At 44.0% G+C, this 57,671-nt stretch carries 52 protein-coding genes and 1 tRNA gene (1 of these 53 running past the window's edge); 36 read left to right on the top strand and 17 right to left on the bottom strand.

All coding sequences use genetic code 11. The features are described from left to right. The 6 genes from greA to RT034_RS05850 form a co-directional block, all read right to left on the bottom strand. Positions 1 to 473 carry the 5' portion of a transcription elongation factor GreA gene (greA, locus tag RT034_RS05875; RefSeq protein ID WP_007116148.1) on the bottom strand. It extends 4 nt beyond the left edge of the window, so the window shows 473 of its 477 coding nt (coding positions 1–473); its start codon is at positions 471 to 473; the stop codon falls past the left edge of the window. Positions 474 to 735: 262 nt separating this feature from the next. Beyond that, the gene (locus RT034_RS05870; protein WP_313014909.1) at positions 736 to 1,287 is read right to left on the bottom strand and encodes a phosphatase PAP2 family protein; all 552 of its coding nucleotides are present in this window, start codon (positions 1,285 to 1,287) and stop codon (positions 736 to 738) included. A 154-nt stretch (positions 1,288 to 1,441) separates the two neighbouring features. Next, the gene (gene carB / locus RT034_RS05865) at positions 1,442 to 4,687 is read right to left on the bottom strand and encodes a carbamoyl-phosphate synthase large subunit (protein WP_313014908.1); all 3,246 of its coding nucleotides are present in this window, start codon (positions 4,685 to 4,687) and stop codon (positions 1,442 to 1,444) included. A gap of 111 nt (positions 4,688 to 4,798) precedes the next feature. Then, positions 4,799 to 5,011, bottom strand: a complete 213-nt coding sequence (locus tag RT034_RS05860) for a hypothetical protein (RefSeq protein ID WP_313014907.1) — start codon at positions 5,009 to 5,011, stop codon at positions 4,799 to 4,801. Then, entirely contained in the window at positions 5,012 to 6,205 is a 1,194-nt protein-coding gene (gene carA, locus RT034_RS05855) for a glutamine-hydrolyzing carbamoyl-phosphate synthase small subunit (RefSeq protein WP_313014906.1), read from the bottom strand. Positions 6,206 to 6,462: 257 nt separating this feature from the next. Then, positions 6,463 to 6,696 carry a hypothetical protein gene (locus RT034_RS05850; RefSeq protein ID WP_007116143.1) on the bottom strand — a complete coding sequence of 78 codons (234 nt, stop codon included), beginning with the start codon at positions 6,694 to 6,696 and terminating at the stop codon, positions 6,463 to 6,465. 134 nt (positions 6,697 to 6,830) lie between these two features. Here RT034_RS05850 and RT034_RS05845 point away from each other — a divergent pair, with 134 nt between their 5' ends. Both RT034_RS05845 and RT034_RS05840 read left to right on the top strand, forming a co-directional pair. Continuing rightward, positions 6,831 to 8,102, top strand: a complete 1,272-nt coding sequence (locus RT034_RS05845; protein WP_313014905.1) for an FAD-dependent monooxygenase — start codon at positions 6,831 to 6,833, stop codon at positions 8,100 to 8,102. Beyond that, a complete protein-coding gene (locus tag RT034_RS05840) occupies positions 8,099 to 9,346 on the top strand; it encodes an FAD-dependent monooxygenase (RefSeq protein ID WP_313014902.1) in 1,248 nt (415 codons plus the stop codon). The genes RT034_RS05845 and RT034_RS05840 overlap by 4 nt, the downstream gene beginning before the upstream one ends. 75 nt (positions 9,347 to 9,421) lie before the next feature. Here the strand turns inward: RT034_RS05840 and RT034_RS05835 are convergent, their stop codons facing one another. Further along, complete coding sequence (locus RT034_RS05835; protein WP_313014900.1) at positions 9,422 to 10,636, bottom strand: OmpA family protein; 1,215 nt, start codon at positions 10,634 to 10,636, stop codon at positions 9,422 to 9,424. A 499-nt stretch (positions 10,637 to 11,135) separates the two neighbouring features. On the opposite strand from RT034_RS05835, the gene RT034_RS05830 reads away from it, so the two are divergent. From RT034_RS05830 to RT034_RS05790, 9 genes are all read left to right on the top strand, one after another. Beyond that, positions 11,136 to 11,765, top strand: coding sequence for a rhomboid family intramembrane serine protease (locus RT034_RS05830; protein ID WP_313014897.1), 630 nt, complete (start codon positions 11,136 to 11,138; stop codon positions 11,763 to 11,765). 112 nt (positions 11,766 to 11,877) lie between these two features. Then, positions 11,878 to 12,813 carry a metallophosphoesterase gene (locus tag RT034_RS05825; RefSeq protein ID WP_313014893.1) on the top strand — a complete coding sequence of 312 codons (936 nt, stop codon included), beginning with the start codon at positions 11,878 to 11,880 and terminating at the stop codon, positions 12,811 to 12,813. Between the two features lie 105 nt (positions 12,814 to 12,918). Beyond that, positions 12,919 to 13,833, top strand: a complete 915-nt coding sequence (locus tag RT034_RS05820) for a bestrophin family protein (protein ID WP_313014891.1) — start codon at positions 12,919 to 12,921, stop codon at positions 13,831 to 13,833. A gap of 120 nt (positions 13,834 to 13,953) precedes the next feature. Further along, positions 13,954 to 14,508, top strand: a complete 555-nt coding sequence (gene purE, locus RT034_RS05815; protein ID WP_313014888.1) for a 5-(carboxyamino)imidazole ribonucleotide mutase — start codon at positions 13,954 to 13,956, stop codon at positions 14,506 to 14,508. 9 nt (positions 14,509 to 14,517) lie between these two features. Then, on the top strand, positions 14,518 to 15,189 hold the full coding sequence (locus tag RT034_RS05810; protein WP_313014885.1) for an HD domain-containing protein: 672 nt from the start codon (positions 14,518 to 14,520) through the stop codon (positions 15,187 to 15,189). A gap of 105 nt (positions 15,190 to 15,294) precedes the next feature. Further along, positions 15,295 to 18,240: a valine--tRNA ligase gene (locus tag RT034_RS05805; RefSeq protein ID WP_313014883.1), complete on the top strand. Its 2,946-nt coding sequence runs from the start codon at positions 15,295 to 15,297 to the stop codon at positions 18,238 to 18,240. Between the two features lie 92 nt (positions 18,241 to 18,332). Beyond that, positions 18,333 to 20,684: an SEC-C metal-binding domain-containing protein gene (locus RT034_RS05800; RefSeq protein WP_313014881.1), complete on the top strand. Its 2,352-nt coding sequence runs from the start codon at positions 18,333 to 18,335 to the stop codon at positions 20,682 to 20,684. Between the two features lie 13 nt (positions 20,685 to 20,697). After that, a complete protein-coding gene (locus tag RT034_RS05795) occupies positions 20,698 to 20,988 on the top strand; it encodes a hypothetical protein (RefSeq protein ID WP_096488488.1) in 291 nt (96 codons plus the stop codon). Next, the gene (locus RT034_RS05790) at positions 20,975 to 21,355 is read left to right on the top strand and encodes a PIN domain-containing protein (RefSeq protein WP_096488489.1); all 381 of its coding nucleotides are present in this window, start codon (positions 20,975 to 20,977) and stop codon (positions 21,353 to 21,355) included. The genes RT034_RS05795 and RT034_RS05790 overlap by 14 nt, the downstream gene beginning before the upstream one ends. A 42-nt stretch (positions 21,356 to 21,397) precedes the next feature. On the opposite strand, the gene polA is transcribed toward RT034_RS05790, so the two are convergent. Further along, positions 21,398 to 24,244 carry a DNA polymerase I gene (polA, locus tag RT034_RS05785; protein WP_313014875.1) on the bottom strand — a complete coding sequence of 949 codons (2,847 nt, stop codon included), beginning with the start codon at positions 24,242 to 24,244 and terminating at the stop codon, positions 21,398 to 21,400. A 336-nt stretch (positions 24,245 to 24,580) separates the two neighbouring features. Between polA and RT034_RS05780 the strand changes: the two genes are divergently transcribed. Continuing rightward, positions 24,581 to 25,396, top strand: a complete 816-nt coding sequence (locus RT034_RS05780) for a thioesterase family protein (RefSeq protein WP_313014873.1) — start codon at positions 24,581 to 24,583, stop codon at positions 25,394 to 25,396. 22 nt (positions 25,397 to 25,418) lie between these two features. Beyond that, the gene (locus RT034_RS05775) at positions 25,419 to 26,072 is read left to right on the top strand and encodes a methyltransferase domain-containing protein (RefSeq protein ID WP_313014871.1); all 654 of its coding nucleotides are present in this window, start codon (positions 25,419 to 25,421) and stop codon (positions 26,070 to 26,072) included. Positions 26,073 to 26,325: 253 nt separating this feature from the next. Here the strand turns inward: RT034_RS05775 and RT034_RS05770 are convergent, their stop codons facing one another. Continuing rightward, entirely contained in the window at positions 26,326 to 26,613 is a 288-nt protein-coding gene (locus RT034_RS05770) for a glutaredoxin family protein (RefSeq protein ID WP_313014869.1), read from the bottom strand. A gap of 129 nt (positions 26,614 to 26,742) precedes the next feature. Here RT034_RS05770 and mtgA point away from each other — a divergent pair, with 129 nt between their 5' ends. The 5 genes from mtgA to RT034_RS05745 all read left to right on the top strand — a co-directional run bounded on the left by mtgA (position 26,743) and on the right by RT034_RS05745 (position 31,082). Next, positions 26,743 to 27,483, top strand: coding sequence for a monofunctional biosynthetic peptidoglycan transglycosylase (gene mtgA / locus RT034_RS05765; protein ID WP_203172526.1), 741 nt, complete (start codon positions 26,743 to 26,745; stop codon positions 27,481 to 27,483). A 75-nt stretch (positions 27,484 to 27,558) separates the two neighbouring features. Next, positions 27,559 to 29,757: a polyphosphate kinase 1 gene (gene ppk1 / locus RT034_RS05760; RefSeq protein WP_313014863.1), complete on the top strand. Its 2,199-nt coding sequence runs from the start codon at positions 27,559 to 27,561 to the stop codon at positions 29,755 to 29,757. A 337-nt stretch (positions 29,758 to 30,094) separates the two neighbouring features. Continuing rightward, a complete protein-coding gene (locus RT034_RS05755; RefSeq protein WP_313014860.1) occupies positions 30,095 to 30,286 on the top strand; it encodes a hypothetical protein in 192 nt (63 codons plus the stop codon). Between the two features lie 127 nt (positions 30,287 to 30,413). Continuing rightward, positions 30,414 to 30,764, top strand: a complete 351-nt coding sequence (locus tag RT034_RS05750; protein ID WP_313014858.1) for a hypothetical protein — start codon at positions 30,414 to 30,416, stop codon at positions 30,762 to 30,764. A 63-nt stretch (positions 30,765 to 30,827) separates the two neighbouring features. Then, entirely contained in the window at positions 30,828 to 31,082 is a 255-nt protein-coding gene (locus RT034_RS05745; RefSeq protein ID WP_313014856.1) for a hypothetical protein, read from the top strand. A 102-nt stretch (positions 31,083 to 31,184) separates the two neighbouring features. Here RT034_RS05745 and RT034_RS05740 read toward each other — a convergent pair whose 3' ends face one another. Further along, positions 31,185 to 31,838, bottom strand: coding sequence for a MiaE family protein (locus RT034_RS05740; protein WP_313015295.1), 654 nt, complete (start codon positions 31,836 to 31,838; stop codon positions 31,185 to 31,187). A 263-nt stretch (positions 31,839 to 32,101) separates the two neighbouring features. Between RT034_RS05740 and RT034_RS05735 the strand changes: the two genes are divergently transcribed. The 7 genes from RT034_RS05735 to RT034_RS05705 all read left to right on the top strand — a co-directional run bounded on the left by RT034_RS05735 (position 32,102) and on the right by RT034_RS05705 (position 40,814). Then, entirely contained in the window at positions 32,102 to 34,279 is a 2,178-nt protein-coding gene (locus tag RT034_RS05735; protein WP_313014853.1) for a malate synthase G, read from the top strand. A 242-nt stretch (positions 34,280 to 34,521) separates the two neighbouring features. Beyond that, positions 34,522 to 35,634, top strand: coding sequence for a porin (locus tag RT034_RS05730; protein ID WP_313014850.1), 1,113 nt, complete (start codon positions 34,522 to 34,524; stop codon positions 35,632 to 35,634). A gap of 162 nt (positions 35,635 to 35,796) precedes the next feature. Further along, complete coding sequence (locus RT034_RS05725; protein ID WP_313014846.1) at positions 35,797 to 36,168, top strand: porin; 372 nt, start codon at positions 35,797 to 35,799, stop codon at positions 36,166 to 36,168. A 477-nt stretch (positions 36,169 to 36,645) separates the two neighbouring features. Continuing rightward, positions 36,646 to 37,608 carry a porin gene (locus RT034_RS05720; RefSeq protein ID WP_313014843.1) on the top strand — a complete coding sequence of 321 codons (963 nt, stop codon included), beginning with the start codon at positions 36,646 to 36,648 and terminating at the stop codon, positions 37,606 to 37,608. A 147-nt stretch (positions 37,609 to 37,755) separates the two neighbouring features. Beyond that, positions 37,756 to 39,384, top strand: a complete 1,629-nt coding sequence (locus tag RT034_RS05715) for a CTP synthase (RefSeq protein ID WP_313014841.1) — start codon at positions 37,756 to 37,758, stop codon at positions 39,382 to 39,384. Positions 39,385 to 39,506: 122 nt separating this feature from the next. Then, a complete protein-coding gene (gene kdsA / locus RT034_RS05710) occupies positions 39,507 to 40,370 on the top strand; it encodes a 3-deoxy-8-phosphooctulonate synthase (RefSeq protein ID WP_313014839.1) in 864 nt (287 codons plus the stop codon). A 150-nt stretch (positions 40,371 to 40,520) separates the two neighbouring features. Next, positions 40,521 to 40,814, top strand: a complete 294-nt coding sequence (locus tag RT034_RS05705; protein ID WP_135888454.1) for a heavy-metal-associated domain-containing protein — start codon at positions 40,521 to 40,523, stop codon at positions 40,812 to 40,814. 14 nt (positions 40,815 to 40,828) lie between these two features. On the opposite strand, the gene RT034_RS05700 is transcribed toward RT034_RS05705, so the two are convergent. After that, entirely contained in the window at positions 40,829 to 41,269 is a 441-nt protein-coding gene (locus tag RT034_RS05700; RefSeq protein ID WP_313014835.1) for a MerR family DNA-binding protein, read from the bottom strand. A 109-nt stretch (positions 41,270 to 41,378) separates the two neighbouring features. On the opposite strand from RT034_RS05700, the gene copM reads away from it, so the two are divergent. The 6 genes from copM to RT034_RS05670 all read left to right on the top strand — a co-directional run bounded on the left by copM (position 41,379) and on the right by RT034_RS05670 (position 47,675). Then, positions 41,379 to 42,122, top strand: a complete 744-nt coding sequence (gene copM / locus RT034_RS05695) for a CopM family metallochaperone (RefSeq protein WP_313014832.1) — start codon at positions 41,379 to 41,381, stop codon at positions 42,120 to 42,122. A 40-nt stretch (positions 42,123 to 42,162) separates the two neighbouring features. Next, the gene (locus tag RT034_RS05690) at positions 42,163 to 42,375 is read left to right on the top strand and encodes a heavy-metal-associated domain-containing protein (RefSeq protein ID WP_313014828.1); all 213 of its coding nucleotides are present in this window, start codon (positions 42,163 to 42,165) and stop codon (positions 42,373 to 42,375) included. 39 nt (positions 42,376 to 42,414) lie between these two features. Beyond that, entirely contained in the window at positions 42,415 to 44,709 is a 2,295-nt protein-coding gene (locus tag RT034_RS05685) for a heavy metal translocating P-type ATPase (RefSeq protein WP_313014825.1), read from the top strand. A 189-nt stretch (positions 44,710 to 44,898) separates the two neighbouring features. After that, positions 44,899 to 46,239, top strand: a complete 1,341-nt coding sequence (gene eno / locus RT034_RS05680) for a phosphopyruvate hydratase (protein WP_065262635.1) — start codon at positions 44,899 to 44,901, stop codon at positions 46,237 to 46,239. Positions 46,240 to 46,385: 146 nt separating this feature from the next. Beyond that, positions 46,386 to 46,736 carry a septum formation initiator family protein gene (locus RT034_RS05675; RefSeq protein WP_313014822.1) on the top strand — a complete coding sequence of 117 codons (351 nt, stop codon included), beginning with the start codon at positions 46,386 to 46,388 and terminating at the stop codon, positions 46,734 to 46,736. 78 nt (positions 46,737 to 46,814) lie between these two features. Further along, positions 46,815 to 47,675, top strand: a complete 861-nt coding sequence (locus RT034_RS05670; RefSeq protein ID WP_313014819.1) for an IspD/TarI family cytidylyltransferase — start codon at positions 46,815 to 46,817, stop codon at positions 47,673 to 47,675. Between the two features lie 184 nt (positions 47,676 to 47,859). Here the strand turns inward: RT034_RS05670 and RT034_RS05665 are convergent. The 3 genes from RT034_RS05665 to RT034_RS05655 all read right to left on the bottom strand — a co-directional run bounded on the left by RT034_RS05665 (position 47,860) and on the right by RT034_RS05655 (position 48,565). After that, positions 47,860 to 47,935: transfer RNA gene (locus RT034_RS05665), tRNA-Glu, on the bottom strand. Between the two features lie 247 nt (positions 47,936 to 48,182). Next, a complete protein-coding gene (locus RT034_RS05660) occupies positions 48,183 to 48,350 on the bottom strand; it encodes a hypothetical protein (RefSeq protein WP_313014816.1) in 168 nt (55 codons plus the stop codon). A 26-nt stretch (positions 48,351 to 48,376) separates the two neighbouring features. After that, positions 48,377 to 48,565, bottom strand: a complete 189-nt coding sequence (locus RT034_RS05655) for a hypothetical protein (protein WP_007116099.1) — start codon at positions 48,563 to 48,565, stop codon at positions 48,377 to 48,379. 223 nt (positions 48,566 to 48,788) lie between these two features. Here RT034_RS05655 and speC point away from each other — a divergent pair, with 223 nt between their 5' ends. Both speC and RT034_RS05645 read left to right on the top strand, forming a co-directional pair. Further along, entirely contained in the window at positions 48,789 to 50,948 is a 2,160-nt protein-coding gene (gene speC / locus RT034_RS05650) for an ornithine decarboxylase (RefSeq protein ID WP_313014813.1), read from the top strand. Between the two features lie 193 nt (positions 50,949 to 51,141). After that, positions 51,142 to 51,654 (top strand): hypothetical protein, encoded by a 513-nt coding sequence (locus RT034_RS05645; RefSeq protein ID WP_313014811.1) that lies wholly within the window; start codon positions 51,142 to 51,144, stop codon positions 51,652 to 51,654. Between the two features lies 1 nt (position 51,655). On the opposite strand, the gene RT034_RS05640 is transcribed toward RT034_RS05645, so the two are convergent. Then, positions 51,656 to 52,297: an anthranilate synthase component II gene (locus tag RT034_RS05640; protein WP_313014809.1), complete on the bottom strand. Its 642-nt coding sequence runs from the start codon at positions 52,295 to 52,297 to the stop codon at positions 51,656 to 51,658. A gap of 109 nt (positions 52,298 to 52,406) precedes the next feature. Continuing rightward, positions 52,407 to 53,819: an anthranilate synthase component I family protein gene (locus tag RT034_RS05635; RefSeq protein WP_409566315.1), complete on the bottom strand. Its 1,413-nt coding sequence runs from the start codon at positions 53,817 to 53,819 to the stop codon at positions 52,407 to 52,409. 70 nt (positions 53,820 to 53,889) lie between these two features. Between RT034_RS05635 and RT034_RS05630 the strand changes: the two genes are divergently transcribed. After that, positions 53,890 to 54,066: a hypothetical protein gene (locus RT034_RS05630; protein WP_313014806.1), complete on the top strand. Its 177-nt coding sequence runs from the start codon at positions 53,890 to 53,892 to the stop codon at positions 54,064 to 54,066. Here the strand turns inward: RT034_RS05630 and RT034_RS05625 are convergent. Then, the gene (locus tag RT034_RS05625) at positions 54,055 to 54,351 is read right to left on the bottom strand and encodes a Trp family transcriptional regulator (protein WP_313014802.1); all 297 of its coding nucleotides are present in this window, start codon (positions 54,349 to 54,351) and stop codon (positions 54,055 to 54,057) included. The genes RT034_RS05630 and RT034_RS05625 overlap by 12 nt on opposite strands. Before the next feature lie 456 nt (positions 54,352 to 54,807). On the opposite strand from RT034_RS05625, the gene RT034_RS05620 reads away from it, so the two are divergent. Then, on the top strand, positions 54,808 to 56,784 hold the full coding sequence (locus RT034_RS05620; RefSeq protein WP_313014799.1) for an oleate hydratase: 1,977 nt from the start codon (positions 54,808 to 54,810) through the stop codon (positions 56,782 to 56,784). 155 nt (positions 56,785 to 56,939) lie between these two features. Beyond that, positions 56,940 to 57,578, top strand: coding sequence for a glutathione S-transferase family protein (locus tag RT034_RS05615; protein WP_282850314.1), 639 nt, complete (start codon positions 56,940 to 56,942; stop codon positions 57,576 to 57,578). Positions 57,579 to 57,671 lie beyond the last annotated feature (93 nt).

The following is a 57,671-nucleotide window of genomic DNA, read 5'->3' as shown; positions in this document are numbered from 1 at the left end:
TGGTACAAGACTTCGACGATTTCATATTCGACTTCGCCGCTTGGGGTTTGGATTTTGGCTTCATCACCTTCTGATTTGCCAATCAGACCGCGCGCGATGGGCGAATTAATCGAGATTTTATTGGCTTTAAAATCCGCTTCGTCATCACCCACAATTTTATAGCGTTTTTGCTCTTCCGTATCGAGATTTTCAATCACTACCGTGACGCCAAACACCACGCGACCTTCTTGCGGTAGTTTGAGCGGATCAATGACTTCAGCCCCGCCCAATTTGGCTTCAATATCGCGAATACGGGCTTCACAAAATCCTTGCTGCTCACGGGCAGCATGGTACTCGGCATTTTCTTTTAAGTCGCCATGTTCGCGCGCTTCGGCAATCGCCGCGGTAATACGTGGACGGTCAACGGTTTTGAGCTGTTTGAGCTCTTCTTCTAAAGCCGCGTGACCTTGAGGCGTCATTGGATAACGTTGCATAGGGGATTCCTTTTGTCACAAATAGGGATTCAAACGGCAAGATTGCCAAAGTAACAAGTCACAAAAAATGGTCATCAACGCTCGTGATTAACCATTATCTATTTTGTATAGATGAAAAAAACCATGCTAGACAGGGCTACTGCCTAACAAGGTTCTAGTAAAAAATCTGCTGTGCTGCGTTAATCACCACAATAACGGTATTTTACTTGATAACGGCTTGTGATGCAAAGCATTCACTCAATTGACTGAATGAACCCTCATATCACCAAGCTGAGCTGATGGTAACACCCACGGCTTTATTTTCATACCAAGGTAAAATAGTGGCATTGTCAAACGGTTGCGTCATCACCAAACCACTGACGATACCCAGCGCGCAGCCAGCAACCACATCACGGGTATGGTGCTTGTCGGCATCCACACGTGACCAGCCCACATAGGCGGCAGGAATCATTGCCATCGAGCCATAGCGCCAGCCATAGCGTTGACCGATGAAAGTCGCGCCCGCGCAAGAATCACTAGCATGCCCTGACGGAAACGAGTAATCTTCGCCATTGGGACGTTCGCCCCAAGCGGTGTCATTGGTGGTGTATTTGAGCGCATAGGTAGCCGCCAAATTGGTTGCCATGGTTTTGCCTAGTTGATAGACGCCTTCTTGGTCATGTTTGGCAAGTGCCATGCCTAAGCCTGCTACCGGGATAGCAATATGCAATATATCGCCCGCTTTTTCGCTATCGCTTTTGGCATATACCGTTGTCGTCGGCGCTAATACAGCAGCGAGCAGTATGATATTAAAGGTCTTAGAAGGTTGTCTCATGGCATTCACACCCTGATTGTGGTTAGTGGTCAAAACATTGATAAACGTGGCTATACTTAGGGCAAACCCAGTGTACACCCCAAACCTTAGGATTATCTTAGCCCATAAAAAAATACTGATAGCGCTGGCTATCAGTATTTTAAAATAGCGGTGATTATCCCTGTGTCTGTGTATGTAGCGATTGGAGCTTATACACATCAAATGGTAGCTGCACTTTATACGCTTGGGTAACTGCTGCCGCGGCATTTAAGGTGGTCACATTAAATACTTTATGCTGTAAGGCTGAGCGGCGAATCGAGAACGAGTCTTCATGCGCTTGTTTGCCTTCAGTGGTATTGACCACAATCGCAATCTCACCATTTTTGATGGCATCGACGATATGTGGGCGACCCTCGGTGACTTTGTTGATGCGCTCACAGGGGATACCTGCTTCGGTCAAGATTTTTTGTGTACCTGAGGTTGCCACAAGTTTAAAGCCATAGTCGGCAAATTGTTTTGCCACTGGTACTAGATTGGCTTTGTCGCTTTCACGCACTGATAAGAAGACTTTTTTAACTTCATTCTCTACTGGCAAACCGGGCAACCTATCGTTACTGCCGATGATGGCTTTGTAGTAAGCCTCACCAAAGGTCTGACCCACGCCCATGACTTCACCCGTTGATTTCATCTCAGGGCTTAAAATGGGGTCAACGCCTGGGAATTTGGCAAAAGGGAAGACCGCTTCTTTGACCGCAAAAAATGTTGGAATCACCTCAGTGGTAAAGTTTTGTTCCACAAGCGTTGTGCCAGCCATACAACGCGCAGCAACTTGCGCAAGTGAAGTGCCAATGCATTTTGATACGAAAGGCACCGTACGTGAGGCGCGTGGATTGACTTCAAGGATATAAACCACACCATCTTTGACCGCGTATTGGACGTTCATCAAGCCCACCACACCCAGCTCTTTTGCCATCGCCACGGTCTGTTCGCGCATCACATCGCAAATCTCTTGGCTAAGTGAATACGGAGGGATTGAACACGCTGAATCACCTGAATGCACGCCCGCTTGTTCGATGTGCTGCATGATACCGCCAATCACCACGTTGGTGCCGTCAGAGATACAATCCACATCCACTTCAATCGCATCATCCAAGAAACGGTCAAGTAACACAGGGGCTTCATTGGACGCTTGTACGGCTTCACGCAAATAACGACGCAGTTCGTTTTCGTTATAGACGATTTCCATGGCGCGACCGCCCAACACGTAAGAGGGACGGACAACTAGGGGATAGCCCACTTGCGTCGCTTTGACAATACCGTCTTCGGTACTGGTCGCCAAGGCATTGGGTGGCTGAGTAAAGCCCAATTGCTGAATCATGTGTTGGAAACGTTCACGGTCTTCTGCACGGTCAATCGCATCTGGGCTAGTACCGATGATATGCACGCCAGCGGCCTCCAGTGCACGCGCTAATTTTAATGGCGTTTGTCCACCGTACTGCACAATCACGCCTTCGGGTTTTTCGATGCGCACGATTTCAAGCACATCTTCTAACGTAATAGGCTCAAAGTACAGACGGTCAGAGGTGTCATAGTCAGTTGAAACCGTTTCAGGGTTACAGTTGACCATGATGGTCTCATAACCATCTTCACGCATTGCCAAGGCGGCGTGCACACAGCAATAGTCAAATTCAATACCTTGACCAATGCGGTTAGGACCACCACCGATGACCATGATTTTTTTGTTGTTGGTTGGATTGGCTTCACATTCGTCATCATAGCTTGAATACATATAAGCGGTTGAAGTCGAAAACTCCGCGGCACAGGTATCCACGCGTTTGTACACAGGATACACGCCCAAATCCCAACGTTTTTTACGCAGTTGTTTTTGTGAAATACCCAGTAGTGTTGCTAAGCGTAAATCTGATAACCCTTTACGTTTGAATTGACGCAAGTTGTCGCGGGTCAAACCGCCAAAGCCAGTTTCTTTTACCAATTTTTCCGTTTTGACGATGTCTTCAATTTGCACTAAAAACCAAGGGTCAATACGAGTAAACTCAAACACTTCATCCACGCTCATGCCAAAACGGAAGGCATCAGCAATGTAGAAAATACGGTCGGGTGTAGGGGTTTTTAATTTAACTTTTAAGGTGCTGCGAATGGTATCGTCGTCTTGATTGAAATCAAGATACTCATCAAAACCATTCACCCCAATCTCAAGACCGCGTAACGCTTTTTGCATCGACTCTTGGAAGTTACGACCAATCGCCATCACTTCACCCACCGATTTCATTTGGGTAGATAAGGTGCTATCAGCTTGGGGGAATTTTTCAAAGTTAAAGCGCGGTACTTTAGTCACCACATAGTCAATGGCGGGCTCAAAGCTGGCTGGGGTCAAGCCGCCTGTAATATCGTTGCTAAGTTCATCGAGCGTGTAACCGACCGCAAGTTTTGCCGCGATTTTGGCAATCGGAAAACCCGTGGCTTTAGATGCCAAGGCGGATGAACGGCTGACACGTGGGTTCATCTCGATGACCACCATACGACCTGTTTTTGGGTCAATACCAAATTGTACATTTGAACCACCGGTCTCGACGCCAATCTCACGCAGCACCGCCAATGACGCATTACGCATGATTTGGTATTCTTTATCCGTCAAAGTCTGAGCAGGCGCCACAGTGATAGAGTCACCTGTGTGGACACCCATAGGGTCAAAGTTTTCAATCGAACAGACGATGATGCAGTTGTCTTTTTTGTCACGGACAACTTCCATCTCATACTCTTTCCAACCGATTAAGCTTTCGTCAATCAATATTTGGTGAGTGGGCGATAAGTCAAAGCCACGCTCACAAATCTCGACAAATTCGTCACGGTTGTAAGCGATACCGCCACCCGAACCACCCATGGTAAACGATGGGCGAATGATGCAGGGAAAGCCGACTTTGGCTTGAATGGCGAAGGCTTGTTCCATGGTTTCAGCCACTTCGGCGCGCGGGCACTCTAAGCCGATTTTTTTCATCGCTTGGTCAAACAGGTTACGGTCTTCGGCTTTTTCGATCGCGTCTTTGGTCGCGCCAATCAGCTCACAGCCATATTTTTCCAGTACGCCATGCTTGTCCAAGTCTAAGGCACAGTTGAGCGCGGTTTGTCCGCCCATGGTTGGTAAGATGGCATCAGGGCGTTCTTTATCAATGATACGCTCTACCGTTTGCCAGGTGATAGGCTCGATGTAGGTGGCATCTGCCATGACAGGGTCAGTCATAATGGTGGCTGGATTTGAGTTAACCAGAATGACGCGGTAGCCTTCTTCACGTAAGGCTTTACAGGCTTGTGCGCCTGAATAGTCAAACTCACAGGCTTGTCCGATGACGATAGGACCTGCGCCAATGATAAGAATGGATTTGATGTCGGTACGTTTTGGCATTGCTTTACACCCTTTTTAACTGCATTACGTAAAATTTAAAATAAAAAACTGAGTACTAACTGATGTTCTAAAACCCTAATTTTAAAAAAAGCGCGATTAACGCACTTTTTATTATAAATAAAACTCACCTTTGCCCACTTCGATGACCTTGCCACCCACAAAAATGTTTTGCTCGTTATCGACTTTGAGCATCAAGCGGTTGGGTCTGCCCATGTCATCGCCTTGGTGAATGGCTTTGCTTATCGGATAGTGATTTTGGCTAATATTGCCACTAAAATGGGTTTCAGCAAAGACATTAACCAGGTGAAAAGGGTATTGTTGCATTTACGCTTTCGCCTTTGCCATCATAGCTGCGAATTTATCAAATAGTGGCGCACAGTCATGGGGTCCTGGGCTGGCCTCTGGATGTCCTTGAAAACTAAACGCAGGCTTATTAGTAAGCTCGATGCCTTGATTTGAGCCATCAAATAACGAACGATGCGTCACTTTCACATTGCTAGGAAGCGTACTTTCATCCACCGCAAAACCATGGTTTTGTGAGGTAATCATCACCGTACCTGCTTCGATATCTTGTACAGGGTGGTTGGCACCATGGTGACCAAATTTCATCTTCAAGGTTTGCGCGCCGCTAGCCAGTGCCAATAGCTGATGACCTAGACAAATACCAAACAGCGGAATATCGGTTTGGGTGATGATATGTTTGATCGCATCAATGGCATAAGTACAAGGTTCAGGGTCACCAGGACCATTGGACAAGAAAATACCATCTGGGTTATGTTTGAGCACCTCATCGATAGGCGTTTGGGCAGGCACAACGGTGACATGACAGCCGAGGTCAACGAGCATACGCAAGATGTTGGTTTTGACGCCAAAGTCATACGCCACGATGTTAAATTTTTGCTCGATGTCAGTGCCCAATTCTTTAAAGCGACCACAAGTTGGGCTCACTTCTGGACTCACCAGTTGCCATGAGCCTTGCGTCCAGGTAAAACCCGCTTGGTCACAGCAGACTTTCGCCAAGTCCATGCCTTTGATACCGGCAAAACTTTTGGCAAGTTCGATTGCTTTGGCTTCATCGAGCTGACCGTCGCTATCGGCGGTCATGATACAACCGTTTTGTGCGCCTTTTTCACGTAGTAGGCGAGTGAGTTTTCGGGTGTCGATATCAGCGATGGCAACGGTGTTATGGTTAATCAGATACTCGCTTAGTGATTGGCTTGAGCGAAAGTTACTGATCGCCATGGTCAAATCACGGATAATCAATCCATTTGCCCACACTTTATGAATACGACCTGACTCTGTGTCTTCGTCGTTGGTGCCCGTATTACCGATATGCGGGTAGGTTAACGTGACGATTTGCTGGGCGTAGCTTGGGTCGGTCAAGATTTCTTGGTAACCTGTCATCGCTGTATTAAACACGACTTCACCAACGGTGTGTCCGCTAGCACCGATGCTGCGACCATAAAAAACCGTACCATCTGCCAATGCCAAAATTGCTTTTGCGTAATTCGTGTTCACCTAGTGCCTCCGCTCGTATCCTGTGTTCTACCCATGTGTGCGACGGTATACGATGCCCAGTCAATGCACATACCGTAAAAAGTATCGCCCACAAAAAAGCGAGAAGACATTGATTTTAAAGAAAATAGCTAACTGGTTTTAATGCGTTACCAGTCTGTGCCATTAACTTTATCATGCCAACTCGCTAAGGTTTGATTTTGCCTATTTTAACAGAACATCACAAAAAAAGGTAGCCAAAATTTTTGTCGAAATACAGTCTAAAAAGTACGTAAACTTGGTTGAAACAAACCAACCACAAACCAAATCGTTTCAACAATCCAAATGATCAGTACATACAAGCGGATTTGCTCGGCGGTCCAATCTAGCGAAAACCAGCCAATTAGCCACCACGATTGCCAACCTTCTAGCCATTTTGCGCCATTTCCCAGCAGCACCCAGCCATAAAATATACTGCTAAGCAAAAACAGCAACAACCATTGCAGTACTGGCATTTTGCTTATTCCTTTAACATTTGCTTTATGGATTTTACCCAATTGCCGCCACAAAGCGCGTAAGGATTTGTGCTAAACTGGTAAAAAATTCTGATAAGGTGCGCTTTAACCGCCCTTTAAAAAAGAGAACAGTCATGAATATTCTTACCCCCCAAACTGTGGTGATTATCGGCGGCGGCAATGTCGGTTTATCCTTTGCTTTACTGCTTGCCGACAAAGGCATCTCAAGTACGCTACTAGAAAAAGCCAAGTATCCGACCATCAGCCCTGATGATGACTTAGACCGCGAGCAATTTGACAGCCGTAACATCGCGCTGTCACGCCGTACGGTACAAATTTATCGTGGTATGACCTTTAATGGCAAAACGCTATGGGATGACTTGCAAAGCCATGCCTGCCGCATTGATGAAGTCGCTATCAGTGAAGAAGGTAGTTTTGGTAAAGCGACCCTCAACAAAGAAGACGAAGGGGTGGAAAGTTTTGGACAAGTAATGGAAAACGCTTGGCTTGGCAAAAAATTACTGCTCGCCGTGCAAAACAATCCGCTGATAACTTTGCTAGACGGTGCCAGCTTGACAGATATACAACAGACGGCAACCGATGTCACCATTCGCTTTGACCAAGCTCACCAAGCTCGCCAAACCTTAACGGCTGATTTACTGGTGGCTTGTGATGGTCAAAACTCGCCAAGCCGTCAACTACTGGGCATTGGCGCAACTGCGCATGATTATCACCAAGTCGGTGTCGTGGGCGTGGTCATGACGGACAAACCGCACCAGCATCAAGCGATTGAACGCTTTAATAAAATGGGCGCAGTTGCCGTGTTGCCTTTGGTTGATGCGTTTGATATCGGTCAAGGGGATGGACGACAAGCCCAGCAAGGCTACCGCCGCTCTGTGGTATGGGTGTGCCCAAAAGGCGAAGAACAGCGCTATTTGGATGACGACCAATACTTTCTTGACACTATTCAACAAGCCTTTGGCAGCTTAGCAGGCAGGTTTGTCAAAGCGGGTAAACGCGGCGCGTATCCACTGGTGAAAATATTGGCAGATAGCCAAGTCAAAGGTCGCTGCGTCATCATGGGCAATGCCGCCCACACCTTGCACCCTGTTGCAGGACAAGGCTTTAACCTATGTATGCGTGATGCTGATACGCTCGCCAAGATGCTAGCACAGCAAGTGATGCGCGGCGAAGATATTGGCGATAGTAGCATGCTACAAACTTATGCCAAACGCCGTAAAGCTGACCAAAAACGGGTAGAAATTTTCTGCGATACGGTGGTGTATGGTTTTATGCACCAAAATCCCTTGCTCAAAATCGCGCGTAATGTCGGACTCATTGCCTTTGATAAAGTGCCATTTGTGAAGCCAGCTGTGGCAACCTTTGCGATGGGGCTGAAATCATGAAAAACACTACATTAATCATCGGCGGTGGTGTTGTTGGCACGACATTGGCGTTAAAGCTTGCCCAAGCGCGCCATCCTGTCACCTTGATTGACGCCCGTCCACACCTCACTCAAGCCGACTGGGAGCAAAAACTCACCGAGCGTGATGCTCGTGTCTATGCCTTAAGCGTTGCCAGTATCAACCTACTCAAAGAGGTCGGTGCATGGCAGCGTATCGAACAAAGCAAACGCAAAGCCGACTATACCCAAATGCAGGTATGGCAAACCAATGGCGTGGGCGAGCTAAATTTTGGTGATGCTCAAACACCGCAATTATTGGGTAGTATGGTTGAGCCATTTATCATCGAAAAAGCGCTGTATGACAGTTTTGACGATGAGCGGCTTGTCCATCAGGGTCAATCCTATTTGCGCCATATTGCAGGGCATAAGGTCACCGATATCGCTTGGCAAGGTGAAGATTTGGGGTATCAAGTTAGCTTAGATAATGGCACCACGCATCAAGGTAAGCTATTAATCGGTGCTGATGGGCGCGGCTCTATGGTACGCCAAGCGGCAGGGATTGGGTTAGATACTTTGGCGTATCAGCAAACAGCAATCTGCTGCGCCATCAAAACCGAGCAGCCACACAAGGCGACAGCCAGACAAGTGTTTTTGCCGACAGGGCCTTTGGCACTTTTACCGCTGGCAGATGTGACGGCTGACGATCAGGCGAACCCGCAACATTGGCAATCAGTGGTATGGACATTGCCGACCAATGCTGCCCTTGATTTACTCTCGCTGCCACCAAAAGAGCTTGCCAAAGAACTCGCCTTTGCCAGTGGCTATGCCTTAGGCGATATCACTGAGATTGAGTCAATCGCCAGTTTCCCACTGGGTGCCCAACATGCCAAAAATTATGTCAAAGCCAACTTAGCGTTGATTGGCGATGCCGCGCATGGGGTGCATCCTTTGGCGGGACAAGGCTTAAACTTGGGTATGCTCGATATCATCGCATTGAGCGATATTTTGCAAAAAGATTATCAGCGGTCAAGCAACAAGCTATGGGCAAGTCTTGCGACATTACAGCGTTATGAGCGTCAACGCTATGCAAATAACGCTATGATGATGCATAGTTTTTCTGGGATTAATTGGATTTTTGCTACACAGTTGCGTCCGATTCAGCAGTTACGCAGTGAAGGCGTGAGCATGGTTAGCAAGATCAAACCCTTGATGAAATTCTTTACCCAAAAAGCCAGTGGCATCTAAAAATTTTTAACAGCAAAAAAAATCCTCGATAACTTATCGAGGATTTTTAATGATGAATCAACCGTGAAAGGTGGTTTAATTCGCTGGGCTTGCAACGGTTGTAACGGTTGTGGTACCGGTTGCAGGAATTGCATTGTCATCAACAATGTATGCATCGACACGGCGGCCTTCTTGGTCTTTACCTGCAGCACCTGTCGTGTCTTGAGGTTTGATCAATTCAAGTTGTGATTGTGGCACACCATTAGCTACTAAGAATGATCTAACTGCTTGGGCACGCTCTTTTGCTAATTTCTCATTGGCAGCGGCATTACCTGTGCTGTCGGTATAACCACTGATACCGATTTTTTTACCTTGTTTAGCGGCTTCAAGGATATCATTGGCTTTTTCTTTGGCATTACCAGCAACTTGTGCTTTACCCGTAGCAAAGTAGAAGCTTAGGCGACCATTTTCAAATACCACTGAAGGCTCAGTGCTAGAAATAGTTGTTGCCGTTGTTTCAGTGGTTGTCATCGTTGTGCCAGATGCCATTGGCATACTTGCAACAGCGGTATCAGTAGCGGACGCCACAGCTAGGGCTGAGGTATCGGTTGCACTTGCCGCAGAGACTTCAGTTGTGGTAGTGGTTGTTGTTGTTGAAGCAGTGGTAGAAGCCACAACTGGCGTCGCGACTGGCTCAGTTTTGTTACATGATTTTAACAATGCCCAAGCAAGTGCACCTAAAATCAACAGACCAATAATTGGCAGTAACATTTTCATCAAGCCGCCTTCTTCCGCTTTAGGCGTAGCAACCAAATGCTCCTCTGTACGAGTGGTCGTTTGGACAGTAGGCGTGGTTGCTGCATGCGCAGGCGACAAATTCAACATAGTCAAAATGCCTGCTGGGATAAATGCATATGCCCAAGCAGGAATCACAGAAGCCACAGACGCAATATTATTTGATAAGAAAGTATTAAGTGGTGTCGTACCTGATAGTGAGCGTAATTCACGCATTACCAGCGGGGCAGCGCGGCTTACTAACGAACTGGTTTCTTGCTCTGGTACACTGTAATGACGTGAGAGCTGTTGCACTAGATCTGTACGATGGGTGGTATCTGGCAGGACACGGTCAAAAAAGCTGTTGTCATCATCAGCGATAGTAGCGTTAGCAAAGCTATTAGAGATGTTACCATCAGCCAGACGTGCAACCAAAATAGCGTATAATTTTTCTAATAAAGATGAGCGGTTGGCATCCGTTGCATTATTTAAAAGAACGGGTGTTACTGTACGGGTTAAATGTTCAATGATATTCATAATTCGATCCTCAACAAAATGAAGGGTTAACAACAACCATAAAACCAATGTATTATTTTTATATCCAACACACGAGTTAATAATTCTTCAATATATGTTCAAAAATTATTATTATTTATGGTTATTGGGTTTTTTTATTGCATTGCTATTTAATTTTAACAATACTGAGAAAAACTGCCGCAAAACAAGAGACTTTGTTAAATCTTTTGCAGTCTTACTCAAATATAACTAATAAATTAAAGCAAAATGGGGGTGTCTTCAGTTATTTTAAGGTAACTATTGCGTAAATATTGTGTTAAAAATTCAGATCGCCCCTACTTTGGGTTAACTTGAGTAAAGGTGTGTTGTTCAAATTTGCAGGGTCTGTCTCTGCTAGCTCAACACTTATGACAGTTTTAGGTATCACTCTTATCAGTATATTCACATTTGGCTTATTGAGATAACACGATATCTTAATCATAATCATACTTATCATTATTTATTGCTATTTTGAGGTGCTATGTCACTTTTTTCTAACCATACTTTATTTATCATTATTATTACGGTGGTCGTCAGTTTATTAGCTTGGCAATCACCCCAACTGATGCAAAGGTTAATTTTTTATCCGCCTGCAGTGCAGCGTGGACAAGTCGATCGCTTTGTTACTCATGGTTTTATCCATGCCGATGGGATGCATTTGTTTTTTAATATGTTTACTTTGTATTCGTTTGGACAAGCAGTACAGGGTTTGTTCATGTCCAAACTCGGCAGTCTAGGGTTTGTGCTGTTTTATTTTGCCGCTTTGGTGGTGGCGATTATGCCAACCTATCTAAAACAAAAGAACAATCCTGGTTATAGCAGCTTAGGGGCTTCGGGCGCTGTTTCAGCGGTAATTTTTAGCTATATTTTAATGAATCCTTGGTCGACATTGTTGCTGTTTGTGATTCCTGTACCTGCGATTGTGTTCGCGGTGGCGTATGTGGCGTATAGTGTGTGGGCGGATGGGCAAGGTCGCGGCAGTATCAATCATTCGGCACATTTGGTGGGTGGTATTTTTGGTATGTTAGCCACGATTGCCATTGAGCCAGGTATTGTGGCGCATTTTTTTAACCAATTAATGCACCCAAGATTTTTAGGCTTTGGTGGCTAACATTTAGGGGCTAAAAATTGCGTGGCACTTCTCGCTAGTTACAGGTTGCCCATTTAATAGTCGCTTGGCTAGTTAACGCTAAAGTCGTAAAAAGCAGTAAAAGGTAAAAAACATGATTTATGATGTGATTGGTGATGTGCATGGTCAGGCAGATAAACTCATTGGGTTACTGACGCAGTTGGGCTATCAACATGATGGTCAGTGTTTTCAAGCGCCCGCCAATCACCAAGCGATTTTTATCGGCGACTTGATTGATCGGGGCAGTCAACAGCTGCAAACCTTATCTATCGTATTTGCGATGATTGACCACGGGCAAGCGCTCGCGGTCATGGGTAATCACGAGTATAATGCGTTAGCTTACGCAACACCCGATGCCCGCGATGCAAGCCAATATTTACGACAACATGATGATAAAAACACCTCGCAGCATCAAGCGTTCCTTGATGAAGTAGGGTTTGGCAGTGAGTTGCACCAGTTTTGGCTCAAGCGGTTTTATGAATTACCCCTGTGGCTAGCGTTGGATGATGCGTGTTTTGTGCATGCTTGTTGGGACAGTGACGCGATGGCGATTTTAAAACCGCTGTTAACGACAGACAATCGCTTAACGCCTGTTGCGCTACAAAAAACCAGTGAGGAAGGCACGCCACCTTTTGAGGCACTGGAAAGAGTGCTTAAAGGTGTGGAAGCGCCGCTACCTGAAGGCATTCATCTAGTGGATAAAGAAGGTCATCAACGTAAAAATGTACGGGTACAGTGGTGGCAACCGAGTTTGTCGTTTCAGCCGATTCACCAGATCGCGCGCGCTAGCCAAGAGGATTTGATTCATATCCCTAAAGACACGTTGACCGCTGAGATTTTGTTCGGGCTTGACCATGACAAACCTATTTTTGTCGGGCATTATTGGCTAAATGGCACGCCTGAGCTACTTAGTCATCAAGTCGTCTGTGTGGATTATTCTGCTGCCAAAGATGGGTTTTTGACGGCTTATCAATTTGACACCGATCATCCGGCTTTGACCTCAGCGAATTTTATTCAATATCAGCATTAACCCAAGGCTAAACCATAAACTGGGTGTAATATAAATTAAAATATTTGTTTAAAGCTTACGGCTAAAAATGATAGCCAGTGAGCAAAAAATTAAGATGAGTTAGGTATGATTCGACGTCCGATTGAGCCGCTAAAGATGCTGTTTGTGATGCAAGGCTCGTATTTTAAACGGCTGATTGTGCCACAAGTTTTGTTGTTTATTTTCTCCTTTTTCATCTATTTTTATCAAACCCATATCGCTACCGAGCCTGTACCGCTCAATCCTTCGGTGTTTGCGATACTCGGTATCTCTCTTGCGATTTTCCACGGGTTTTGTAATAACGCAGCGTATGACAGGTTTTGGGAAGGGCGCAAGCTGTGGGGCACGCTGGTTTGGCTAAGCCGCAATATTGCACGCCAAGTGGTGACACTGCCCAATGTCAGTATGGCGGAAAAACAAGCCTTTATCCGTCATCAAATCGCTTTTGTGCACAGTCTACGCCAGCAGCTACGGGCTGAGGATAATACCGCAAATCTGCAGCGGCTATTAACCGTTGAAGAACAGCAAGCCGTAGTTGGGCAAAACTTTATTGCGTTACGCTTGACCCAAATCATGGGGCAGATGCTCGCCAACTGGCAAGCCGAGCAAAAAATCGATGTTTGGCAGTGGCAAAGCTTGGATACCACCTTGGGGGAGATTGCCCATATCCAAGCGGGCTGTGAACGCATTAATAACACACCGATTCCGTATGCCTATTTTGTGCTGCTGCATCGCACTGTGTATCTGTATTGCTTTATGCTACCGTTTGGACTCGGCAATGCGATTGGCTGGGTAACGCCATTTGTAGTCAGTTTTGTTGGCTACACCTTTATGGCACTCAATGAAATCGTCGATGAAATCAGCGAGCCGTTTGGTACGGGGGAAAACGAATTGCCCCTAGGGATGATGTGCGATACGATTGAGACGCAGCTGGCAATGCTCAGTCATCAACAATTTGCCCCTGAACAAAAGCCGCGAGTACCCGCCAATGTGGTGATATAGTTGCCGCATAGATTTTGATTTTCAAGGGTAAAAAATCATGCTATATTAAGTTTTAACCGTGCATTTCATGCACGTTTTTTTATTTTAAGTCCGTCAATTTTTTGGCAAAAGGAATTTTCCATGTCAGCAAGTCAGCCAAACGCCCAGACACACCAGCTACCACCACCCATCCCATCGCCACAAGGTCAAGCCAAAGTCGGTATCATTATGGGTAGTCAATCTGACTGGGAAACCATGCAAAACGCCGCGCAAATGTTAGCGGATTTTGGGGTGCCATTTGAGTGTGAAGTGGTATCGGCACATCGCACCCCTGATAGATTGTTTGACTATGCCAAAACTGCCAAAGCTCGCGGACTGTCTGTGATTATCGCAGGGGCAGGCGGCGCGGCGCATCTGCCAGGGATGTGTGCGTCTCAGACGGATTTGCCTGTGCTTGGTGTACCTGTCAAATCCTCCATCCTAAGTGGTTGGGATAGTTTGCTATCCATCGTGCAAATGCCCAAAGGGGTGGCGGTGGGTACGCTTGCCATCGGGGCAGCGGGTGCGGCAAATGCAGGGCTGCTGGCAGCGCAAATTTTGGCGATTGGTGATAGCACGCTTGCGCAAAAAATCAGTGATTTTCGCGCCAAACAAACCCAAACAATTTTGGCGAATCCCTTACCAGGCGTGATGTGATAATGAGCGATGAAAACCGCATTTGCTAAGCTATTACAAGTCTATGAAATTGATCATCAAACTATTGCTGACTGCTGGCAAAACATAGTCACTCACTACCAGCAGCCTCACCGCCATTATCACACGCTTCACCATATTCAGGCGTTATTAGAACAGTTTGACGGGATAAAAGATCAGCTAAAGCAACCTGAAAGCGTGCTATTGGCGATTTTTTACCACGATGTTATCTATCAAACCCAAGGCAAACCAGCCATGAGCAACGAACGCCAAAGCGCGGCGTATTTTATCGCCGAATTGGGCGGTTTTTTGCCAATAGACTTGCAAAATCGGGTTGTTGAATTGATTATCGCCACCGAAAAACACGAACTTGCCGACACGAACGACAGCGATATGGCGTATTTTTTGGATATGGATTTGCGTATTTTGGGGCAGAGTGACTTGGTTTATCAAGCCTATTGCCAACAAATTCGCCTTGAATATCAACATGTTGCCAAGGTCTTGTACAATTTTTCTCGTAAAAAAGCCTTAAAAAGGTTTTTGGATAGAAAGCGGCTGTATTTTACCGAACGATTTTCTACACAGTATGAGCAGCAAGCAAGGCAGAATATTAAGAGCGAAATCAAGACATTAACGTTATTTTATTTTTACCATTTTGAAGCAAGGCTTAATCAGTTGGGTTAAGCCTTTTTTTATCACCAAACATTTATAAAACTGCCTAGTTACGGTAAAATCCGTTAATTACCTTTTTGACATTCCTTTCTTTTTTATTGCAAAAGTTGACCATCTATGAGCACGCAACATCAAATCGCCCAAGCCTTAACATCTTTAGAAAACGCTTACAACCCAAGCGACGTCGAAAACGGCATGTACCAAGTGTGGGAAGACAAAGGCTACTTTCAGCCAAGCTATGATAAACAACAATCGTTTTCTATTGCGCTGCCACCGCCGAATGTCACAGGCTCACTGCACATGGGGCATGGCTTTAACAATGCCATCATGGACACGCTCACCCGCTATCACCGAATGCTGGGCGAAAATACTCTCTGGCAACCAGGTACCGACCACGCAGGGATTGCCACGCAAATGGTCGTTGAGCGTCAATTGAACGCCCAAGGCATCAAACGCCATGATTTAGGTCGTGAAAAATTCCTTGAAAAGATTTGGGAATGGAAAGCCGAGAGTGGTGGCAACATCACCCGCCAAATCCGCCGTCTAGGTAGCTCGGTGGACTGGAGCCGTGAGCGTTTTACCATGGATGATGGCTTGTCCAATGCCGTCAAAGAAGTGTTCGTGCGTCTGTACGAAGATGGACTGATTTATCGCGGTAAACGTCTAGTCAACTGGGATACTAAGCTACAAACTGCGTTATCCGACCTTGAGGTAGAAAACCATGATGAGAAAGGCTCACTGTGGCACTTTCGCTATTATTTGACCGATAAAAATGCCAAAACCCAAGACGGTAAAAATTACCTTGTCGTTGCCACCACCCGCCCAGAGACTTTGTTGGGTGATACTGCCGTTGCCGTGAACCCAGAAGACGCACGCTACCAGCATCTTATCGGGCAAACCGTGACGCTACCGATTACCGGTCGCATTGTGCCGATTGTGGGCGATGACAAAGCGGTGGACATGGAATTTGGCACAGGCTGTGTCAAAATCACCCCTGCCCATGACTTTAATGACTACGAAACAGGCAAACGCCACAATTTGCCGATGATTAATATCTTTGATAATTCAGCGAATATCTTGCCAGAGATGCAGATTTTTACTGATTTGCAAACCAAAGAGCCACAGCTTGAGACCACGCCTAGCGAGTATGCAGGACTTGAGCGGTTTGCCGCGCGTAAAAAAATGGTTGAGCAAAGCGAGGCTGAAGGCTGGCTTGAAGAAATCAAACCGCATGATTTAAAAGTGCCCAAAGGCGACCGCAGTAATACCATCGTTGAGCCGTGGCTCACTGACCAATGGTATGTATCCATCGAAAAACTGGCAAAACCTGCCATCGAGGCGGTGGAAGACGGGCGCACCGAGTTTGTACCTGCCCAGTACAAAAATATGTATATGGCGTGGATGCGTGATATCCAAGACTGGTGTATTAGCCGTCAGCTTTGGTGGGGGCACCGTATCCCTGCGTGGTACGATGACGAGGGCAATATCTATGTCGGGCGTGATGAAGCGGAAGTCCGCCAAAAATACCACCTTTCTGATAGCCTAGCGCTGCGCCAAGATAGCGATGTACTAGACACTTGGTTTAGCTCGGCATTGTGGACGTTTAGCACCCTTGATTGGACAGGTGAGCTAAACTTTGACGACTACAGCCAAGCACTCAAAACCTTCCACCCAACCAGCGTATTGGTCACAGGTTTTGACATCATTTTCTTCTGGGTTGCCCGTATGATGATGATGACCATGTACTTCATCAAAGACAAAGACGGCAACCCGCAAGTGCCGTTTAAGACAGTGTATGTGCATGGCTTAGTGCGTGATGGACAAGGGCAAAAAATGTCCAAATCCAAAGGCAACGTACTTGACCCGATTGACCTGATTGACGGCATTGATTTAGAAACCCTAGTCGCCAAACGCACCACAGGTCTTATGAACCCCAAAGACGCGCAAAAAATCGAAAAAGCCACGCGCAAAGAATTTGCCGACGGTATCCCTGCGTTTGGCACGGACGCGCTGCGCTTTACTTTTACTTCGCTTGCCAGTACGGGACGTGATATCAATTTTGACCTCAAGCGCATTGAAGGCAACCGCAATTTTTGTAATAAAATTTGGAACGCCACCCGTTTTGTGCTGATGAACTGTGTCGATAAGGAAGGCAATGCGCTAAACATCGACAAAACCGCCAATACTGCACTTTGGGAATTGCCAGAGCAGTGGATTATGAGCCGTCTAAATTCCACGGTGAAAGCCATCCATGAGCACATGAGCCAGTACCGTTTTGACTTGGTGAGCCAAGATATTTATGAGTTTATCTGGAATGAATACTGCGACTGGTATGTCGAGCTTGCCAAATCGAGCTTAAACGATGAATCGGTGAGTGCCGAGCGTAAAGCCCAAATCCGCTATGTGCTGCTCAACTGCCTTGAAGTCGCCATGCGCTTTAGCCATCCGATTATGCCGTATATCACCGAGAGCATTTGGCAGACCATTGCCCCTATCATCGATAAAAAAGCGACTGACAGTATCATGACTGCTGCCTTCCCAACAGCGGATGATAGCCTAATCAGCCTACAGACCGAGCATGACATGACGTGGCTACAAGCGCTGATTGGGGCGATTCGTAACATCCGCGGTGAGATGAAGCTTGGCAATGCGGTGCGTCTGCCTGTGCTACTTGACAACATCAGCGATGAGGAAACCGCGCGCCTAAGCCGTATTGAAAATCAGTTTAAATCGCTTGCCAAAGTCGATACGCTGACTATTGTGAATGCGGGTGACGGTTCTGATAAAGAGTTACCGTTGTCGTCATCGAGTATGGTCGGTCAGTTAAAAGTGCTAGTGCCGATGAAAGGCTTGATTGACCCAACGGCGGAGCTTAATCGCCTTGCCAAAGCGCAAGAAAAACTTACCAAACAAGCGGAAAATCTGCGTAGTAAGCTTGCGAATGAATCATTTGTGAGCAAAGCCCCTGCCAATGTGGTGGAAAGCGAGAAAGCGAAACTTGCTGAGATGGATACGCAACTGGCGGAAATGCATAAGCAAATTGAGCAGTTAAAGGCGATTTAACAATTGATTAGATAACAGAAATCCTATCAAAAGATAGGATTTTTATTCTTATGGTAGCTAAATGATAGAGTATTCAATATTTGGAGTTTTTCATGTTCGTAAAAATACCACAGCAAAAAGATGAACTCAAAGAAAGTATTGAAAAAATTTCAAAGCAATCAAAAAAGCAAGGCAAGGTGTCTCAACAATCCCAAGCTGACTACCAAGAGAAAATTATTGAAAGGATAAAAGAAAATATTGGTGAATTTGAGAATGGGCTTCAGAAGCTAATAAAGAACTTACTGGATATATTATTAAATTTTGCACCAAGCCAAATTTTAGAAGCATTTGCCACAAAATACTCATTGTCAACAGCAGAATTTTTTACAAGTAACAATCATAAGGATGATTTAAAACTTGTTAAGTTAGATTATATTTTAAGCCTAATGACATCATTTTCTGATGTTGATTTTGGGAAAAATGAATTTGCGTATGAAAAATTTGAAGAAGCCCAAGAAATTCTAGAAAAGATACTCATGCAATCTATGTTCTATCTTATGTTTACTAGTGAACATAAAGGAGAGTTGAGTGAGGTTAAATTTGTACAGACTTTACATCATATGGTTGTTAGAGGAGATTCTTACAGTATTCATAAAGTTCAAATGTGTAGAGAATTATTTACACAATATGATGATGTTTTAAAATCAAAATTTAGCTTAACGGCAAATCAATTAATAGATATTTTTATAGAAGTTGCCGAGATACCTTTGAAAAGATTAGAAATCCAAAAAAACTACTATCTTGAAGTAAAAAAAGCTCATAAAGAATTTGTTTCAACTATGGATTCTTTGCCAAATGAAGAAAAAATGGATTTTTTCAGAAACTATAAAGATTCCGAAATGAGAAATTCCACAGTTAAAGAATTAGAAAGGATTTATGAAGAAACAGAGGTCGAATTCGGAAGTTCCTTGTTCAATATAGTTAAAAATAAATTACCTAATGAAATTTTGGAAACCTTATCGATTAGATTAGGCGAAAATACTGATTTTAAACAAGGAAAAATTGCTTATTTTCTTAATAATGATACGCAGATTTATGACAAACCATTTATAAAGCTTGGAGAGGAATATCATTGTTATAATTCTCCAGTAATCTATTATAAGTTACAAAACTTATTAGAAAACATTTTACTTAATACGATACCAGCTAATAAACACCAAAAACTTTATTTTGCAAAGAAAGGTGAATATCTTGAAGAAAAATCCTTAGAGCTATTAGAAAGCGTTTTACCTAATTCTAAGATTTTTAAAAATTTAAAGTATGGAGTTAATTTTGAAGTGGATGGAATTGTTATATTTGATGATAATATATTTATTGTTGAATCTAAGAGCAATAAATTCACTATCGGAGCGAAAAAAGGTAATATTGAAAAAATTAAGACGGATACTAAAAATATCGTGGAGAAAGCTTACCAACAAGCTACAAGAGCAAAAAAATTTATCCTAGAAAATAATGTTTCCGAATTCAAAGATAAAAATGGAAAAGTTGTTCTTAAGTTAGAAAAAAAAGATTTTAATAACATATATTTGATAAATACTACTTTAGAGCCATTAAATCGATTATCTACTGATTTGAGCTCTTTAAAAAGTTTTGGTTTTCTACAGGAAGATGAGTGGATTTGGTCAGTTTATTTAAATGACTTGCGAGTAATATGTGAAATTTTAGATTCACCAAGCGAGTTTTTATTATATGTTAATAGACGAATTAAATATAACAATTTTCCACAAGTTAAAATGGCTGATGAGTTAGACGTATTTGGATATTTTTTAGAAAGGGGTTTATATTTTGATGATATCGAGTTTCCAAAATCTAACTTCATGTTAACTATTGACCATAGTTATGCTCATGATGTTGACTTATATTATTATTGGAAAGAAGGAAGTATATTTAAGGAGATTAAAAAACCTTCATTATATGGAAAAATGAAAAATATCAAGTATTTGGTTAAAGATATAGAAAATCTCAATAAAAGCGGAGCTACAAGGCTTGGTAAAATACTTTTAAACTTTGATGGTAATACTCAGGATTTTATTCATCAGCAAATTAAATTGATGAAAGAGTATAGAAGAAGTGATTTCCATATACCTATCTCAGATGAAAACATAGGCATTTATTTTATTCAACAGAAATTATCTGAGATAAGAAATGTTAAAGAGATGTGTGAAATTTATGCTTATGAAAGAAAAATAAATCATTGGTATGTAGTGGTTATAGGGGTAGATGGTTTAGTCGATTTCAATCAATTAAAGTTTAATAATGATTATAATGAAAGACTTGAAAATGAAGTTAAAGAGCTTCGTCAATTTCGTTTCGAGCAAGTAGCTGATATAGGTAAAAAGATAGGTAGAAATGACGTTTGTCCATGTGGAAGTGGCAAAAAATATAAAAAATGTTGTTTAAAATAAGAGGTCAAGAAAAATGATAAACCAATCCTTACATTTTGAAATCACAGGCAATGACGCAACTCGACTCATTCAAGCCTGCCAACAGCTTGGCATACAACCTGCCCAAGCCTTTCAACGGTTTGTCGCCCAACTATCCGCCAACGCCGACAAAGAACCAACGACAACCGAGCCAACCCCTGAACAAATCCGAGCCAAAAAACTCGCTCGTGCGGGCGGACTTGCCCAATACGCTAATCCAGACCTAATCCCACTTGAAGACCAAGCTGTCACAATGGCACTAAAGGCGAAATATGGTACTCATTGATACAAATATTTTGCTTAGATTCATCTTGCAAGACCATGCCGAACTCAGCAAAAAGGCTAACCAAATAATCGCTGATAATAGGGTTACCTGTCTAAACTCAGTCGTTTATGAAGCCATTCACGTTTTACAAAATGTCTATGGTATAGACCGTTTAATCGTAGCGAATGAAATCCAATCGCTATTTATCGATGACATTATCGAAAGCGATGATAAAGCCTTATCAATCAAGGCATTAAAGGTATTTAAAGAAACCAAGATGGATTTTATGGATTGTTTATTAATCGCGTATGACATACTTTATCAACATCAAATTTTCTCATTTGATAAAAAGGTTAATAACTACCTAAAACGACATCATCAAAATTAAAAAACCCGCAAAATCTGTGGGTTTTCTTTTACCTTTTAAAAATCAATGAGCTTCATCCCAATTATCGCCAATGCCTACTTCAACGACGAGCGGCACCGCAAAATCCACATCCCAGCCTTTTTCCTTAGCGGTTTTTGACAACACATCTTGCATGGCGTTCTTTATAAGTTTAGCGATTTCATCGACTTTGTCTTCATCGGCTTCAAACACCAGCTCATCATGCACCTGTAGTAGCATTTTGGCATGGTCTCGGGGCAATACCTCATTCACCGCAATCATGGCAAGTTTGATGATATCGGCAGCACTGCCTTGTAGTGGCGCATTAATCGCCGCGCGTTCTGCCGCTTGGCGCACGCCGCGGTTGGGGTGCTGCATATCGGGGGTAAATAGCTTACGCCCCAAAATCGTGGTGATATAGCCTTGGTTTTGAGCAGCCGTGCGGGTGGCTTGCATATAGGCACGTACCGTAGGGTAGCGGGCGAAGTATAGTTTGATATAGTCTTGTGCTTGCTGGCGAGTAAAGCCCAACTGCTTGGCAAGCCCAAATTCACTCATGCCGTAGAGTAGCCCAAAGTTGACCGCTTTGGCTTGGCGGCGTTCTTCACTCGTTACATCATCAAACGCCTTGCCCAAAATCTCAGCGGCGGTGGCGCGGTGAATGTCATGCCCTTCCTGAAACGCGCGGATTAGCACAGGGTCATTGGCAAAGTGTGCCATCAGCCGAAGCTCGATTTGCGAATAGTCTGCCGATAGCACCTTGCGACCTTTAGGGGCAATAAACGCGCCACGAATCAACCGCCCAGTATCGGTGCGAATCGGGATATTTTGCAAATTCGGCTCAGTCGATGACAACCGTCCTGTGGTCGTCAACGCTTGATGATAACTGGTATGCACACGGTCATTGCTGTCTGCCACATTTGCCAACGCGTCGGTGTAGGTGCTTTTAAGCTTGGACAGACTGCGATGCTCAAGCACGGTTTCAATGAGCGGATGGTCGATGGTGGCAAGCACCGCTTCACTGGTGGAGTATTGCCCGGTTTTGGTTTTTTTACCGCCTGTAATGCCTAAACGGTCAAATAGCACTTCACCCAACTGCTTTGGACTGGCAAGGTTAAAGGTTTCGCCCGCTTGCGCAAAGGCGACTGTTTCAAGTGCTTGGATTTTTTCATCAAAGCGCGCGGACAATTCCCCTAAAAACGCTTTATTAAGCAAAATTCCATCATGCTCCATTTGGCACAGGATTTGGGCAACGGGGATTTCTAGTTCATGGAGCAGGTTGGCGTTGTTCGGTTCGGCGTTGAGTTTTTCGCTAAACAGTTCAAATAGCTGATAGGTGATATCGGCGTCTTCGCAGGCGTAGTCACTTGCCACGGTTAAAGGGACTTTGTCAAAGGTGATTTGCTTGGCGCCTTTGCCTGCCACATCTTCAAAGGTGATGGTTTGGGTGTGTAGATAGTGGCGCGCCAAGTCGTCCATGCCATGGCGGGTAGCAACGGCATTAATCACATAGCTGGCAAGCATGGTGTCCATTGCCCAGTTGCTCGGCTCGTTGATTAAGTCGATATCATAATTTGCCAAAATATGCGCGTCGTATTTTAAGTGCTGACCGATTTTGCCGATTTGTGGATTTTGCAAAATCGGTTTTAACTGCGCTAAAACATCCTCACGGGCAAGTTGTTCAATCCGATTGCCCATCTCATCAACGTGGGCAACAGGTACATAATAAGCTTCATGCGCTTGCAGCGCAAACGACAAGCCGACCAGCTCGGCATGTTGCCAATTCACATCGGTGGTTTCGGTATCAATGACAAAATGCTTTGATGCGCCAAGGCGTTGGATTAACGTATCAAAATCGGCTTGGGTAGTGACAGTGTGCCACTGCTTGTTGGCAGTATTCTTGCTATCTTGGCTAGTCTTAATCGCTTCCACCACAGCATTTTGAGCAGGCTCAGCGGCTTTAAAATTGCCGTTATTTGATGGGTGAAACGGATGATTGAGCGACGCTATTTCACTTTTAAATTCCAGTTCGGTAAAAATTGCGCGTTTTTCTGCTATGTTAAAACTTGGGTCAGTCGGTAGTCGCAAAGTCTCCCAGTCAGGCACGATATCAAGGTCGGTGATAATGGTCGCCAAGCGTTTATCCAGCGCGATGCTGTCGGTGCTTTGCAAAAAGGTTTGTTGTTGCTTGCCTTTTAACTGGTCGACATTGGCAAGGATATTGTCAATGCTGTCGTATTGCTCAAGCAGTTTTTGTGCGGTTTTTGCGCCGATGCCTGCGACACCTTTGATACCATCTGATGCGTCGCCCATGAGGGTAAGATAGTCGATGATTTGACGAGGCTCGACGCCAAATTTTTCTTTGACCCCCGCGATGTCATAGCGTTTGTCATCAAAGCTATTTTCCACGATGACGCAGGGATTGACCAGTTGGCACATATCTTTGTCACCTGTGGAGATGATGACATGATGACCTTCTAGGCAAGCACGGTGGGCGAGTGTACCGATGATGTCGTCAGCTTCTACACCTTCAATCGCAAGGATCGGTATGCCCATCGCTTGTATCATCTTGTGAATGTAAGGGATTTGCTCGGCAAGTTCGGCGGGCATTTCTGGGCGGTCGCCTTTATAAATGGGGGAAAGCTTGTGGCGAAAGGTGGGCGCTTTGGTATCGAATGCCACCGCCATGTGCGTCGGGCGGTATTTTTCCATCAGTTTTTTGAGGGCGTTGAGCGTGCCGCGGATGGAATTGGTGTGCAAGCCTTGGGTGGTTTGCATGGTGACAGGCAAGGCGTGAAAATTGCGGAACATATAATACGAGCCGTCCACCAAGATAAACGGCGGCTTGTCGGTATTAATGTGATCGGTATCAAGTAGGGCAGTTGCAGTCATAGGATTACTTATCTTTATGTTGTTAAAATATGGTGTCAAAATATAGGGAAAAATTTTATATTATCCGCGTATTATACTGGCTTTTTACGGCTAATCGTTAAGCATTTCAAACTCATCGATTGGCAGAAGGTGGATAGATTTTGGCAGATGCCAATCGGGTGTATGCTAAGCAAGTGCGAAGTTTGGCGGATTGCCATGGTGGGAACTTTGCAAAAATTCCACCAATAGCCGATAGCCAATGTGCTACAATTTTTTAGCAATTTTAGGCGGTTTACCAATTTTTAGTCACAACCAATTTGTATGCATAACCAATTTCTAGGCACAAAAGGGAACTTTATGGGCAATACCTATTACACACTGCTTGACCGCACGATGACCGATGATATCACTACATCAAACTACCGCTGCAATATCCACTGCCAAGGCGCATGGAATGACAACGAACAACACATGGCGGCAGCGACAGGACTGTTGGCTTACGAGCTTGAAAAATTCAAACCGCGCAGTGATATGCGTATCGGGCGCATCAGTCTAGATATTTTTGGGCTGATTCATTTTGGCGATGTTAGCGTGACCACCCACATCATCCGCCCGGGTCGCACTATCGAACTGGTCGAAACCACCATGGCAGCCAATGGCAAAACCTGTATCGTTGCCCGCGCGTGGCGTGTGCAAACCAGCGATACATCAGAGATTGCTGGGCTGGAAGATGAGCGAATCGGTCATCCAGAAAGCTACCCGAACTGGGACGGTATGAAGCATTGGGGCGGTGGCTATATTGACAGTATTTATCTCAAAGCTGACCCCGACAACCGCCAAGGCGATGGCATCGTGTGGATCAATACCGATATCGACATGGTCGAAGAAAACGGTCAAGCAAAGCCCACATCTGACTTTGTGCATTTGATGGGTATGGTCGATACCGCCAATGGCGTGGTACCGCGTATTCACCAACCCAATACCATTGAATGGTTTTTCCCCAATTTAGATTTGCAAATCCATCTGCACCGTATGCCTGTTGGGCGTTGGCTGGGACTTGAGACCGTGCAACAATTTGGGGGCGATGGCGTGGGTCTGACCAGTAGCGTGCTGCATGACGCACACGGCGCGTTTGGTCGTAGCGAGCAAATTTTAACCATTCGAAAAGCCTAAAAAACTATCAGGAGCAGCAATCATGGAAGATAACAACACACTAACTGAACACTCGGTCAACGACGCCGAATTTTGGCAAAAACGCTATGACGGTGGCTATACTGGGTGGGATATCGGTAAAGTTTCGCCACCCCTGCAAGCCTATATCGAGCATTTACTCGACAACGGCGTCAGTAAATCAGCACAGATTTTAATCCCCGGGGCGGGCAACGCCTACGAAGCAGGCTATCTTCACGAACAAGGTTTTAGCCATGTTTATGTGGTGGATTTTGCTAGGCTGCCTTTGGATAATTTTGCCAAGCGCTATCCCAGTTTTCCCAAAGCGCACCTGCTACAAGCGGATTTTTTTGGCTTAGACCCTGCGCAGTATCAGTTTGATTATATTATTGAGCAGACGTTTTTTTGCGCGATTGACCCTAGTAGACGCAGCGATTATGCCAAGCAAATGCAAAAGCTCCTCAAACCCACGGGTAAATTGGTGGGCTTGTTGCTAGATAAGCATTTTGAAAGCAGTCCACCGTTTGGTGGCGACAAGCAAGAATATGAAACATTATTTCAGCAGTTTTTCACCATTGATAAACTGGCGCCTTGCTATAATTCAATTAAGCCCAGACAGGGCAGCGAATTATTTTTTATCCTGAGCCAAAAGAAGGTAGAGGACGCAGGTATCCCCTAAGCGTTAAACTACTAATTGTTAAACTACTACTCATAACCTTACCATTTCTTTGACGATGAAGCAGGTGGGAAAGAAACCGTGTTTTGAATCGCGGGAAATTAATGGCTTTGAGCGCATCTTGACCTGAGCGCACGTCACTGCCCAAGAAAATCCGCAGCTAGGGGCATGGCGCTGATGATAAAAAAATTTGCCAAGACATAATGAATTAAATTTTTAATATTATGCCAATAATCTATATTGGCTTTTCAGCTTTTTACGTCAACGCCATAATATCCATGATGGAAAAAGGATAATATAAGGTCTTGGTAGCGGTGACTAGCACAGGTATTTTATTAGCAAATTCCAGCATCTCTTGTTCTGGTAACTCGGCAATATCAATCGACTGCCAGCGTATATCGGCAACGGCTTGTGCTTGCAGCAATAAGCTTTCAGCGATTTCACACAGATGACACCCGACTGTGCCATATAATCGCCAAGTAGTTGGGTCAGCCATAATGTGATCGTGCGGATTTGTGATGTTTTGCGCGTCGAAGTCGGACATATTCTGCCTTAGCATATAGCCAAAAATGCCATAATACGTTATATTTTTAGCTTAAGCCATTGCTGCTTTTGCCCCCGCCGCTAGGAATACACCGTGACCAAACCCGCTACCAAGAAACCCGCTACCAAAATGTCGATAAAGCCCAAAGGTGTCAACACAGCTTTACCACCCACCAACCGTGGTATCGGGTTTGGCGGCTGGGTCAAGCGTATTTTGCTCATAGTCATTGCCTGTTTTGTTGCGTTTCATGTAATAGTTGCAGCCTTATTGGTTGTCTGGAAAACCCAGCCTATCAACAACAGCATGTTCATGATACTGTATCGCTTGGGCAATTTTGCCCCTGTCAGTCAGACGTGGGTGGATGATAATCAAATTTCGGTGAATGTAAAACGGGCGGCGATTGCCAGCGAAGATGCCAACTTTGTCAATCATGCTGGCTTTGATGTGCAAGGCATTGAGAATGCGATTAAGAAAAATGAAAAAGCGGGGGCTATCAGCGCGGGCGGCTCAACCATTAGCCAACAGCTTGCCAAGAATTTATTTTTATACCCCAATCGCTCGTATTTTCGCAAAGGCGAAGAAGCGTTAATTACCTTGATGATTGAAAACCTGTGGACCAAAGAGCGGATTTTGCTTGCTTATCTCAATGTCGCAGAGTTTGGCAAAGGCGTCTACGGTATTGAAGCAGCCGCTCAGCACTACTACCATAAGTCGGCAGCGCATTTGACCAAGCGACAAGCCGCATCTTTGATTGCTATGCTACCTAATCCCAAATATTTTGAAGACAACCGTAACGACCGCCGTCTGCTTAACAAAACCCAAATCATTCTACGGCGCATGGGTGCGGCAGATTTGCCTGACACTGAGTAGTCAAAAAACGCATCTATCGCTAAGCGGTTAAAACATTACACTGTTAAAAATGATTTTTTATAGAAGGACTGTGCTATGCCAAACACTGCCAAACAAGACCAACCCAGCGAAGAGCATGTATCAGAAATCAATCCGATACTAGGATTTAACAGCATTTGCTACCCAAACGTGTTTGAATACCAACAAAACGATAATGAGCTGTATTTTAATCGTGAATTGTCACTGTTACAGTTTCATCAGCGGGTACTCGCCCAAGCCACCAATCCCCGCCATCCACTGCTTGAACGACTGTTTTTCTTGATCATTTTTTCATCCAATTTAGATGAATTCTTTGAAATCCGTGTCGCAGGCTTGATGCAAAAAGTACAAATGGGCGATGTGGTGAGCAGTATCGATGGTATGCGTCCCAGTAAGGTTTTGTCATATATCTCTGAAATCGCCCATCATGCCGTGGATAAGCAATACCGTATTTTAAATGATGAAATTCTGCCTGCGCTGGCGGAGCAAGACATTCGCTACCTAAAACGTGATGAATTGACCCAAGAGCAAGCCGCCTGGGTAAAAAAATACTTTGCCGAACAAGTCGCGCCCGTGCTGACGCCAATTAGTATTGACCCTGCCCATCCTTTTCCTAGATTGGTGAATAAAAGCTTGAATTTTATGGTGGGCTTAGAGGGGAAAGATGGCTTTGGTCGGGATATTAACATGGCGATTGTCCCTGCACCCCGAAGCTTACCGCGGGTTATTCGCTTACCCAATGAACTGACAGGTGGTAAAGAACATCACATCATGCTCACCGCAGTGATTCACGGGCATATCGAAGACTTATTCCCTGGCATGACGGTCACAGGCTGCCACCAATTTCGTTTGACGCGTAACGCCGATTTAGATTTATCCGATGATGTCGAAGACTTGGCGAAAGCGTTGGAAGGTGAGTTAGAGAACCGTCGATTTGGTGCCAAAGTGCGCTTAGAAGTGACCACCTATTGCCCACAGCCGATGGTGGATTATCTACTTGATGAGTTTGGTTTAAGCCAAGAGCAACTATACCGTGTCAATGGTCCTGTCAATCTGACGCGTTTGTTGTTTGATTTTAAAATCCCAAATTTGCGTTATCAGTCGTTTAATCATGCCATTCCCAAAGCGTTTCGCCGTGATAGCTTGGATAAAAATGAAAATGTATTCCATGCCATTCGTAAGCAAGATGTATTGGTGCATCATCCGTTTCATTCGTTTTCACCTGTGGTCAATATTTTGCGCCAAGCCGCCAATGACCCGCATGTATTAGCCATCAAACAGACTCTTTATCGCTCGGGGACAAATTCTGAAATTGTCCAAGCGCTGGCCGAAGCTGCGCGTAAAGGCAAAGAAGTCACTGCCGTGATTGAGCTGCGTGCGCGCTTTGATGAAAAATCCAACATTGAAGTAGCAAACTTTCTGCAGCAGGCTGGGGCAGTGGTGGTGTATGGCATCGTCGGCTACAAGACCCACGCCAAGCTGATGATGATTGTGCGCCGTGAGGAAGATAAAATTCGCCGCTATGTGCATTTGGGTACAGGCAACTACCATGCGGGCAATGCCAAAGCTTATACCGACTATGGTCTATTTACTGCCAATGAAGCAATCACCGAAGATGTGCATAAAATCTTTAACGAACTCACGGGCATGGGCAAACCAGCCAAAGTGCAAAAACTACTGCATGCCCCCTTCACCTTACATGACAGACTCATGGGCTTTATTGACAACGAAATTGCTCATGCCAAAGCAGGCAAAGAGGCGCATATCATCATCAAGGTCAACGCAATGACCGAAAAACTACTGATTGACAAGCTATATGAAGCATCGCAAGCAGGCGTTAAAATCAATCTGATTATTCGTTCGATGTGTTGTATTCGTCCGCAATTACCCGGCATATCCGACAATATCACCGTGCGCTCTATCGTTGGGCGGTTTTTGGAGCATACTCGCGTTTATTATTTTGCCAATGGGCATCAAAATCCCAATGCTAATGGCAAACGCACCCACCGTTTATATTGCGCCAGTGCAGACTGGATGGATCGCAATTTATTTAGCCGCGTTGAAGTGGCTTTCCCCATTGAAGACCCCGTCGTCTTCAAACGCATTATGGAAGATTTACACAATTACCTCAAAGACAATGTCAATGCATGGGAGCTTGATGCCAAAGGCACATGGCGAGCGATTACCCCTGGTGAAGGTGAAGCAGCGTTTTCGGCACAAGATTATTTATTGACCAAAATCACCAGAAAAAGCTAATTTTCCTAATCAAGAGTTTTGAGTTAATTGTACCGCTATCTACAGAAGATGGCGGTTTTTTTGTTGAGCGCTGCGCTGACTTACACTCAAAGTTCAAAATTTACCGAATAGTAATAAATCTGCCAAAATTTCACACAGCTAAACACTTATCACATAGTGATAACAGCTTGTTACGCGAACACTTATCACGAACTGGCTTTATTTGCTACTATCGAACTTATAAAAGCAAAAGTATGAAAGCGATTGAATTGGCTATTTTTTACATAAATTTAATCGCGTTATATTTAGAAATCTTTGACTTAAATTGATACTAATAGAAAACATAAGGAAAATTACCATGTCACAGAATCAAGCACAAAACCAACCAAGCAACCAAACCGAGATTCAAAAAGCGACAGAAAATGTGGATCCTAGTCAATTATCAGAAAACTTGGATAAACAAAATAGCGTAAAAGGTGAGCCACAAGACTTAGACAAAAGTGAAAATACCCCTTTTATTGACGAGTCATTGCGTACTGATAACCACTAAAATTTTAATTGTTAAACTTTTAAATACTAAGCTTTTAATCATTAAATTTTGAATAACTAATTTATACAGCTCAACCTATAAAAATAATAACTCATTGAGCGATAACAATTAATTAAAGGAATAAAAAATGCAAAATCAAAATAACGTAGAGATTGTAGACCCAAAAACAGGTGTCACTGTGACCCCACAAGCCGTTGTAGTAGAAGACAGTGTCACCCACCAATCGGGTGATGGATTGACCACAGGCATGTCACCCTCAATGGAAACGCCCGATATTTTTGATAATACCCCACAAGCGGCGGTAAAAGTCCAATCCGCAGAAGACGTGGCGAATGGCGAATTATCGGATGAAAATGTGGCGCGTATTTCCGAGGAAGAGGCGCAGAAATTACAGCAAACTGCGCAAGCCAATCTCAATGCAGAAAACTCACTTCATACGTTATCAGATGGTAGTGTAGATATCGACCGAGATCACTAATTTTCGATATCATTAAGTTAAGTTTGAGCATTTTATTGGGTTGATACCGAAAAAGGAATGACCATGAATTCACCAGAAGCACAAACCAAACACGTTAATTTAGGCGATAAGTCTGCCGAGTTTGTCGACCGTCGTGACCAACCGGGACAAGCGTTCGATGATAATGTCAATGAACATACCATTGGCGGGGACGCGGTTGGTAATGAACAGCTAAAAAGCGACACCATTAATGAGCGCAATCTTTATAGTACCCCAGAAAATGCCCAAAAACGCACTATAAATCCTGATGGCTCTATTCCAAGCGTTGGTAGTGAGTGACAGTAAATGGCAGTGAGTCAGTTTAAGGATTAAATTGTAATAGCTAACCATTCACCTCATTTGATGGTTAGCTTTTTTTTATCGTTACAGTCTACAAAAACCTCACGCAATCCAACTAGGTACGCCACTATGAAAGCGTAATTCATCATCTGGTTCATTGATGAGCTGCGTTTCTACTTGACGAAAAAACGCCACCCGCGCATCAATCGGCTCGTCACTGATACTTTGTGCCAATGCCAGATAATCTTCAAAATGACGACTTTCTGATTTTAGCAAATAGCGATAATATTTTGCCAAACGCTCATCCTCAATCACTTGTGACAGTGCCCAAAAACGTTCACACGATCGGGCTTCGATGAAAGCACCAATAATTAACGTGTCTATCATCGCTTGCGGCTCATAAGTGCGTTTATGTTTGAGCATACCTGCAGCGTAGCGACCTGCAGCAATATGTTGCCATGCTTGTCCACGCTCTGCCATCAATCCCATCACTTGCTCATAATGGAGCATTTCTTCTCGAATCAGCTGAGCAAGCTTTAATTGTAGCTCGGTATGCGACATATAGCGAAAAATCAAATTCATCGCGGTGCCTGCGGCTTTTTTTTCACAATTGGCATGATCTTGGATGATAGTCGGCAAATCTGCCATTGCGGCTTTTAGCCATTTATCCGACGTCGTACAACCCAAAAACGCCAACACTGGGCTGATATCAATGGGCTTTGGCTGATAGACAGAGTTATCGTTATCCAAGTCGATGACGGCTGATTCATCAAAACTGCCGTCCGTTTGTACTGGGGTATTGATAAGAGCGGAATTTGACAAGGGATTACTCACTTATTGACACGTTAATGAAGTGATATTTTACCAAAAATCAACGATAAAACCCTTAGCACAAAAATTTATATATAACGATTATTTAAAAAATAAATAGTTTTTATTTCTTTATTTTTATAAATGATGTTCGTATAATCAAATGTGAATTTTTTGCTATTTTAGGTCAAAACATAAGGAAAAATGCCATGTCAGAACGCGTTCAAAAGGGTAGTCTAGCGATTGATACACAGCTTTATAATTTCATTGCCAATGAAGTTACGCCAGTCGTGGGCATCGATAACGAAAAATATTGGCAAGAATTTGAAAAAATTGTCCAAACATTCCAACCCCGTAATAAAGCATTGTTGGCAAAACGTGACGAGATTCAAACCCAAATCGATGACTGGCATGACAAAAACCCCGCTAGCAACGGTCAAATCGACAAAGCCGCTTATACCCAATTTTTAAAAGACATCAACTATATCGTGCCAGAAGGCGATGACTTTTTGGTTGAAACCCAAAACGTGGATGACGAAATCGCCCATATCGCAGGCCCACAGTTGGTGGTACCCGTACGTAATGCCCGTTATGCGCTAAACGCCGCAAATGCGCGTTGGGGCAGCTTGTATGATGCGCTATACGGTACTGATGTTATCGATGAGACCAATGGCGCAGAAAAAGGCAAAGGCTACAACCCTGTTCGTGGTGGCGAAGTCGTAAAATACGCCAAAAACTTCTTGGATGCCAATTTTGCCTTAGCTGAGGGTAAATATGCTGACGTTACCGGTTTTAAAGTTGAAGACGGTAAATTAGTGATACTCCAAGGCGATAAAACCACCTCATTAGCCCAGCCAGAAAAATTCGCGGGTTTCTTAGGCGATGCGGCAAATCCAACAGGTATTTTACTGAAAAACAACGGCCTACATGCCGAAATCCAAATCGACCCATCAAGCCATGTGGGTAAAGATGACCCTGCAGGCATCAAAGATGTATTGATGGAAGCCGCGGTTACCACCATTCAAGACTGTGAAGACTCAGTCGCTGCCGTTGACGCCGAAGAGAAAGTAGAAGTATATCGCAACTGGTTTGGCTTGATGAAAGGCGACCTGAAAGACACCTTTGAAAAAAATGGCAAACAAACCACGCGCGCCATGAACCCCGACCGTGAATACACCGCGCCAGATGGTGGAAAAATCACCTTGCACGGCCGTTCAGTAATGCTGATTCGAAACGTCGGTCACTTGATGACCAACCCCGCGATTTTAGTCGATTTTGAAGGCAAACAAGAAGAAATTTATGAAGGTATCATGGATGCGCTAATCACACCACTGTGTAGCCTGCCAGATATCTTGGGTAAAAATAGCTTAAGCAATTCACGCACAGGTTCGATGTATATCGTAAAACCAAAAATGCACGGTCCAGAAGAAGTGCAATTTACGGTAGATTTATTCTCAGCGGTAGAAAAAGCGTTAAACCTACCCGAGAATACCTTAAAAGTCGGTATCATGGATGAAGAGCGCCGTACTACCGTTAACTTAAAAGAATGTATCCGGGTTGCTAAAAACCGCGTTATCTTTATTAACACAGGCTTTATGGATCGTACCGGTGACGAGATGCACACCAGTATGAAAGCGGGTCCATTTGTCCGTAAAAACGACATGAAAAATACTGATTGGCTCAATGCTTATGAGCGTTGGAACGTAGACATGGGCGTCAAATTGGGCTTACCTGGTAAAGCGCAAATCGGTAAAGGTATGTGGGCAAAACCTGACAACATGAAAGAAATGGTTGCCACCAAGTCCAATCATCCAAAATCAGGCGCGACTTGTGCATGGGTACCATCACCAACAGGCGCAACGCTTCACGCCATGCACTACCATGAAACCAACGTCATGGACGTGTTAGATAATATCAAAGACCGCGAGCCTGCCAAGCTAGATGACATTTTGACCGTGCCACTTGCTACGGATACCAACTGGACAGAGGAGCAAAAAACTGCCGAGCTTGAAAACAACATTCAAGGTATCTTAGGATATGTAGCGCGCTGGGTTGACCAAGGCGTTGGCTGTTCTAAGGTACTGGATATTGATGACGTTGCCTTGATGGAAGACCGCGCTACCTTGCGTATTTCTAGCCAGCACGTTGCTAACTGGCTAGCGCATGAGGTTGTGACGCCACAACAAGTGGATGACGTACTCAAACGTATGGCAAAAATGGTCGATGAGCAAAGTAAAGACGATCCAGCCTATATCCCAATGGCAAATGACTATAACACTTGGGCATACAATGCGGCGCGTGATCTTATCTTCAAAGGTACCGTACAACCCAGCGGATATACTGAGCCATTGTTACATCAAGCCCGTCTTAATCTCAAAGCTAACTAGATTTTAGCAATTAAAACCTATCAATCATTCAAAAAACCATCAGATTTGTAACTGGTGGTTTTTTTATGGCATAAAAATATTGCAAAATGTTTCAGAGTGAATTACTCTAATTTCACAAGGAAAGTTTTAGATTTTGTTAACTGTTTCATTGTTTTGTAACAAATTGTTGGCAAAATCTATCTATACAAAAGAATTGCTACGCATCTGTGTAGTTTTACCTAGGATACTGTGGAGAAATCCTTATGAAAAAAATCGCTCTAGCTTCTGCTATCGCTCTAGCTTCAATCACTGCTGCCCATGCTGCGCCAACTGTATATGGTAAAGTCTTATTAACTGGCGAATATACAGATATTGATGATAAAACTGCTAAAAATGATGATACTTCTAATACAAAATTAGTTTCTAACTCTTCACGTATTGGTTTTAGAGGTGAAGATGATCTTACTGATACTACTAAACTTGTGTATCAATTAGAGTATGGTATTGATGTTGACGCTGATAGCAATGCCCGTAAAACTAACCAACAATTTTACTCTCGTAATACATTCATCGGTTTAGCTCATAACACTATGGGTACTTTACTTGCCGGTCGTCACGACACACCATTTAAACTAACTAAAGGTAGTGTTGATGTATTCAATGATTATGACAATGTAGCGCTAGGCAAGCTAATGGCAGGTGAACAACGCGTTGACAACGTGATTGCTTATAAATCACCAACATTGGTAGGTACGCCAGTTACTTTTTTAGGGGTGGTGAGCCTCGATGAATGCTCTAAAAATGATGACGATAAATGTGTAGCTACGCCAGCTGTTGCAGCCGTTGCACCACAAGCGATTTATGATGTGACTGGTAAAAATATTATTGGTTACACTAAAGGTACACCAGCTAAAGCTGCAACTTATAGAGACAAATCAAACGCTTATTCAGCCATGGTAAACTATGACCAAAATGGTGTATATATCGGTTTAGGTTATGACAATTCGGTATATGGTAATGATACCAGTGGCTGGCGTGTAGCAGGTTCATTAGACATGGGCAAAATGAACATGGTTGATGGTCTAACACTGGGTGCGCTATATCAAGATTATGACTTTAACACTGATGACAATGAGCAATCATGGTTGTTAAGCGGTAAATACAAAATTGGGGCAACGCCATGGGCGGTTAAAGCACAATATATTGACACTTCAAACCAAAGTGGCGTGAAAGACCGTGACGCTACTGAAGTTGCGTTAGGTGCTGAATATAGCTTTAACAAAGCTACCAAAGGTCACTTGTACGCTGCACAAATCGATACTGATAATGTTTCAGATAGAACAATCGTGGGTGGTGGTTTAGAGTATAAATTCTAATTTAATTACCTAAATTAGACGTCTTTAAAAAGACTAATCAGATTGACTGGTTAGTCTTTTTTGTTATTATCCATTTCCTTCGTGAAATTAAATACTGCCACAGCGTATTTATAGCGCAATCAATGTAAAAATAGTAATGTAACAATAGCGAGTAGCATGCACATGATAAAAAACCTATGGTTTGTCCCAATCGGGCTATTAGTCTCAATGGCCAATACCCAAGCAGCACCCCTCATTTATGGTAAAGTCTTTTTGACCGCAGATTATGTGCAAACCGATTATGACGAGGATTATCGGGCGACTACCACCGATACCCAGTCACCGAAGGATGAAAAAGTTACTGAGCTTAATTCCAACTTTTCTTATTTGGGAGTCAAAGGACAACAACCCTTAACCGATGATACGGATTTAATTTATCAGCTTGAGTATGGGATTGATGTCGATACCGATAGTAAAAATAACAAGGGTCAGTTTTACTCTCGCAACACCTATCTTGGTTTGTCTCATCAGCAGTATGGTACCTTGCGGTTATAGCGACGATAGGTCATCTCTACGCGGGTCGAATCAGTCGGGACAATTATAAAGATGATACGATTGTTGGGACGGGTATTGAATACAAATTTTAATTCTAATTTAACGGGAGATTGCAATTATTGTATATGCTAACTAATTCTTTAGTTAGCTTTTTTTATTGATTAGCATTCGCGCGGGGTTTGATAAAATAAAACTGTAAAGATTTCAATATGATTAAAAAAAACTGCATCGTTGTTTAAAAAACTATTGCAAAATATTTCAAAATTGTTATCCTAGTATTCAGAGGTATGTTTTTAGTAATTAGTAAGAATAAATTGTAAATATATTCAAACTTTATTGCTAGACTTATACAGTTAATAGTTGACGCTATTAATAGGAACCAAAGTAGCGATTTTCTTGCTTTGGTTGTTCGGAGAGGTAGTGGTGCTGACAAGTCACCAGTTATCTAAAATTTGTTTTTCCTGATAGAGATGTCCTATGAAAAAATTACTTTTAGCCACAGCCGTCGCTGCACTTTCAGTTTCTGCTGCCCATGCTGCTCCAACTGTTTATGGTAAAGCGTTAGTTACAGTTGATTATTCTGATTTTGACGATGAATCAACTACTAAGTTGAATTCTACTACCTCGCGTATTGGTTTTAAAGGTGCCGAAGCACTGACAGCTAATACTGACTTGGTATACCAATTAGAGTATGGTGTTGAAATTGATAGTGACAACGGTGGCACTGTAAAAGGCAAATCACAAAATCAATTTTATTCACGTGACACTTATTTAGGTCTATCTAACAAACAATATGGTACTTTGGTTGCTGGTCGTTTGTCTGCAATCGATGACAACATCAATTACGTTAGCCAAACTGTAGGTCAATACGACGGTTTCAATGCGGCTTCTTGGGATGGTGAGCGTGTAAACAATGCGATGGCTTACTTTTCACCAGCCTACAACGGTCTTCAATTCATGGGTATGTATGCATTTGAAGAGGATAACGCATCTGATTTATACACAGATGCAGAAGCGTTTGGTGTAGGTGTGAAGTATGAGCCAGCAAATCAACCATTCCGTGCTGGTGCAACCTACATCAAATCAGGTGATTTCAATACTACTCGCTTAAGCGGTGCCTATGACTTAAATAACCAAATTGGTCTTGGTGCATTGTATCAAATCAGTGATTTAGACAGAAGTGACAAAGAAAACTTGGCTGCAGTAAGCGCAACCTACAAAACTGCAACGCCTTGGACAGCCTATGCGCAAGCTGAAATGACCTCAAATGTTGGTGGTTTTGATGGTGATGACGCACAGCGTTTAGTATTAGGTGGTAAGTATGCATTCAATGCCAATGCAACGGGTCATGTATACGCTGGCTACTCAAATCTAGAGCAAGATGGTCAAGATGACCAAGACGGTTTTGGTATCGGTACTGGTATCGAATACAAATTCTAATCTTTACTAGCATTTGCTATCAAAAAATCCACTCAGCGATGAGTGGATTTTTTTATGAGTGAGCGATTTATTGATAAAAATAATTTTTTGCTAAACCTAGGCATTTTCGAGTAAAATTCTTTTTTACCAACGAGCGAAATAGATAACATGACAAAATTCATCTTTGTAACTGGCGGTGTCGTTTCTTCACTTGGCAAAGGTATCACCGCTGCATCGGTAGCCGCGATTCTTGAGGCACGGGGTCTGAAAGTTACCATGACCAAAATGGACCCTTATATCAATATTGATCCAGGTACAATGAGCCCGTTTCAGCATGGTGAAGTATTTGTTACTGAAGATGGCGCAGAGACTGACCTTGATTTGGGCTATTACGAGCGTTTTTTGCGCCACTCAAAAATGACCCAGCGCAACAATTTTACCAGTGGACGTATTTATTCAACGGTGATTGAGAAAGAACGCCGCGGTGATTATTTGGGCGGTACGGTACAGGTCATTCCGCATATTACCGATGAAATCAAGGCGCGTATCCGTGCCAGTGGCGAAGGCTACGATATTGCCATGATTGAAATCGGTGGTACCGTCGGTGATATTGAAAGTTTGCCATTCATGGAAGCGGTGCGTCAAATGCAAGTTGAACTCGGTCGCAACAATGCGATGCTGATGCATTTAACCCTCGTGCCTTATATCGCGAGTGCAGGCGAGAGCAAAACCAAACCAACCCAGCACTCAGTCAAAGAATTACGCAGCATTGGCTTGCAGCCTGATGTATTAATTTGTCGTAGTGAACACGCGATTAGCGATGATAATCGCCTAAAAATTGCATCGTTTACCAATGTTGAGCAACGTGCCGTTATCCTTTGCCCAGATGCCAAATCTATTTATCAGATTCCAAGTATCCTGCATGCCCAGCATTTAGATGATTTGATTTGTGAGCGCTTTGGGTTAGATACCCCAGAGGCGGACTTAAGTGATTGGCACCAGTTTACCCAAGCGTTGTTAAATACCCAACAAACCGTAACTGTGGCAATGGTGGGTAAATACGTCGAACTACCTGATGCTTATAAGTCAATCAATGAAGCTTTGCTACATGCGGGTGTGGCAAACAATGTCAAAGTCAATATTGACTATGTCGATGCCGAAAAACTTGAAAATGATGACAGCCTGTTTGAGCATATTAAATCTGCTGATGCTGTGCTTGTTCCTGGTGGATTCGGTGAGCGCGGTACTGTGGGTAAAATGAAAGCAATTCGCTATGCCCGCGAAAACAATGTCCCTTATTTGGGGATTTGTTTGGGGATGCAATTAGCCGTCATTGAGTTTGCGCGCAATGTATTGGGTTTAGATGCCAACTCAACAGAGTTTGATAAAAAAACCAAAGCGCCATTGATTGGTTTGATTACAGAATGGTTTGATGAAAAAGGTGAACTACAAGTGCGTAGTGACGCCTCGGACTTGGGCGGTACCATGCGTTTGGGTGCCCAAAAAGCAGAGCTTGTAGAAGACAGCAAACTGCGCCAAATCTATGGCAGCCCTGTGATTACTGAGCGTCATCGTCACCGCTATGAAATGAATGGTCGCTATATCGAACAGCTCGAAAATGCCGGTATGAAAATTTCCGGTTATTCAGCCAAACAGCATTTGGTCGAGTCAGTAGAAATTGCCAATCATCCTTGGTATGTGGCGGTACAATTCCATCCAGAATTTACCAGCCAGCCACGCGGTGGTCATCCATTGTTCAATAGCTTTGTTGCGGCGGCGAAAAAAGCCAAAAAATAGTATTTATGATGCACAAAAAACCATCTGTTACAGGTGGTTTTTTGTTTTTAGCCCGCTGTGTATCTAGCCAATTATGCTATAGTGATAATCAATAAAAACTTTGACAACATACTGAGAGCCCTATGACCACTAACTTACCGACACCACAATCCCATATTCAGCTCAACGATATCACCATCGGCAATGATCAACCGTTTGTGCTGTTTGGCGGTATGAATGTACTAGAAAGCAAAGATTTGGCATTTGAAATTGCTGAAAGCTATATTGAAATCTGTAAGCGCTTAAACATCGGCTATGTGTTTAAGGCAAGTTTTGATAAAGCCAATCGCTCAAGCTTGTACTCGTTTCGTGGTCCAGGTCTGGAAAAAGGTATCGAATGGCTAAGCGATATCAAAAAAACCTTCAATGTGCCCATTATCACTGACGTACACGAGCCGTACCAAGCTGAGCCTGTGGCAGTAGTGGCGGATATTATCCAGTTGCCCGCGTTTTTGAGCCGCCAAACCGACTTGGTAGCAGCGATGGCAAAAACCGGTGCGATTATTAACGTCAAAAAAGCACAGTTTTTGGCACCCCATGAGATGAAGCATATCATCAATAAATGCCTTGAAGCTGGTAATGATAAAATCATCTTGTGCGAGCGTGGCAGTGCGTTTGGCTATAACAATCTCGTTGTCGATATGCTGGGTTTTGACACTATGAAAAAAATGCAAGTTCCCGTGTTTTTTGATGTGACCCATAGCCTTCAGCAGCCGGGTGCGCGTGCAGATAGTGCAGGCGGTCGCCGAGAACAGATTACCACGCTAGCACGTGCTGGTATGGCAACAGGATTGGCAGGATTATTTTTGGAAGCGCATCCAAATCCTGATATCGCCAAATGCGATGGTCCTTGTGCGCTGAGGTTGAGCCAGCTTGAGCCATTTTTAGCCCAGTTAAAACAGCTTGATACCTTAGTCAAAGGGTTTGAGGTATTAGATACCCACTGATTTTTACTCAAATTTTTAACACAAATTTGCAACGCCTCGTTATCAAAATGCTATCAATCGATAACGAGGCTTTTTTTTGGCTATGGTATAGTGGTAGGTTATAGGATAGAACAACATTTTATCACCCACAGCATGAATACAGGAATGACCATGGCAATTCAAACAGTCGCGTATGATTTAAAAGGTATTAATGACCCAGCAGGCTATGAGGAAGTTATGAAAGCTTTAACCACCATCGGCGGGGTGCAGGCAGTGCATCTTGAGCCTGAAAATCATCGCGTGATTGTAAGCTTTGATGATACCCAGACGTCAGTTTTTGCCTTCAAAGCTGCGCTGACCAATGTCGACTATATTACCGAGCCTTTCCCGATTGAAGCACCTGCCAACCCTGCCAACAATCGCACTTTAGCGGGTGATTTGGCAAAAGATGGTAGACTTTCCTAAACTAAATCGCTTGTTCAGTAGTTACGCTCGGTGCGGCAAGTGTGCTTGGTCACTGAGTCATCTTGTACGCCATCTTGTAAGCCCTCTAGAATACTACAGGTAGGCGAGCCATCTCCCAAACAACTATCGTGCCATGCTTGCAGGGTGGCTTTCATTGATTGTAAACGCTGTATTTTATCGCTTAGTTCATCGATGTGACTGCGGGTTAATGCTTTGACTTTGGCATTGCTACGCTGCTTGTTATCTTGTAGAGCCAATAACGCTTCAATCTGCGCTAACGAAAATCCCACATCACGGGCATGTTTGATAAATTTTAGACGCTGTAATTGGGTATCGGTAAAAACACGGTAACCACTATTCGTGCGCTGGATGGTCTGTAATAAACCGAGTTTTTCGTACTCACGAATTTGTCTAGGCGATAACTCAGTCAATTTAGCGACTTCATTAATATTCATTTTTTGCTTGACCTTGACCTAATGTTAAGGTTTATAGTAATACCACAGTGTGATAAATCAAACTTTTTTTTTCAAAGAACGTAAAAAAAGCAACCTGAAGGATATGAATATGAATAACATCGTAGGTTTGTCATGGGTGGTGGCATTGGCGCTAGGTATAACGGCGTGCACAAAAAATGACACTAGCCAAACTGCAACAACGGCATCAAGTAGCCATGCTACAAGTACCGATTCAATGAGTACCCATGCGAGTATGACCCAAGCGCAGTCAATGCATCATATGGCTTCGGCAGCGGATACGCAGTCACAATCACAGCCGCCGCATATCATGGCTTATATGGATATCATGAATAAAATGCACCAAGCCATGTCAGCAGGGGTGCAAGCTAAGAATGCCGATGTGGGATTTGCCAAAGGCATGATACCGCATCATGAAGGCGCAATTGCGATGGCAAAAGTGGAACTGCAGTATGGGAAAGATGCCGAGATGAAAGCCCTTGCACAAAAAATCGTCGATGCCCAGCAAAGTGAAATCAGCGTGATGCAAAACTGGTTAGATAAAAACGAATCAAGTCAGATAGCGGCGAGCAATGCCAAAGAAATAACGCAAGCCTATCAGCAAAAAGACATGAGCAACCACGATGCCATGATGCAAGGAACTATGGACGCCAATCCTGATATCGCCTTTGCTAAGGGTATGATACCGCATCACCAAGGCGCGATTGATATGGCAACGATAGAGCAAACCTATGGTAAAAATCCAGCGATGCTAGCACTCGCCAAGCAGATTAAACAAGCGCAGACGCCAGAAATCAAACAAATGCAAGATTGGCTTAGCAAACAAGCCCATTAATTAAAAAAATAGCCACGTAAACGTAAAAAAGGAGCGTAGTATGACAACCCAAACCATCACATTAAATATCCAAGGCATGACTTGTGGCGGCTGCGTCAAAAGCGTAACCAATGCCCTCAACCAAGTGGCAGGGGTGCAATCTGTCGATGTCAGCCTTGACCATAACAACGCAACCATCAGCTTTGATGACAGCCAATTACAACAAAGCACGCTTAAAGAAGCGATTGAAGACGCTGGCTTTGACGTAGTATAACGACGCCACACAAAGACACCATACAAGACAGACACTATCATGACTACCCAATCGATTCACGCGTCAGACAACGCCCATACCGAGCAAGTCATTCTTGATATCGATGGCATGACTTGTCAAGCCTGTGCCAGCCGTATCGAAAAAGTGCTCAATAAAAAGCCTGCGATTGTGCAAGCCGATGTCAATTATGCCAATGAGGTAGCGCAGGTGCGGTTTGATGCATCACAAACCAACGCCGAGCAGATTGTAGAATGGGTGAAAAAGACAGGCTATGAGGCAAAAGTGCAGCCGCAAAACGCGCTATTTGAGCATGAAGCCCATGAGCAAAAAGCGCCCTACACCTTGATTGCGGTTTGGATTTGCTTGCTGCCTTTTTTGATTGGCATGGCAGGCATGATGATGGGCAGTCACGCACTGATGCCGCCGCTGTGGCTACAATTTGTGTTGGCGACTATCGTACAGTTTGGCTTGGCGATACCGTTTTACAAAAGTGCTTGGGCGAGTATCAAAGGCGGTCTTGCCAATATGGACGTGCTGGTGGTGCTTGGCACACTGACAATTTGGGCGTATTCTACCTATAGTTGGTTGAGCTATCTGCAAACCACAGCCCAAATGGGGCATGATGGGATGGCGCATAGCATGCCCCATGTGTATTTTGAAGCTAGCGTGATGGTAATTGCCTTTGTCAAAATGGGGAAGTACCTAGAAGCCCGTACCAAAAAACATAGCCTAAATAGCATCAATTTGCTATTAGCGCTCACCCCTGAGCAAGTGGAAGTTAAAAACCCCAATCCGCAAAGCCAAGATGCGCAGTGGCAAATCCTGCCCCTTGAGCAAGTCACGGCTGGTCAAATTTTACGTGCTAAAGCAGGTACTCGCATTGCCACTGATGGCATTGTCACCGCTGGCGAAGGCTGGTGTGATGAGAGCCATTTGACGGGTGAATCAGTGCCCCTGTCTAAACATATTGGCAGTACGGTGCTGGCAGGTGCCATGGTAGAAAACGGCAGCTTTGAATACCAAGTCACCGCCAAAGGTAGCCAAACACGGCTTGGCGATATGATACAAGCGCTCAACGACGCACAAGGCAGTAAAGCCCACATCGCTCGTCTCGCAGATAGAGTCGCAGGTATCTTTGTGCCGGTGGTGGTTGCCATCGCTTTGTTGACTTTTTTTGCCAATTATTGGTTCTTAGGCGCGTTTGACACGGCACTCATGCGCGCAGTGTCCGTGTTAGTGATTGCTTGCCCCTGTGCATTGGGTCTAGCGACGCCGGCAGCCATCATGGCGGGCATGGGTGTGGCAGCACGCTCAGGAGTTTGGTTTAAAGATGCGCAAGCCTTAGAAGCGGCAGGTGCAATTGATACGGTAGTACTGGATAAGACAGGCACCATCACCCAAGGTAAACCCCAATTATCTGCAGTATACCTGATAGATGACAATCTAAAACTGTTTAACCTAGACAAAGCAGCGCTGCTGCAGCTTGTTGCCAGTGTCGAGCGTCATGCAAACCACCCGCTTGCGACCACGCTAGTGAACTATGCTGAATCCTACAATAAACAGACTGATAAGCCTCAAAATCCAGCGGCATTTACCATAAGCCATGTGGAAACAGTGCTCGGGCAGGGGATACAGGCACAGGTAGCCACGATTGGGCGGGTGAAAATCGGCACGCCAAATTTTGCCAATCTTCAGTTGCCTGCAGCGACTATCCAAGCCAATCCTGTTTGGCAAATTGCCAGTCAAGTGGCGGTAAGTATCAATGACACCCCTGTGGCAGCCTTCGCGCTAGCCGATGAGCTCAAACAAGACAGCATTAAGGTGATTGCGTCGCTGCAAGCCCATCATTTAGATGTGGTAGTGATGAGTGGTGACAAGCAATCGGTGGTAGATTATGTGGGTCAGCAGATTAACGCCAGCAAGGCACTTGGCGAGCTGTCACCACGTGACAAAGCGCAGCGCATTGATGAATGGCAACAACAAGGCAAAAAAGTAGCAATGGTCGGGGATGGGGTGAATGATGCCCCCGCAATGGCAACGGCGACCGCAAGTTTTGCGGTAGAAGGCGCAACCGATATTGCCAAGCATAGCGCCACGGCAAGGCTAATGGGCGAGTCGCTCAAACATGTCGACTATGCGGTCACAATTGCCCGTGCAACCCTGCGTAATATTAAGCAAAACCTATTTTTTGCGTTTATCTATAATTGCCTTGGTATACCGTTAGCGGCTTTTGGTCTACTTAATCCAATGATAGCGGCAGCAGCGATGGCGCTGAGTTCAATTTCTGTACTACTCAATGCCTTGCGACTCACTCGCATGAAGGTCATTTCCTAACGGTTTATGGTTATTTTGACAACCTGTTGGGGCTGATTTTACTTGGCTAGGCATGACTATGCATGACTATGCATGACCTACGGGCGATAGTGATAAGCTGCTAAAACCTGTTAAAATATGCTATGATAAACCCACCCCATTTGTATTTTAACAATCCCATTGTTGATTATGACAGCCAAGGAAAATAACATGTACGCTGAAGAAACTACCACCAATAACCAAATCAAAGATATCATTGCCCGCGAAATTTTGGACTCACGCGGCAACCCAACCATTGAAGCCGATGTGATTTTAGCGGATGGTACTATCGGTCGTGCAGCAGCACCATCGGGGGCATCGACAGGTTCACGTGAAGCGCTTGAGCTGCGTGATGGTGACGCATCACGCTATCTGGGTAAAGGGGTCAAAAAAGCCGTTGCCAACGTCAACAGTGAAATTCGTTCATCACTGGTTGATATGGATGTATCAAAACAACAAGACATTGACAACAAATTATTAGCGCTTGATGGCACAGAAAACAAAGAAAAATTGGGCGCCAATGCGACCTTAGCGGTATCTTTAGCAGCAGCCCGTGCCGCCGCACAATCACAAAAACTGCCGCTTCACCAATACATTGCCAACCTGCGTGGGCAAACGTCACTGTCCATGCCTGTACCGATGATGAATATCCTAAATGGCGGTGCCCACGCGGACAACACCGTTGATATCCAAGAGTTTATGATTGAGCCTGTTAATTTCACCAGCTTCGGTGAAGCGTTGCGTGCGGGTACAGAAGTGTTCCATAGCCTAAAATCCGTGCTAAAAAAACAAGGCTTAAACACCGCAGTCGGTGATGAAGGTGGCTTTGCACCAAACTTACGCTCAAACGAAGAAGCGATTACTGTCATCATGCAAGCGATTGAGCAAGCAGGGTATACCGCAGGTAAAGACATTTACTTAGCGCTTGATTGTGCTTCATCAGAGTTCTACCATAAAAACGAGCAAGGGAACGGTCAATACGTACTTGAAGGCGAAGGCAATAAAGCCTTTAGTTCAGAAGGTTTTGCGGATTATTTAGCAGGTCTTGTGAGCCAATACCCAATTATCTCGATTGAAGATGGTCTAGATGAAAGCGATTGGGATGGCTGGGCGTACTTAACGCAAAAATTGGGCGACAAAGTGCAGCTCGTGGGTGACGATTTATTCGTGACCAATCCAAAAATCCTACAAGAAGGTATCGATAAACACATTGCCAATGCGATTTTGATTAAATTTAACCAAATTGGTACTTTATCAGAAACCTTAGACGCCATTTATCTAGCGAAGAAAAATGGCTATGCCACCGTCATCTCACACCGCTCAGGTGAGACTGAAGACAGCACCATCGCTGACTTAGCCGTGGGGACAGCTGCAGGTCAAATCAAAACAGGCTCACTGTGCCGTTCTGACCGTGTTGCCAAATATAACCAATTGCTTCGTATCGAGCAGATGGTCACTGCAAGCTACCACGGTGCTGATGAGTTTATCGGTTTACGCAACCCAAAAGCCTAATTTTAAAAGCTTAGCGCCAAAAGCTTAAATTTTAAAGCTTGATAAAGCATTGAAGTGATAAAAACCTTAACCCACGACATTGAATTTGCTACAATGCGTGGGGTAAGGTTTTTTTATGCCAAAAGTTTTTATTATTGAGTGCTGTCATGACTTATTTGCGTCAACTGTTTATGATTATTTTTGCGGTGATTGTGTTGGTATGTCTACAATACCAGTATTGGTTTGGCACCAATGGTCGGGGCGATTTGGCAGCGTTAAATAAACAAATCAGCGAACAGCAATCCATCAATACCGATCAGCAAAAAGCCAATGAGGTATTGCTTGCCGATGTCAAAGACTTAAAAAACGGACTTGAAGCAGTGGAGGAACATGCTCGCTCTGATTTAGGTTTAATCAAACAAGGCGAAACATTTGTGCAAATGTCGACTGCTAGCAGTGTGTACAGTACCGATGTGGTCACACCGACCGCCCACAATACCGCCAAGCCTCAACCATAAAAATGCATAACAACTGCCAAAGTTATATTTGTCTCAATTTTTACTGTCAACTGTTTACTTTATTGTTGAAAAGACGCCATGTCAGAACTTAACGCGATAGCCGCCAATTTATCTAGTAACCTTACGATTGACACCGTGGTCGTCGCGGCAGGCGTTGGCAAACGTTTTGGGAGCCAGATGCCAAAACAGTACACCCATATTGGCGGTCAGACGGTGCTCCAACACAGCATAGCGGCGCTAAGCAAAGTCCATCAGCTAAGCACTTGCTATTTGGTAGTTTCTGAAGAAGATACGATTGCCAAAACACTTAACTTTAGCATGCCAATCGAGTGGGTGATAGGTGGCAAGGAGCGAATGAATTCGGTGTTTAACGCCGTGCAAACGATTTGGCAACAATATAAAAATTCGTTGAGTGATAAGACCTCCAATGATAAAGCGTTCAATGACAAAGCCTTTAGTGAAAAAGCTAGTCATCATGCGTATGATAATCATTGGGTGCTGATTCATGATGCTGCGCGTCCTTGTGTCAATCCGAGCGATATAGAAAAATTGATCACACAGACCACGCAGCAATTTTTGCAACAGTCGCATCAACAGTCACAGCAAGAGCAAGGGCAAGAGTCGGCGGGTGGCTTATTAGCAGTACCGATGCGCGATACGGTCAAACAAATCATCCATGCACAAGACAAAGTATTGGCACAAAAAACGCTTGATCGCAGTCAGTTGTGGCTAGCACAAACCCCGCAGATTTTTCCATTGGCAACACTGTATGATTATCTAATCCAAGCCATTGAGCAAACGATTGCGTTTACCGATGAAGCCAGTTTATTTGAGCATTTTGGCAAACAGCCGTTATTGGTGGAGGGCAGTCATAGCAATATCAAGCTAACTTTTCCAGAGGATTTGCAGTTTGCGCAGGTGTATCTGGCAAAACCTTAGCAAAAATGGCTTGGCAACAAATTGAGGTTACCGCTAAAAAGCGCATAAGAAGAGAAGTGCTTAATAAAAGAAGCGCATGAGCAAAAAAAGGCAAAAAGAATTTCTAAAGCCACAAAAACAAAAAAGCCATACTAGATTAGCATGGCTTTTTAACTGTATTTTTTAGCGTTACCACTAAAAAAATTGGCGTCCCCACGGGGATTCGAACCCCGGTTACCGCCGTGAAAGGGCGATGTCCTAGGCCTCTAGACGATGGGGACACTAGCACGCTTATTTTATAGCGTGACCTCGACCGCTTTCACCGTTAATGTCGAAGTGGAGCGTATAATATATATTTTTATTTTTGCCGTCAACTGTTTTTTATGTATTTTTTTATATTTTTAACAATTAACCCATGATTGGTGACTCATGATACTTGGTAGAGCGGCATGACAAGCGCATTAGCCAACTAATGCGCTTAATTACAGTGCTTTCTAAAAAGTGTTGTCTAAAAATTTAGCGCCGTTCTTATGAGTGATTGTTTTGCGACTCAGGCGTCGTATGAGATTGTGGCGGCAGATTAGCGGCTTTATTTTTTAAATGATAGCGAATCCAAAAATGGGTTACGATGCTAATCACAATCGATAAACTAATAAAACCTAAAATGATCATCCAAATTTGACTATCTACTTGCATACTTGATCCTTGTGAGACAATCTAAGTTAACGCTGATTATCGATGCGCTGGCTATCAATACTTTGATTAGCTCCCATTGTTTGATTACGAATCGCATCATCGCGCTGTTTTTTCTTGAGTCGGAACGTTAGCCATAAATATGTTAATATGCCTAAGATTACGGCAGCAATCATATACATAATAATAGTAGTCCAAATACTGTTATCTACGCCCATGAAAGAGTCCTTTTTATTATTGTTAGCATTAGTGTAACAGGTCTTAACAGCTATTTTACGTCATTCACGTAATGATGTGTGGTAGCGATGTTACTGGCTATTTTCAAACACTGTAATAAGCGTCTACAAAAGCACTTTTTTTCACTTTTTCATATTTTTACGTTAAGATAATTGTCTAAAAAACGCTTTGGCAACTGACACGGTTGCAGCAAGGAAAATAATTATGAAAGTAGTCATCAGTGATGGCATCGAATACGCCCTAAATCTTAATTATCGTACCATCGATATTGAATCGACCGACTATACCAATATTGCAGCAATTGTGGTCACGATGACAGACTTGCCTCGTGTGTATCAAGATATTGAAGATTTGGGGTTTGCTATTCCGATATTTGTGGCGATTGAATATGGTGATGTAGTGCCTGATGAATGGCTACCCAATGTGTATGGTGTGCTAGAGCTGGCAGATGATCAAAAGTTTTATAACGGACAATTGGTCAATGCGGCAGCGGCAGATTACATCGCCACGCTCGATCCGCCTTTTTTCCAAGCCTTGATGGACTATACCGACTATGGCAATGCGGCGTTTGACTGTCCTGGGCACCAAGGCGGACAGTTTTTTCGTAAGCATCCTTCGGGCAGACGTTTTTATTTATACTTTGGGGAAACGCTGTTTCGCGCCGACTCCTGTAATGCCGATGTCCGTCTCGGCGATTTGCTAATTCATGAAGGACCAGCTTTTGAGGCACAAGCGCATGCGGCGAAAGTGTTTAATGCGGATAAAACCTACTTTGTGCTCAACGGTACTTCCTCTTCCAATAAAATTGCGATTGGTGCCTTAGTGGCGCATGGTGATTTGGTGCTGTTTGACCGTAACAATCACAAATCTGTGTACCAAGGCGCCTTAACCATGGCAGGTGGTACGCCTGTGTATTTAGAGACCGACCGCAATGCTTATGGTTTGATTGGCGGCATTCCTGCCCATTGTTTTGATGAAGCCGAAATCCGTGAGCGTATTCGTGAAGTTGCGCCCGATAAAGCCGATGATGCCCGACCATTTCGCTTGGCGGTAATTCAGCTGGGTACGTATGATGGCACTATTTATAACGCCCGCCAAGTGGTGGATCGCATCGGGCATCTGTGTGACTATATTTTGTTTGACAGTGCTTGGGTGGGTTATGAGCAGTTTATTCCGATGATGCGTGATTGCTCGCCACTGCTACTTGAGCTGGGTGAAAATGATCCGGGAATTTTGGTGACCCAATCAGTACACAAGCAACAAGCGGGCTTTTCTCAGGCCTCACAAATCCATAAAAAAGATAACCATATCAGCGGGCAAGCCCGTTATGTCAATCATAAACGCTTTAACAACTCGTTTATGATGCACGTGTCGACTTCGCCGTTTTACCCGTTGTTTGCCTCACTCGATGTCAATGCCAAAATGCATGAAGGTAAAGCCGGTCAGCGCATGTGGCATGAGTGTGTCATCGGCGGTATCGAAGCACGTAAAATGCTGCTAGACACTTGTACCATGATTTTGCCGTTTGTTCCGCCTACAGTAGATGGGCAAGCTTGGCAAGACTACGATACCGAAACCATTGCCCATGATATTCGTTTTTTCCGCTTTGAGGCAGGGGCGCGATGGCATGATTTTCAGCATTATGCCGATGACCAATACTTTATCGACCCCTGTAAATTGCTACTGACCACGCCAGGCATTGATATGCAAACCGGTGAGTATGAAGCAACAGGGATTCCTGCCGCGATTTTGGCGCATTATCTGCGCGAAAGCTCGGTCATTCCAGAAAAAGCCGATTTAAACTCGATTTTATTCTTACTGACGCCTGCCGAAACCTTGGCAAAATTCCAGCACTTGGTCGCCCGTATCGTCAGTTTTGAAAAGCACATTCGCGAAAACAGCCCCGTCACCCAAGTGCTGCCGACACTGGCTAAGGCATATCCGCAGTACCGCAAACTGACCATCAATGAGCTGTGCCAACTCATGCATAACTTCTATGCCAAGCATCAGCTCAACAAACGACAAAAACAAATGTTTGAGCGCGAATATCGTCCCAAGGTTGCTATAAGCGCGTTTGATGCCCATAACGCCTTTATCCGTAATGAGGTTGAGCTGGTTGCGCTAACAGAAATTCGCGGACGGGTGGCGATGGAAGGGGCGCTACCATATCCACCAGGGGTGTACTGTATTGTGCCTGGCGAAGTATGGGATGGGGCGGTGCTTGATTACTTCTTAGCATTGCAAGAAGGCGTTAATCGCTTGCCAGGCTTTGAGCCAGAAGTGCAGGGCGTGTACTGGGAGTATGACGACCAAGGTAAAAAGATTGCCTATGCTTATGTGTTAAAACAGCCTCACCAAATTTGATTGACGGTTTTTGATTCATAGGCTTTCTCGGTGAAGTCTATATTTGGCGCATTTGCAGGAGTAACCAATGACGCAAAAATTGGTCCGTATGGGTAGGTACGATGTTATCCCATTAAATGATAATCATTATTATTTACATTCTCAATCTATTATTGGATAATGACGGCTCAATTTTTTAAGAGGCAGTCAAACAATGACAATGAAAGATTTTCGTATCTACATGAGGCTTGGGCACCGCTATGTTGGATTTTTTATGGTTGGCATTATGCTGGTCTATTCGCTAAGTGGCATGTTGCTGGTATTTCGCGACACTGATTTTTTAAAATCTTCAAAAACTGTCAAGCAAGTCGTGGCAACCAATCTTGATGAGAAAAATTTAGCCAAAACCCTAAAAATGAAAAACATCGATTTTAGGGAACAGCAGGGTGATATACAGCTTTTTAAAGATGGACAGTACAATACTAAAACCGGTGAGGTGACTTATACCAGCAAAAAGCTGCCTGTGGTATTAGATAAAATGGTGAATTTTCATAAAGCCCCGTCAAAGGGCAGTATGGGCGGATTGAATACATTATTTGGGTTGTCGTTACTATTTTTTGTGCTATCGAGTTTCTTTTTATTTGCCCCAAGTTCAAAAATCTTTAAACGTGGTTTGGCGTTTGTTGCCGTTGGGGCGGTGTTGTCGGTGATTTTGTTGATGTTGTAAATTACCCTAACAAAAAGTTTTTTAGCAAGGTTTTCGCCCCTTCGGTGGCGAAGGATTCTGGGTGATATTGCACCCCTTGAATCGGATAGTCACGATGGCGAATGCCCATGATTTCATCGCCTGCTAGACTGGCATCTTTGAGGTTTTTATCACTATGTTGCTCACTAGATACCACGCTGGTCACTACCAAACACTCGGGGAGTGAGGCGGCGTCGACCATCAGTGAGTGATAACGCATGATGTCAAGCTGCTGTGGTAAACCTTGATACACGCCTTGACCATCGTGGCGAATCGGTGACGTCTTGCCATGCATGGGCACATTAGCTCGCACCACTTGACCACCAAAAAAATGTGCAATGCCCTGCATGCCAAGACACACGCCTAGCAGCGGCGTGGTTTTTCCCATTTCGGTTATAACTTGTCCGCATACGCCAAAATAGGCTTCATCATCGGGCGAGCCAGGACCTGGTGAGATGATGATACGGTCAGGATTCATCGCTTTGACGTCATCTAGCGTGATTTCGTTGTTGCGTTTGACCGTGACCTGAAAAGCACCTGGATATTCAGAGGATAGGATTTCACCAATATATTGGTATAGGTTAAAGGTAAAAGAATCGTAGTTATCAATAATTAACACTTGCATAGTCAACTCTAAAAATAGGTTTAGCGGTTATTCTAAACGTTTAAAATACTGCTGATATACATCGCTATCATACGTATCTAGTTGGCGTATCGTCATGATGGAGCAGACTTTACTGCACTGGCGCAAAATTGGACAGTACAACTTTCATCGCGGACAATTTACGCTGGATTTCTTCATATTCGTCTTCAGGATTGGAGTCATATACATTGCCGCCGCAAGTTTGTGCATACGCTTTTTCGCCATTGATAAACAGCGAGCGAATTGGGATAGCAAAAATACAATCCCCATTAAAGCAAAACTGACCGAGTGCGCCACCATACGCCCCACGGCCATCTGGCTCAAGTTGATTGATAATTTTCATCGCTTCAATTTTGGGTGCGCCCGATAGCGTGCCTGCGGGAAAATTACTGGCAAGCGCGGTGAACATATCATGATTAGGGTCAAGAATACCGACGATTTCACTGGAAATATGCTGGACATGTGAAAAGCGCTTGATATCCATTAAGTTACGCACTTTTACTGTTCCAAAGCGTGCCACCCGCCCGATATCATTACGATGTAAGTCCACCAACATATGATGTTCGGCGATTTCTTTGGGGTCATTGAGCAAGGCGCGTGCTAATTGGCGATCTTCGGTATCATCCTTGCCGCGTTTGGTGGTGCCTGCCAGTGGGAAGGTTTCCATCTCACCATTGCGCAATCGGAACAACAACTCAGGCGATGCGCCGATGATTTTTTGGGCGCCAAATTTGACATAGTACATATGCGGTGACGGGTTGACTTCGCGCAGTTTACTATAAATTGGCATGGTATCGCCTTGAATGCGATAATGCGATTTGAAACCCACTTCACACTGGAAAATCAGCCCAGCTTTAATGTCTTCTTTGACTTTCATCACTGCTGCCGCATGTTGCTCGCGGTTCATCCCATCGCCCAAATGCTCAGCAGTCGGCTGCGTATAGTCAGGCGAAATAGCGGTCAATAATGACTTGATTTCGTCAATACGATTGCTTTGGTGGTCGGTATCGTAATAATAATAAAAAATTTCACCGGTCATCTTATCAAGGCTTAACCCATCTAAGTACACCCCGAATTTGAACGGCTCGAAATCATCACTGGTCTGAATATTAAGGGTCGGCTCAAAAAAATTGACACTATCAAATCCCAAAAAACCGACCAATCCGCCGGTATGGCTACGCGAAATCACATGTTGTGGGGTGATTTCGCGCAGTAGTTGGTAAGGATTGTCACAGGTATAATCCGTGCTTTCCCCCGTGCGATTGTTGGTGATAGTCAAGGTATGGCGGTCTTTTGCCAACACCGTCATCGCAGGGTCAAAGCCGATGGCATGATGACGTGAGATATAGCTTTCTTCGCCCAACGATTCCAGTAAAAAACAGGTAGCGTATTTGGCTTCGATGCGTTTAAAGAGTTCAAAAAAATCAATGTCTTGTGCAAGTTTAATCAGGTTTGGTTTGCTGGCAAGGGCGATTTTGGGCGGTTTGGCGTGTGTAGTCATCATAGTGTCTTAAATTTATAGTATGCTAAATTTACATTATCTTAAATTTTAATCAATGTTTCAGTGTTCTAGTATGATGATACATTGTAATCAGATTAATCCCTGCTTGCAACTCTTTTATGGCATCACAGTTATTTTCACACTGATTTTCATCGCCCTTCTACGCACCCCAAAGTATGTCACCCAAAAGTATGCTACTGTGATGGGCTTATTCACGCTTGAAGCCATTATCAAAGACTTATTGGGTTAAATGAGTCAAATTTGGCAATAATTGGTTGATATCATGTTGACCATACGCTTTGGCGCCCCGTGATACGGTCGCAATGCCCACCCCCAAGCGCTCAGCGATTTCGCGTTGTGGTAGCGCTTGCTGAAACAAGGCAAAAATCTGGATGCGATTGGCGATTTCTTTTTGTTCTTTTTCAGTCAGTAGCGCTGCCAAAATTTCGCGGATAAAGTCACTATCATCGGTTTGGCTCAATAGCTCAACCAAATAATCATAGGCGGGTAGGGATGATGGCGAAGTGTGCGGCATAGTAGTTTTTTTGAGTAAAAGATAACAAGTAAAGCATTTCAGTGTTCTAGTATAGTGATACATTTTACGAAGTTTAGCAAGTGAACTCAATCGATTTTTATCCCTTTAGAAAACTAAAGAGGTGCGATAACTGGTTACTTTTGATTACAAAAGCGCAAATAACTGAATATTTAATCAAAGCTTAGTCGACACAAAGTCGCTTTAGCGAGGTCATACAATATGGTTATAATAAAATTGCTTAGTTAAAAATCTAAGTGAGTTTATTAATTATAAACAATGACTATCAATCATAATTTTATAACCGCGCCGTTGTCTTTAGTTATTGTGTAGCAGTCTTAATGGGCAATTAAGAATGGGCAGTTAAGATCAATGTCAAAAGGTAGCAGCGCGGTTTAAAGAGTTAGCTAACGCTAATGTTATTCAATACTAATCTTATTCAAAATAGGGCACTTCATTATGACAACCAACGCTAAGAACAACAGTGATTTTTTGAAAAATATAGTTTTTAAAAAGGTCGATCACCAACCACAGCGCGCGGATTATCAATCTCATCAACCTGGCAATTCGATGCCGTTTAGCGATGCCCATGGTAACTATCAGCGTAATATCGGCTTTGATACCGGACGTTTTAAAGACAGTAAAGTCTATATTGTCGGTGGCGGTATTGGCGGTTTAGCAGCCGCGTATTATTTTATCCGAGATGCCCATATCCCAGGTGAGAACATTACCTTTTTAGAAGAATTAGCGGTGCAAGGCGGCTCACTCGATGGCGCTGGTAATGCCGAAGACGGTTATATCATGCGCGGTGGTCGTGAGATGATTACCACCTACGAGAATTTTTGGGATATGTTCCAAGATATACCGGCGCTAGAGTTACCAGAGCCTTATTCAGTCCTTGATGAATACCGCTTGATTAATGACAATGATCCCAACTATTCTAAAGCACGGTTGATTCATAACAAAGGTGACATCAAAGATTTTCATAAGTTTAATCTTAGCAAATCCGACCAGCTTGCCATTGTCCGCTTATTATTAAAAAATCAAGACGAATTAGACAATCTCACCATCGAAGATTACTTTAGCCAAAGTTTTTTGGACAGTAATTTTTGGACGCTATGGCGTAGTATGTTTGCTTTTGAAAACTGGCACAGCTTGCTTGAGTGCAAGCTTTATATGCACCGGTTTTTGGAAGCCTTAGATGGCATCAAAGATATGTCGACCCTGTTATTTGCCAAATACAACCAATATGACAGTTTTGTGGTACCTGCGCAAAAATTTTTAATCAATAAAGGCGTCAAACTACAAAGTGACACGTTAGTGACCGCGGTTGATTTTGAGCAGCAAGGCGACAAAAAAATCGTTAAAGGGCTGACAACTATCCAACAAGGTCAACAAGTCCATATCCCTGTGCGGGATAATGATTTTGTGATTATTACTACAGGGTCAATGACGGAAGATACGCGCTATGGCACCAGTGACACTGCGCCTGATATCCGTCTAACTGATGATAAAATGGGAAAGACGAAAGGCTGGGTACTATGGAATGACCTTGCCAAACAATCGCCAGTGTTTGGTCGTCCAGAAAAATTTAACCGCCATGTACCCAAATCTGCCTGGATGTCAGCAACCTTAACCTGCAAAGACTCGGCGCTTTTACGCAAAATCAGCGAAAAATACTGTGTCAATCCGCCGCTATCAGGCAAAACAGTCACAGGCGGTATTGTTACCATCACCGATTCCAACTGGCTTATGAGCTTTACTATTAACCGCCAACCGCAATTTCCTGACCAACCCAAAGACGTGGTGGTGATATGGGTGTATGGGCTATTGAAGGATAAAAAAGGCAACTATGTGCCAAAAACCATGCCAGAGTGTACGGGGCATGAAATTGTGACGGAGCTACTATACCACCTAGATTTGCTCGAGCAAAAAGATGATATTTTAGCCAATACTATCGCTAACACCGCCTATATGCCCTATATCACTTCGATGTTTATGCCGCGTGCCAAAGGCGACCGTCCACAAATCGTACCCGAAGGCTGCACCAATTTAGGTCTCATCGGTCAATTTGTTGAAACCAATAATGATGTGGTGTTCACCGTTGAAACTTCGGTACGCTCGGCGCGGGTTGCGGTGTACACCCTCACAGATAGCAACAAGCAAGTGCCTGATATCGTGCCAACCCAATACGATATTCGCAATATACTACGCTCTGCCAGTACACTCAACGATGACCAAGGCTTTATCGGCGAAGGCATACTGCGCCGAGTGCTCGCCAATGCCTATTATGAGCACATCTTGCCACCCGTCGCTAAAAAAGCGCACAAAGACAGCTCCTTGATGCAGACGCTTGCCGAGCAATTTGAAGTAGTTAAAGCCTTTTGGCATAAAGAAGGTCATAAAGATGAGCAAAAAGTGCAGGATAAAAAATAAGCTTTGATAAACATTTGCCATTAAACCGAAAAATCCTCCTGCCGTCAGGGGGATTTTTTATCAGCAAAATTTCCTTTGCGCCTAAAAACCCTATTTCGTAAAACGGTGGTTTCAAGTATATTAAAGGTAAAATCACACATCATAAGGAACAAGTGATGAAACTATATACCATGAATGCCCCGCCAAATCCTCGCAAGGTCGACTTATTGTTAAAAGTCAAAGAACTTGATATCAATGATATTCATAATTTACAAGTCATCAACGTGGATATTGGCAAAAATGAGCAAAACTCGCCGGATTTTTTGGCGGTCAATCCACTCGGGCTGTTGCCTGTGTTAGTGCTTGATGATGGCACTGTGCTCAACGATTCACATGCCATTTGTGAATACCTTGATATTCGACTCGCAGGCAATGGTAAGCAAGTGATGGGCTCAGACCCTATACAGCGCGCCAAAATCACCGCCATGTCACGCAATGCGGAGTTTCATGTGCTATATAACATGATGCTGGCTTTCCAGCATGGGCATCCATCTCGCGCGTCGGTGGGCAACCAAGTGCCTGGTATGGCAGAAGAGAGCATCAACCGCGTCAAAAAAGCATTGCCGTACTTTGACAAGCTATTATCGAGTCATAAATATTTGCTCGGTGATCGACTTACCTTCGCTGATATCGTGTTGTATGTTGGCTTGGATTTTGGGCGAGTGATGAAGTTTAATCCAAAAGATGCCAGTGTGGTGGGTGACCATGTGGCACGTTTTTATGCGCAAATGAGTGAGCGTTTTGGTAAAAAATAACGGTTGTTGACATAAAAAGGGCAAGGTAGCTGCCCTTTTTTGGTAGTGGTATGAAAAGTATGCTGGTATAGAAATAAAAAAGACAGCTTGAGA

Source organism: Moraxella sp. CTOTU48841, assembly GCF_032061225.1.
GTDB lineage: Bacteria > Pseudomonadota > Gammaproteobacteria > Pseudomonadales > Moraxellaceae > Faucicola > Faucicola cinerea.
The sequence above is the reverse complement of the archived record's forward strand: the minus strand, read 5'-3'. Positions and strand labels throughout refer to the sequence as shown.

Bases quoted from the DNA above. Each gene is read 5' to 3' on its own strand.
- RT034_RS05630 (WP_313014806.1), top strand. From the start codon at position 53,890: ATGATGATACATTGTAATCAGATTAATCCCTGCTTGCAACTCTTTTAT.
- RT034_RS05660 (WP_313014816.1), bottom strand. From the start codon at position 48,350: ATGCAAGTAGATAGTCAAATTTGGATGATCATTTTAGGTTTTATTAGT.
- eno (WP_065262635.1), top strand. From the start codon at position 44,899: ATGTACGCTGAAGAAACTACCACCAATAACCAAATCAAAGATATCATT.
- ppk1 (WP_313014863.1), top strand. From the start codon at position 27,559: ATGCCAAACACTGCCAAACAAGACCAACCCAGCGAAGAGCATGTATCA.
- RT034_RS05720 (WP_313014843.1), top strand. From the start codon at position 36,646: ATGAAAAAATTACTTTTAGCCACAGCCGTCGCTGCACTTTCAGTTTCT.
- RT034_RS05795 (WP_096488488.1), top strand. From the start codon at position 20,698: ATGATAAACCAATCCTTACATTTTGAAATCACAGGCAATGACGCAACT.
- RT034_RS05860 (WP_313014907.1), bottom strand. From the start codon at position 5,011: ATGCAACAATACCCTTTTCACCTGGTTAATGTCTTTGCTGAAACCCAT.
- carB (WP_313014908.1), bottom strand. From the start codon at position 4,687: ATGCCAAAACGTACCGACATCAAATCCATTCTTATCATTGGCGCAGGT.
- RT034_RS05840 (WP_313014902.1), top strand. From the start codon at position 8,099: ATGAAAAACACTACATTAATCATCGGCGGTGGTGTTGTTGGCACGACA.
- mtgA (WP_203172526.1), top strand. From the start codon at position 26,743: ATGTCGATAAAGCCCAAAGGTGTCAACACAGCTTTACCACCCACCAAC.
- RT034_RS05725 (WP_313014846.1), top strand. From the start codon at position 35,797: ATGATAAAAAACCTATGGTTTGTCCCAATCGGGCTATTAGTCTCAATG.
- RT034_RS05745 (WP_313014856.1), top strand. From the start codon at position 30,828: ATGAATTCACCAGAAGCACAAACCAAACACGTTAATTTAGGCGATAAG.
- RT034_RS05715 (WP_313014841.1), top strand. From the start codon at position 37,756: ATGACAAAATTCATCTTTGTAACTGGCGGTGTCGTTTCTTCACTTGGC.
- RT034_RS05790 (WP_096488489.1), top strand. From the start codon at position 20,975: ATGGTACTCATTGATACAAATATTTTGCTTAGATTCATCTTGCAAGAC.
- RT034_RS05615 (WP_282850314.1), top strand. From the start codon at position 56,940: ATGAAACTATATACCATGAATGCCCCGCCAAATCCTCGCAAGGTCGAC.
- RT034_RS05670 (WP_313014819.1), top strand. From the start codon at position 46,815: ATGTCAGAACTTAACGCGATAGCCGCCAATTTATCTAGTAACCTTACG.
- RT034_RS05645 (WP_313014811.1), top strand. From the start codon at position 51,142: ATGACAATGAAAGATTTTCGTATCTACATGAGGCTTGGGCACCGCTAT.
- RT034_RS05730 (WP_313014850.1), top strand. From the start codon at position 34,522: ATGAAAAAAATCGCTCTAGCTTCTGCTATCGCTCTAGCTTCAATCACT.
- RT034_RS05735 (WP_313014853.1), top strand. From the start codon at position 32,102: ATGTCAGAACGCGTTCAAAAGGGTAGTCTAGCGATTGATACACAGCTT.
- RT034_RS05690 (WP_313014828.1), top strand. From the start codon at position 42,163: ATGACAACCCAAACCATCACATTAAATATCCAAGGCATGACTTGTGGC.
- RT034_RS05825 (WP_313014893.1), top strand. From the start codon at position 11,878: ATGATTTATGATGTGATTGGTGATGTGCATGGTCAGGCAGATAAACTC.
- RT034_RS05655 (WP_007116099.1), bottom strand. From the start codon at position 48,565: ATGGGCGTAGATAACAGTATTTGGACTACTATTATTATGTATATGATT.
- RT034_RS05755 (WP_313014860.1), top strand. From the start codon at position 30,095: ATGTCACAGAATCAAGCACAAAACCAACCAAGCAACCAAACCGAGATT.
- RT034_RS05750 (WP_313014858.1), top strand. From the start codon at position 30,414: ATGCAAAATCAAAATAACGTAGAGATTGTAGACCCAAAAACAGGTGTC.
- RT034_RS05850 (WP_007116143.1), bottom strand. From the start codon at position 6,696: ATGCCAGTACTGCAATGGTTGTTGCTGTTTTTGCTTAGCAGTATATTT.
- kdsA (WP_313014839.1), top strand. From the start codon at position 39,507: ATGACCACTAACTTACCGACACCACAATCCCATATTCAGCTCAACGAT.
- polA (WP_313014875.1), bottom strand. From the start codon at position 24,244: ATGACTGCAACTGCCCTACTTGATACCGATCACATTAATACCGACAAG.
- RT034_RS05700 (WP_313014835.1), bottom strand. From the start codon at position 41,269: ATGAATATTAATGAAGTCGCTAAATTGACTGAGTTATCGCCTAGACAA.
- RT034_RS05780 (WP_313014873.1), top strand. From the start codon at position 24,581: ATGGGCAATACCTATTACACACTGCTTGACCGCACGATGACCGATGAT.
- RT034_RS05835 (WP_313014900.1), bottom strand. From the start codon at position 10,636: ATGAATATCATTGAACATTTAACCCGTACAGTAACACCCGTTCTTTTA.
- RT034_RS05820 (WP_313014891.1), top strand. From the start codon at position 12,919: ATGATTCGACGTCCGATTGAGCCGCTAAAGATGCTGTTTGTGATGCAA.
- RT034_RS05800 (WP_313014881.1), top strand. From the start codon at position 18,333: ATGTTCGTAAAAATACCACAGCAAAAAGATGAACTCAAAGAAAGTATT.
- RT034_RS05675 (WP_313014822.1), top strand. From the start codon at position 46,386: ATGACTTATTTGCGTCAACTGTTTATGATTATTTTTGCGGTGATTGTG.
- RT034_RS05625 (WP_313014802.1), bottom strand. From the start codon at position 54,351: ATGCCGCACACTTCGCCATCATCCCTACCCGCCTATGATTATTTGGTT.
- RT034_RS05810 (WP_313014885.1), top strand. From the start codon at position 14,518: ATGAAAACCGCATTTGCTAAGCTATTACAAGTCTATGAAATTGATCAT.
- RT034_RS05805 (WP_313014883.1), top strand. From the start codon at position 15,295: ATGAGCACGCAACATCAAATCGCCCAAGCCTTAACATCTTTAGAAAAC.
- RT034_RS05870 (WP_313014909.1), bottom strand. From the start codon at position 1,287: ATGAGACAACCTTCTAAGACCTTTAATATCATACTGCTCGCTGCTGTA.
- RT034_RS05640 (WP_313014809.1), bottom strand. From the start codon at position 52,297: ATGCAAGTGTTAATTATTGATAACTACGATTCTTTTACCTTTAACCTA.
- RT034_RS05845 (WP_313014905.1), top strand. From the start codon at position 6,831: ATGAATATTCTTACCCCCCAAACTGTGGTGATTATCGGCGGCGGCAAT.
- RT034_RS05775 (WP_313014871.1), top strand. From the start codon at position 25,419: ATGGAAGATAACAACACACTAACTGAACACTCGGTCAACGACGCCGAA.
- copM (WP_313014832.1), top strand. From the start codon at position 41,379: ATGAATAACATCGTAGGTTTGTCATGGGTGGTGGCATTGGCGCTAGGT.
- RT034_RS05685 (WP_313014825.1), top strand. From the start codon at position 42,415: ATGACTACCCAATCGATTCACGCGTCAGACAACGCCCATACCGAGCAA.
- RT034_RS05620 (WP_313014799.1), top strand. From the start codon at position 54,808: ATGACAACCAACGCTAAGAACAACAGTGATTTTTTGAAAAATATAGTT.
- RT034_RS05705 (WP_135888454.1), top strand. From the start codon at position 40,521: ATGGCAATTCAAACAGTCGCGTATGATTTAAAAGGTATTAATGACCCA.
- speC (WP_313014813.1), top strand. From the start codon at position 48,789: ATGAAAGTAGTCATCAGTGATGGCATCGAATACGCCCTAAATCTTAAT.
- RT034_RS05770 (WP_313014869.1), bottom strand. From the start codon at position 26,613: ATGTCCGACTTCGACGCGCAAAACATCACAAATCCGCACGATCACATT.
- RT034_RS05830 (WP_313014897.1), top strand. From the start codon at position 11,136: ATGTCACTTTTTTCTAACCATACTTTATTTATCATTATTATTACGGTG.
- RT034_RS05635 (WP_409566315.1), bottom strand. From the start codon at position 53,819: ATGATGACTACACACGCCAAACCGCCCAAAATCGCCCTTGCCAGCAAA.
- purE (WP_313014888.1), top strand. From the start codon at position 13,954: ATGTCAGCAAGTCAGCCAAACGCCCAGACACACCAGCTACCACCACCC.